The following is a 57,671-nucleotide window of genomic DNA, read 5'->3' on the forward strand; positions in this document are numbered from 1 at the left end:
ACAGGTCCAACGGGGGCAACCGGTGATACAGGCCCAACAGGAGCAACCGGCACAAGTATAACGGCAACATACGCATTTGCAAATAATACGTCGGGTACAGCAATATCGGTATTACTTGGTGGAACAAATGTCCCGCTTCCAAACAATCAGAATATCGGTCCAGGTATTACAGTGTCTGGGGGGAACACAGTATTTACGGCTGCAAATGCAGGGAATTATTATATTTCATATTCGATTAATATAACGGCTTCATTATTAGTCAGTTCGCGAATTACAATTAATGGGACACCGCTTGCTGGGACGATCAATTCCCCTGCAGTAGCAACCACATCGTTTAGTGCAACAATTATTACGACTCTTGCGGCGGGGAGTGCAATTAGTTTGCAATTATTTGGCTTGTTAGCTGTTGCGACGTTATCAACGACTACTCCAGGAGCGGTATTAACAATTATAAGACTAAGTTAAATAATAACTCTCTTACTCTTTTAAGAGTAAGAGAGTTTGTACATATAATAAGAAGTTAATGAGGTAAAGCATAGTTATATAAAAGTCAGAATATTATGATTGTAACGTTGTTATGACTATAATATAATGAAAACAACCATCATGAATGAACATTCATTTATTTTTTATGTATTTGAAGGGGGAATGAAGGTGGAAAAACCTTGGTTGAAAAGTTATCCAGAGGAAATTCCTAGTACTATTTCTTATGATATTCAGCCACTTCATGGATATTTAGAGAAAATAGCTTCTCGTTATCCAGAAAAGAAAGCGCTTCATTTTTTAGGTAAAGATGTTACATTTTCAGATTTCCATGAAAAGGTAAAGAAGTTTGCGAATTATCTGCAAAGGCTTGGTGTTGAAAAGGGAGATAGAGTTGCGATTATGTTGCCGAATTGTCCGCAATCTGTAATCGGTTATTATGGTACTTTGCTTGCGGGGGGGATTGTAGTACAAACGAATCCTCTTTATACAGAAAGAGAGCTTGAGTACCAACTTCATGACTCTGGGGCAAAAGTCATTCTTTGCCTTGATTTAGTGTTTCCGAGAGTTACTAATGTTCAAAATGCCACAAAGCTGGAGCACATTATCGTAACTCGTATTGCAGATTTCTTACCATTCCCTAAAAATTTACTTTATCCATTTGTACAAAAAAAGCAGGCGAATCTTGTTGTGAATGTGTCGGAAAGCGAAACGATTCATCTATGGAAATCAGTAGAAAGGGAAAGTACTGCTGATGTTGAGGTTCCCTGTGATCCTGAAAATGATCTAGCTCTTTTGCAGTATACGGGGGGAACGACAGGATTTCCAAAAGGGGTTATGCTGACGCATAAAAACCTCGTTTCGAACACTTTAATGGGAGCACATTGGTTATATAATTGTAAAGAGGGAGAAGAAGTGATCCTTGGTGTCCTTCCGTTTTTTCATGTATACGGAATGACAGCTGTAATGAATTTAAGTATTATGCAAGGGTATAAAATGGTGCTTATTCCGAAGTTTGATATGAAAATGGTTTTTGAAGCAATTAAAAAACATAAAGTTACACTATTTCCAGGAGCGCCGACCATTTATATTGCTCTATTAAATAGCCCTCTTTTAAAAGAATATGATATTTCTTCTATTCAGGCTTGTATTAGTGGCTCTGCACCGCTTCCTGTAGAAGTACAGGAGGAGTTTGAGAGCGTTACAGGTGGTAAACTGGTAGAAGGTTATGGATTAACGGAGTCATCACCCGTTACACATGGGAATTTCTTGTGGGAAAAACGTGTGCCAGGAAGTATTGGGGTACCGTGGCCAGATACGGAGTCAATCATCATGTCACTTGAAACAGGAGAGGCATTACCTCCAGGTGAAATCGGTGAAATAGTTGTTAAAGGCCCACAAATTATGAAAGGGTATTGGAATAAGCCAGAAGAAACGGCGGCTGTATTGCAAGATGGCTGGCTTCATACAGGTGATGTAGGATACATGGATGAGGATGGCTTTTTCTATGTGAAAGATCGTAAGAAAGATATGATTGTTGCTAGCGGTTTTAACGTATATCCTCGTGAAGTAGAAGAAGTGTTATATGAACACGAAAAGGTGCAAGAAGTAGTGACGATCGGTGTTCCTGATCCGTACAGAGGGGAAACTGTAAAAGCATTTGTTGTTTTGAAAGAAGGCGCTGAATGTTCTGAAGAGGAATTAGATCAGTTTGCACGTAAATATTTAGCGGCTTATAAAGTACCGAAAGTATACGAGTTTAGAGATGAATTGCCGAAAACGACAGTAGGGAAAATTTTGCGCCGCGTCCTAATAGATGAAGAGAAGAGAAAGAATGAGGATGAGCAAACGGGCTAAGGCCCTTTCTTTTTGAAAAAATAGGATTGACACTTTTCTAAATAGTCAGTATTATAAGAATATGAATGACTATTCATTCAGTCATCTTCTTGAAGGGGACAGTAAAGTGAAGAAAAATAGACCGAAATACAATCAAATTATTGATGCGGCAGTCATTGTGATTGCAGAGAATGGATACCATCAAGCGCAAGTTTCTAAAATTGCAAAGCAAGCTGGGGTAGCTGATGGTACGATTTATTTATATTTTAAAAATAAAGAAGATATATTAATATCCTTATTCCAAGAGAAGATGGGAGAATTTGTTGAAACAATTCGTCAAAAAACAGCAGGAATTGAAAGCGCTGTAGCGAAGTTATTCATGTTGGTAGAAACGCACTTCTTGCTGTTATCACAAAATGATCCTCTTGCTATCGTTACGCAATTAGAGCTAAGACAGTCCAATCAAGACTTGCGCCTTAAAATAAATGAAGTATTAAAAGGCTACTTACAAGTTATGGATGAAATTTTAGAGACAGGTATAAAGCAAGGTGAGTTTCAGGCGGACTTAAATGTTCGTGTGGCAAGACAAATGATCTTTGGAACAGTAGATGAAGTTGTGACCAATTGGGTAATGAGCGATCATAAGTATGATCTGGTCGCACTTTCAAAAACGGTACATGGGCTACTTATTGCGGCTTGTGGTTATCGTCAATAATGGGAGGGATCATGTTGAAATTCCTATCTGTAAGAGTTGAAGACCATATTGCGGTGGCGACGTTAAATCACGGGCCAGCGAATGCGATGTCTTCACAAGTTATGCATGACGTTACTGAGTTAATTGATCAAGTGGAGAAGGATGATAACATTCGTGTTGTTGTTATTCACGGTGAAGGGCGCTTCTTCTCAGCTGGAGCAGATATTAAAGAATTTACATCTGTTACTGAAGCGAAGCAAGCGACAGAATTAGCACAGCTTGGACAAGTTACATTTGAGCGTGTTGAAAAATGTTCAAAACCAGTTATCGCGGCAATTCATGGAGCGGCACTTGGCGGCGGCCTTGAGTTTGCTATGTCTTGCCACATGCGCTTTGTAACTGAAAGTGCAAAACTTGGTTTACCTGAATTAACACTTGGATTAATTCCTGGTTTTGCAGGTACACAGCGCTTACCACGTTATGTTGGGAAAGCGAAAGCTTGTGAAATGATGTTAACGAGTACACCAATTACTGGTGCAGAAGCATTAAAATGGGGACTTGTTAACGGAGTGTTTTCTGAAGAAACACTTTTAGACGATACACTTAAAGTTGCAAAACAAATTGCTGGAAAAAGTCTAGCAACAACTCGTGCTGTGTTAGAGTTATTGCAAACGACAAAATCGTCTCATTATTACGAAGGTGTACAGCGCGAAGCTCAAATCTTCGGTGAAGTATTTACGAGTGAAGATGGAAGAGAAGGTGTAGCAGCGTTTTTAGAAAAACGTAAGCCTTCGTTTAGTGGTAGGTAGTTCAATTATTTTTTTAATATAAATTAACAGAATTTTAAAATTGATAGAATCTTTCTGAAAAAATAAGGGGGTAAATGGAATGAACATCTACGTACTCATGAAACGAACATTTGATACAGAAGAAAAAATCGTAATTAAAAACGGTGCAATTTACGATGGCGAAGCGGAATTCATCATCAACCCTTACGATGAATATGCGATTGAAGAAGCAATTCAAGTAAGAGACGCACAAGGTGGAGAAGTTACTGTCGTAACAGTTGGTGGCGAAGATAGTGAGAAAGAACTTCGTACAGCATTAGCGATGGGCTGTGATAAAGCGGTATTAATTAATATTGAAGATGATGTTGAAAATGGCGATCAGTTTACAACAGCAAAAGTACTTGCTGAATATTTAAAAGATAAAGATGCAGATTTAATTTTAGGCGGAAACGTTGCGATTGACGGTGCATCTGGACAAGTTGGTCCACGCGTAGCTGAAGCGCTAAATATTCCGTACGTAACGACAATTACAAAACTTGAGATTGATGGTACAAACGTGAAGATTGAGCGTGACGTTGAAGGTGATACAGAAGTTATTGAAACGTCATTACCAGTTTTAGTAACAGCACAACAAGGTTTAAACGAACCGCGTTATCCATCGCTTCCAGGTATTATGAAAGCGAAGAAAAAGCCACTGGAAGAAGTAGAATTAGATGATTTAGATTTAGAAGAAGATGATGTGGAAGCAAAGACAAAAACAATTGAAATCTATTTGCCTCCTAAGAAAGATGCAGGAAAAGTGTTACAAGGCGAGCTGCAAGATCAAGTAAAAGAACTTGTATCGTTGCTCCATACAGAAGCGAAAGTAATCTAATAAAATACGAAATTATATATGCAGGAGGGAAAATCTATGGCTCGTAAAGTATTAGTAATGGGTGAAGTTCGTGACGGATCGCTACGTAACGTTTCGTTTGAAGCGGTAGCAGCAGCAAAAACAATTGCAGAAGGCGGTGAAGTGGTAGGTCTTCTAGTTGGAGACAGCGTTGCCTCTTTTGCAAATGAATTGATTCATTACGGTGCAGATCGCGTTGTGACAGTTGAAAATGATAAATTAAAATCATATACATCTGATGGTTACGCACAAGCGTTTTTAGCTGTATATGCTGAAGAAAAGCCAGAAGGTATCGTATTTGGACATACAGCACTTGGTAAAGATTTATCACCAAAATTAGCAGCGAAACTTGAAGCTGGTCTAATTTCTGATGTAACTGCTTTAGAAGTTGAAGGTGGAAATGTTATCTTCACTCGTCCGATTTACTCTGGTAAAGCGTTTGAGAAGAAGATTGTAACAGATGGTATCTTATTTGCGACAGTGCGTCCAAATAACATTGCAACTCTTGAAAAAGACGAGTCTCGCACAGGTGACGTGTCTTCTATTACAGTAGATGTGAAAGATTTACGTACAATTATTCAAGATGTTGTCCGTAAAACTGCAGAAGGCGTTGATCTTTCAGAAGCGAAAGTTATTATCGCTGGCGGACGTGGTGTGAAGAGTGAAGATGGATTTAAGCCATTAAAAGAGTTAGCTGATGTACTAGGCGGCGCTGTTGGAGCATCTCGTGGTGCTTGTGACGCTGAGTATTGCGATTACTCATTACAAATTGGTCAAACGGGTAAAGTCGTTACGCCAGATCTATACATTGCATGCGGTATTTCTGGTGCGATTCAGCATTTAGCTGGTATGTCTAACTCAAAAATAATCGTTGCAATTAATAAAGATCCAGAAGCAAGTATTTTCAAAGTAGCTGACTATGGTATTGTTGGTGACTTATTCGAAGTTTTACCTCTTTTAACAGAAGAGTTTAAAAAGTTAAAAGTACATTCATGATTTGAGTACCCTTGAGTTCCAAGTGAAGTACCCCTATATATAGAAAAAGGTGAGGGATCCCCTGTCCCTCACCTTTTTAGTATTTCATCCATATTTTTATATAGTATAAAGGAACATTTTTTTGTTACAATACATAACGATACATATTATTCGCCACGTATATAAGTTAATGATATACTCTTGGTAGAATATACTTGAAGGAGGAAATAAAATGGCAATTATAAACGCAAATGACCAAAGCTTCGCAGCTGAAACTAGCGAAGGTGTTGTATTATTAGATTTCTGGGCACCTTGGTGTGGACCTTGTAAAATGATCGCTCCTGTATTAGAGGAAATCGATTCAGAACTAGGTGAAAAAGTAAAAGTAGTAAAAGTAGACGTTGATGAAAACCAAGAAACCGCTCGTCAATTTGAAGTAATGAGCATTCCAGCTCTTTTCGTATTAAAAGACGGTAAAGTAGTTGATCAAGCGTTAGGTTACAAACCGAAAGAAGCGTTAGTAGAATTAGTTTCTAAACACTTCTAAAAGAAAGAAGCTACCATTTGGTAGCTTTTTTTATTTTCCTTTTTTAAACCTTTCCGTTACAATAAAAGAACGTATGTTGGGTGTTTTGTCATTGTATGTTTTTATTTTGAATTTGCAATGATAAGCATGTAGAAATGGAGGTAGGCGAGTGCACGAACATTTGAAAGAGAAATTGGCTATTTTACCAGATCAACCTGGTTGTTATTTAATGAAAGATAAGCAAGGAACGGTTATATATGTCGGGAAGGCAAAAGTGTTAAAAAATCGTGTGCGCTCGTACTTTACTGGTTCGCATGATGGGAAAACACTTCGGCTTGTAGGAGAAATTGTAGATTTTGAATATATCGTAACCTCTTCAAATTTGGAGGCTCTTATTTTAGAGTTAAATTTAATAAAAAAGTATGATCCAAAATATAATATTCAATTAAAAGATGATAAAACATATCCTTTTATTAAAATTACCGCTGAAAAACAGCCGCGCTTACTCATTACGCGTAACGTAAAAAAGGATAAAGGAAAGTATTTTGGCCCTTATCCGAATGCACAATCAGCTCATGAAACGAAAAAACTATTAGATCGCATGTATCCGCTTCGCAAATGCTCAAACATGCCCGATAAAGTGTGTTTATATTATCATATGGGCCAATGTTTAGCACCCTGTGTGAAAGAAGTGACGGAAGAACAAAATAAAGAAATTGTGGATGAAATTATTAAGTTTTTAAATGGTGGACATAAAGAAATTCGTTCAGAATTAGAAACAAAGATGTATGAGGCTTCAGAGAAACTAGAATTTGAACGTGCGAAAGAATTGCGAGATCAAATTGCTCATATAGATGCAATTATGGAAAAACAAAAGATGATTATGAGTGACTTAGTGGACCGTGATGTATTTGGATATGCAGTTGATAAAGGATGGATGTGCGTTCAAGTTTTCTTCGTTCGAAAAGGAAAGCTAATTGAACGTGATGTTTCTATGTTTCCAATCTATGATGAACCAGAAGAGGGATTTTTAACGTTTATCGGTCAATTTTATGAAAACAGCAGTCATTTTAAACCGAAAGAAATTGTTGTTCCAGGAAGTATAGACTCAGAATTAGTAGAGCGCTTTTTAGAAGTTGAAGCGACGCAGCCGAAACGTGGTAAGAAAAAAGATCTTGTAGAATTAGCAAATAAAAATGCGAAAATTGCACTTGAAGAGAAATTCTACTTAATTGAACGTGATGAAGAGCGAACGATTAAAGCTGTAGATCAGTTAGGAAAGCAGCTCGGGATTGAAACACCGTATCGTATTGAAGCGTTTGATAACTCAAATATTCAAGGAACAAATCCCGTTTCTGCAATGATTGCTTTTATCGATGGGAAACCAGCGAAGAAAGAGTACAGGAAATATAAAATTAAAACGGTTCAAGGACCAGATGATTATGAGTCTATGAGAGAAGTTGTGAGGCGCCGTTATACAAGGGCGCTTAAAGAGAATTTACCATTACCAGATTTAATCATTATTGACGGGGGAAAAGGTCATCTGGCAGCTGTAAGTGATGTTCTAGAAAATGAGCTTGGGTTATATATTCCGATGGCAGGCCTTGTAAAAGATGACAAACATAAAACATCCCATTTAATTATTGGGGATCCACCTGAACCGGTGATACTTGAGAGGAATAGCCAAGAATTTTATTTATTGCAGCGCATTCAAGATGAAGTGCATCGATTTGCGATTACATTCCATCGTCAATTACACGGGAAATCTGTCATTCAATCAGCACTGGACGATATTCCAGGAATCGGTGATAAACGGAAAAAGGTATTGTTAAAACATTTTGGTTCATTAAAGAAGATGAAAGAAGCTTCTGTAGCAGAATTTGTCGAAGCGGGTATGCCGAAAAATGTCGCAGAAACAATTTATACGTATTTAACAGATAAGAAGACGTTGTAGTTTACAACGTCTTCTGTTTTTTGGTATAATTTCTGAAGATTTAAAATAAACGCATCTGAATGAAAATACAAAAAAGTCAACTAAACTTATATGTCTAGTTGACTGTAGGTAAGGCTACACTTCAATGAGATCTTTTATATCCCATTTCACAAGAAATGTAATAGAGTCTGAACGTTTTTTCTTTTCTTTGTATGACTCTGCTACGACGTTTCGTTGCTTCTGAATTTGCTCAGCAATGAATCCAGCTTCTAATTGATAAGAAGAATGTCTGTTTTGTTTTTGACGTTCAGCAATGAGAGTGCCTTTAAGTTGGAACTGCATTTCACGACGTTTATGCTCAATAATACTTAAAGTGCCCCAACCAGCTTTTTCAAAGAACTGAATGACTTCTTCAATTGTTTCTAGCGGATATTTTCTTGCAAGGTTTCTACCGGACCAGTATAAAATACCATCTAAATCGTTACCAATTAAATCAGGTAGTAATTCTTCACGTAGCAATTCATAAGCGAAGGCGTTCAATGAAACATCTTCTAAAGATGTTATATCGATTGTATTTTTGCTCACAATATTCCCCTCTTTCTATAGGGCTTATTATATAACATTTCTCATTTATAAAAACAGATTTTTCTTTAGGAAAATCTGAATATATAAGAAGAAAAAAAGAATTGGCAAATTATATGCAAATTATGTATACGTTTTCTTGACGCTTCGACAAAAATAGGAGTAAAATGAACTTGGTATCAAATTATGCTGAAATATTTCGAATAATTTTTTCAGTTTTTCTTATGCCAATAGTGAAAAAACATTATTGTTGTAAATTAATCTGAAAACAGCAGTCAAACATTCAAGGGGGTAATGGGGACATGAAAGGCCGCGAGTATACGTTTCGTAAGTGGCACTCATTAATGGGGGTCATCCCGGTTGGTGTCTTTTTGACGCAACATCTAATTGTAAACAACTTTGCAACAAGAGGAGCAGAGGCTTTTAACAAAGCTGCAGGCTTTATGGAGCTCCTTCCATTCCGGTATGCGCTAGAAATTTTCATCATCTTTTTACCTATACTGTACCATGCTATATATGGCTTATATATTGCATTTACAGCTAAGAACAATGCGGTATCTTACGGTTATTTCCGTAACTGGATGTTCGTCTTCCAACGAATTTCAGGTATCGTTACGCTGATTTTCATTTCTTGGCATGTCTGGGAAACTCGTATTCAAGCAATGTTAGGTAAAGAGGTAAACTACGATATGATGGCAGATATTTTAAACAATCCAGCTATGTTTGCATTCTATTTAGTTGGTGTTGTTTCAACAATTTTCCACTTTGCAAATGGACTATGGACATTCTGCATTAGCTGGGGAATTACAGTGTCTCCACGTTCACAAAGAATCTCTACTTATGTAACATTAGCTATTTTCTTAGGTCTATCTTATGTAGGTGTGAGTGCATTATTAGCGTTCATCGATCCACAGCTAGCAAACCAGTAAGGAGTGGGAGAGCATGAAAGGGAAACTTATAGTAGTCGGCGGTGGCTTGGCTGGCTTAATGGCAACGATTAAAGCGGCAGAAGCAGGAGTAAATGTTGAACTGTTTTCATTAGTACCAGTAAAACGTTCACATTCTGTATGTGCTCAGGGCGGAATTAACGGTGCCGTAAATACGAAAGGTGAAGGGGATTCTCCATGGATCCACTTTGACGATACAATTTATGGTGGGGATTTCTTAGCGAACCAACCACCAGTTAAAGCAATGTGTGAAGCAGCACCTGGTATTATTCATTTAATGGACCGTATGGGTGTTATGTTCAACCGTACGGAAGAAGGACTTCTTGATTTCCGTCGTTTTGGTGGAACACAACATCACCGTACAGCATTTGCTGGTGCAACAACTGGACAGCAATTACTATACGCATTAGATGAGCAAGTACGTCGTCACGAAGTAGCAGGACTTGTAACGAAATATGAAGGTTGGGATTTCTTGCGAGCTGTTGTTGATGATGAAGGTGTGTGCCGAGGAATCGTTGCACAAGACTTACAAACTATGGAGATTAAAAGTTTCCAAGCTGATGCCGTGATTATGGCAACAGGGGGCCCTGGTATCATCTTTGGAAAATCAACTAACTCTATTATCAATACAGGTACAGCAGCGTCTGCTGTATATCAACAAGGTGCATATTATGCGAACGGTGAGTTTATTCAAATCCATCCAACGGCAATTCCTGGAGACGATAAGTTACGTCTTATGAGTGAATCTGCACGTGGTGAAGGTGGGCGTGTTTGGACATATAAAGATGGTAAGCCATGGTACTTCTTAGAAGAGAAATATCCTGCTTACGGAAACCTTGTACCTCGTGATATTGCAACGCGTGAAATCTTTGATGTTTGCGTAGAGCAAAAACTAGGTATTAACGGTGAAAACATGGTGTACCTAGATCTTTCTCATAAAGATCCGAAAGAACTAGATATTAAACTTGGTGGAATTATTGAAATCTATGAGAAGTTTACAGGAGATGATCCTCGTAAACTACCAATGAAAATCTTCCCAGCGGTTCACTATTCAATGGGCGGGCTATGGGTTGATTATAAGCAAATGACAAGCATTCCAGGTTTATTTGCAGCAGGTGAGTGCGATTATTCTATGCACGGTGGTAACCGCCTTGGTGCGAACTCACTATTATCAGCAATTTACGGTGGTATGGTAGCAGGACCGAACGCAATTGAGTATATGAAAGGTCTTTCTAAATCATCTGATGCTGTTTCATCTAGTGTATATGAGCAAAATGAATTAATCGAAACAGAGAAATTTAACAATATTTTAACGCTTGATGGTAACGAAAATGCATATGTTCTTCACAAAGAGCTGGGAGAATGGATGACAGATAACGTTACAGTAGTTCGTGAAAATAAAAAGTTATTAGAAACAGATGCAAAAATTGAAGAGTTAATGGCGCGTTACAAACGCATTAACATTAACGATACAGCAAGATGGAGTAACCAGGGTGCTTCATTTACACGTCAACTTGCAAATATGTTTGAGCTAGCTCGTGTTATTACAATTGGGGCATATAACCGTAATGAAAGCCGCGGAGCGCATTACAAACCGGAATTCCCAAATCGTGATGATGCAAACTTCTTAAAAACTACAATGGCAAAATTTGAGGGAGAAGGAAATGCACCAGCATTCCATTACGAAGAAGTGGATGTTTCATTAATTAAACCACGTAAACGTGACTATTCTTCAAAACATGATGTAGCTGCTAAGGGTGAAGAGAAGGGGGATAAGCAACATGTCTGAGAAAACAATCCGCCTCATCATTACGAGACAAGATGGACCAGATGCACAAGAGTTTGACCAAGAGTTTGAAATTCCATATCGTCCAAATATGAATATTATTTCGGCACTTATGGAAATTCGCCGTAATCCTGTTGATTCAAAAGGGAACCAAACAACTCCGATTGCATGGGATATGAACTGTTTAGAGGAAGTATGTGGCGCTTGCTCGATGGTTATTAACGGAAAACCACGTCAATCATGTACAGCGCTTATTGATCAATTAGAACAGCCAATTCGCTTAAAACCGATGAAGACATTCCCGGTTGTACGTGATTTACAAGTTGACCGTAGTCGTATGTTTAACGCATTAAAACGCGTTAAGGCTTGGATTCCAATCGATGGTACGTATGACCTAGGTCCAGGACCAAGAATGCCGGAGAAGAAACGTCAATGGGCTTATGAGCTTTCAAAATGTATGACATGTGGTGTTTGCTTAGAATCATGTCCAAACGTAAACAGTAAATCTGACTTTATTGGACCAGCACCGTTATCACAAGCTCGTTTATTCAACTCGCATCCAACAGGTGAAATGCACAAAGCAGATCGCTTACGTGCAATTATGGGAGATGGAGGGCTTGCAAACTGTGGTAACTCTCAAAACTGTGTGCAATCATGTCCGAAAGGTATTCCATTAACAACTTCAATCGCAGCATTAAACCGTGATACAACAATTCAATCGTTCAAAGATTTCTTTGGTAGCGATAATAACTATTAATAAATATGCCTCTTCATTTGAAGGGGCAATATTTATAAGGTTATTTTTCAGTTTATTCTGTATATTAGTAATTGAAAAGGAGAGAAAACGATGAAGAGAATTTCTTATATTGAAGACTTTAAGAAATGGGAAAGTGGTTTTTCGTTTTACAATCCTGTAAAAGTTCGTTTCGGTGAAGTAGATATGTTTGGACATGTAAATAATGTCATTGCTTTTACATATTTTGAAGAAGCACGTATCGCATTGTTTAAAGAACTTGGATTTATGCAAGAATGGACAAATGAATCATCAGAAACGATGATCGTTGTTGCAGATTTACAATGTAATTTCATCAAACAAATATATTTTGATGAGCAGTTGAAAGTATATGTAAAGGCAGAAACAGTTGGGAATTCTTCTTTAGATTTGCACTATATGGTCAAAAATGCAGAAGGGGAAGTTTGTTTAGTTGGACGCGGTATGATGGTACAAGCATCGAAAAAAACAGGAAGAGGCGAGCCATGGCCTGAAGAATGGAAGATGAAATTACTAAAATAATAGAAGAGAATACAAAAATAAGAGAGCGAATCGCTCTCTTATTTTTTATCCTTCATTGCCTCTTCTAATGTTAGATGGTGTTTATATATGTATGTGGCATATGGATTACCAACGTAGCGTAAGTGCCATGGTTCGTATGCGTACTCTGTTGTTTCTGTTTTATCTTCTAAATAACGAATGACAAATCCAAACTCATGGGCGTGTTTTGCAACCCATTTCCCTTCTGTTGTCTCGCCAAAGATTGGTTCTAATTGGAATTTAGCAGATTTTGAGCTAATATCCATTGCTAGACCAGTTTGATGCTCACTTGTTCCTGGAATTGCACTTACCGAATTAGCCTCAGTTTTTCCTTGACGCTTAATATAGGTATTATGTAATGACTGTTGACGTTTGTAAGAACGGTAACCTGAAACTGCTGTAAGTTCTATCCCCTCGTTTTTCGCTGCTTGGAACATTTTCTCAAGCGCATCTGCAGCATCTTTACGAAGTAATGTTTTCTCTTTATCTTTTGGACTAGTAAATGGTACGTTCGGTTTCTTTAAATCTTCTGGAATATACCCATCTGGTAATTTACGATGTTTATTGACTAATACAAGAGCAGAATCTGGATTTGTTACAACGGAAAAATTATCATCTAGTTTTTTTTCATTATGATCAGCTTTTGGAAAAGCAGGAATCTCTTCTTTTGGATGATTACTATGTTTTTGACTTTCGACAGCTTTCGCCCCATTTTGTAATGGTGATTCAGAACTGAAATAAGCGAAAGATGTGATACCGATTACAATAGTAGCGGCAGAAATAATTATTATTTTTTTCATGATGCCTTGTAATCACAGTCCTTTCTTAATAAAATATGTATTGTTTTTATTATAAGTTTAGTTTGTTGAAAAAGAAATATAAGAGCCGTAACGTAATGAAAATGCAAAGAAAATGTCAGAAAATGTGTGAAATTGTAGTATTTTTTCATATAATTCATTTCTTATCTTTCATGAATTGAATTTTTTATGTAATATATATACATAAGAAGATGTAGCGATTATCGAGAATAAAGAACTTCTTGTATAGACTAGGAGTGAATGGGAATGGATTTTGCAACAATTATTGGACTCATTTTAGGATTTGTAGCGGTAGTAGTAGGGATGGTCGTCAAGGGCGCTGACGTAACAGCCTTATTGAATCCTGCCGCAGCATTAATTATTTTCATCGGTACATTTGCCGCAGTTTGTATTGCATTTCCGATGAATCAACTAAAAAGGGTTCCAAAATTATTTAAAGTTCTTTTTGGTTCAAATAAAAAGGATTTAAGTTACGAACAGTTGCTAGAATTATTTGTTCATTGGACATCTGAAAGTAGAAAATACGGTATTTTGTCTTTAGAGCAACAATTAGACAAAATTCAAGATGAATTTCTTTTACGTGGTATGAAATTTGTGATTGATGGCGTATCCGCAGAAGATTTAGAGCAGATTTTAGAAGCTGAATTAGAAGCAATTGAAGAAAGGCATGCAAAAGGAGCGGCGATTTTTTCACAAGCTGGTACGTATGCACCGACATTAGGGGTTTTAGGTGCTGTTATTGGTCTTGTAGCTGCGCTTGGTAATTTAACTGATATTGACAAGTTAGGACATGCTATTTCAGGTGCGTTTATTGCAACGATTTTTGGTATTTTTTCAGGTTATGTACTATGGCATCCATTTGCAAATAAGTTAAAGCAAAAATCTGCAGCTGAAATCGAGAAAAAACGTTTAATTATTGATTGTTTATTAATGTTACAAGAAGGTACATATCCGTTTATTATGAAGAACCGTATTTTAGGTGCACTTTCTGCAACTGAGCGTAAAAAGCTAGAAATAGGAGCAGAAAAAAATGCGGAGTAAAAAAAATAGAAGAGGTAAAAAGAAAAAACATGATGAGCATATCGATGAAACGTGGTTAATTCCGTATTCTGATATGTTAACGTTGTTATTTGCATTATTCATCGTATTATTCGCAATGAGTAGTATAGATGCTGCGAAGTTTAAACAGATGGCAGTAGCTTTTCGGAGTGAACTAGCAGGCGGAACAGGAAATAAAGAGTTTTTAAGTGATCAGAAGCCGAATGAAGAGAAAGAGTTGTCAGCAAATAGTTTAGAATCTGAGCAGATTAAAAAGAATGCTGAGGCTGAAGTAAAGCAGCAAGAAATGAATGAATTAAAAGCGGTACAAAAAGGTATTGATAAATATATTGAGGAAAAGCAATTATCGTCTTCTTTTAAAACCGATTTAACTGAAAAAGGATTAATGGTAACAATATTAGAAAATGTACTATTCGACTCGGGAAAAGCAGATGTGAAATTAGAATCGTTAGGGATTGCAAAAGAGATGTCTAACCTGCTTGTTTCCGCATCACCTCGTGAGATTACAGTATCTGGTCATACAGATACTGTTCCTATCGCAAATGCTCAGTTTGCATCAAACTGGGAGTTAAGTACACAGCGTGCCGTTAATTTTATGCAGGTATTACTTCAAAATAAAGATTTGCAACCAGGAAAATTTAGTGCAATTGGTTACGGAGAATACCGTTCGATTGCACCAAATGATACACCGGAAGGAAAAGCAAAAAATAGACGTGTAGAAGTGTTTATTTTACCTTTAACGAGAAATATGCAATAAAGAAAGAGGATGGCAAATGCCATCCTCTTTTATTTTGCTTCAAATGATTTTAAGTTGTCACGACGGACTTTATCTTTTTCCGTATCTGATTTTTTGAAATCATAGTCATACAAAGCTCCTTCCCAATCGCCGTACATTGGATTAGGGAAAATGATGAATTTCTCACCAAATTGTGCTTTTGAATCTGCAACTGTTTGATTGCGATCTTTTACCGATTTGCCATCAAAACCAGTGAAATCAGATAAGTTATCACCGAAGAATAAGACAATATCATGTGTTTGAGAAACGAGTTCACGGCGTTTCTCTTTCCCTTTTTCTTTCGGATCTTGTAATAATATATGTTCTTTCGTTGCTTGAGGAGCACCTACGCGCTCAAGATTTTTAATAGTTGCATCTAGTTGGTTCGTTTTACGATTTGAGATGTAGTAAATATCTACACCTTTAGACTCTGTATATTTTAAGAAATCAATTGCGCCTGGAAGGGCTTCAGCTTCAGCCTTATTAATCCAATCATCCCATTTGTAAGGATAGCCTTTTCCTGTCTTTACACTCATTGCTTGATGAGGACTGTTGTCTAAAACAGTTTCATCTAAATCAAGTACGATAGCAGGTTTTTTTGCTGTCCCTTTTGCAAGAGCTGCATCCAGCTTCAATTGACCGATATTGTACCCTTGGTAGTAAAGTGCTTTCGTTTCACCAGCTGTTTGATACCATAAATCAGCCATTAATTGCTGTTCTGTTAATTTTACTTTTTCTTCTTTGGCCGCTGTTTTCTCTGTCGTTCCTGAACATGCTACAAGCGATGTAGATAGAACCGCTACAGATAATAAAGTGGTAATGCCCCTCTTCATCTTCATATGTATCCTCCTTGATGTTAGAAAATCATCTTATATTATATATTAAAATATAAAAATTTTTTATGAACATTTGCATATTGTCTTTTGTATATATAGTAGTGTGTCCTATATTAGAAAGATGAGCAAAATAATGATAGTCATTTTGACAGGTTTTATTGTCGTAATGACAATTATAATTGACAAATAAACCTTTGTTATTTACAATTTTAACTAAATAGAACAAATGATGGATTAAAGGTAATGTTATATATAAGAGGATGAAGCGTAGTGCTATATTTTATCCTAAATAAACATAATCTTTGAAAGAGAGTACGAATGATAATAAAGGGGAGGCTTTATACTTTGAGTTTACAAATTCAAAACTTAACGAAACTATTTGGGGAATCAAAAGCAGTTAACGGTTTGCAAATTTCGTTACCAAAAGGTGAAGTGCTAGGATTACTTGGACGAAATGGTGCAGGGAAAACAACTACAATCAAAATGCTTCTCGGATTATTAACGCCTAATGAAGGCTCTATTACATGGGATGGAAAATTATTTGGGACTAGTGGGGTAACGATTGGTTATTTACCAGAAGAAAGAGGTTTATATACAAAAAGTAGAGTAATAGACCAGCTGCGATATTTTGGTAGATTAGAAGGAATGACGAAAAAAGACGTAGATCTTGCCATTGACCACTGGTTAGAGCGATTAGCAATTCCAGAATACAAATTTAAAACGGCAGGAGAGCTTTCAAAAGGGAATCAGCAAAAAATTCAATTAATTGCTGCTCTTCTTCATAATCCTGAACTTCTCATCTTAGATGAACCGTTTAGCGGACTTGACCCAGTCAATGCTGGGATGTTAGCTAGCATTATTGAAGAACAAGTACAGAGCGGGAAGACAATTATTTTATCCAGTCATCGTATGGAACAAGTAGAAGCTTTTTGCCAACATGTATGTATTTTGAAAAAAGGCGAAGCAGTTGTCAAAGGACAGTTAAGTGATATTAAGAAAGAATATGGTTTCCGTAATTTAACGATTGAAGATACAGCAGAGAATGAAAAGGGATTAGAAGCTATACATGTTTCATATGAAAAACAACAAGGCCTTCTTTATATAAAAGTACAAGACGATGCAGAAGCTCTAAAGATTTTACAACAATTGCAAGAACAAGGTGTTACCTTGCGCCAATTTAAAATGTTAGAGCCGACGTTAAATGAAATCTTTGTAGAGAGGGCGAAATAACGATGCGTAAATTTTCTCATGTATTTTCATTTTATTTTAGAGAAGCGTTTTTATCTAAAAAATCATTAATTACGAGTGCGATATTATTTTTAGTTGTATTTGGGATTTTTGCATTTAATCATTTTACTTCAGGGAATGATAAAAGTAAGGATAAAGATAAAATTGCAGTTGTAACAGAAAGTTCCACATACAACGTACAAAAAGAAGAATTAACTAAGCTATTACCATCAGCAAAAATAACGGTTGGTTCAAAAGCAGATTTTGATAAACTGCATAAACAAGTAGAAGACGGTGAGCTGGATGGTTTGTTTCATGTAATAGAAAAGAATGGAGCTCCAGAGGTTACGTATATGTATAATGGATTTCCTAGCCAAGCAACTTCTGCAATCATGGCAAGTTATTTCAAACAACAATATACAATGGTGACAATTGCAAAGCATAATGTTTCACCAGAAATTGCACAGCAATTGCAAACTGAAATTTCAGTGAAACAAGAAGCAATAAAAGATCGCTCTTCTTCTTTCGGAATTTCCTATTTCTTTACATTTGCTTTATATATGTTTATTGTCGCGTTCGGAAATACAATTGCAATGAATATTGCATCAGAAAAGGCGTCACGTGTAATGGAAGTCATGCTGCCGAAAGTAAAACCGCTTACGATGATGTATGCGAAAATATTAGCAGTTGTTTCAACAGCTTTATTACAACTGGTCATATTAGCGTGCGGTTATCTTATTCCTTATTTGTTAGGGTGGGTCGATTTAGAAAACGCCTCATTATTTGGAATTCCAATTGACTTTACAAAATTAGATGCAAAAGTTATAAGTATGTTCCTTGTTTATTTCATTACGGGATATTTACTTTATGCGATGATGTACGCTGCAGCTGGCGCTGTTGTTTCTAAGACGGAGGATTTACAAGCTGTATCTTTCCCGATAATGATTTTAATTATGGCTGCATTCTTCATTAGTATTAAATCATTAAGTGATCCGAATAGTACTATCGTTGTTGTAAGTTCTTACGTTCCGTTCTTTACACCGATGGTTACCTTCTCACGTATTGTAGCCGGTGAAGCAGGCATGTTAGAAATTACGATAACATTAGTAGTCTTATTGGCGACGATTGGTATATTAAACGCTGTTACAAGTCGTATCTATGTAAATGGTGTAATGAATTACTCAGACAAAGTGAAATTTAAAGATTTAGCAAAATTTATTAAGCGTCAATAATGAGAGAAAAGCATGATTTTCTATTGAAATCATGCTTTTTCTTTATGTATAAATTAAAAATAGTATATAATAGTAAGAGTTGTCTTTTAATAGAATGAATACAAAGGAGGGTGTGCAGATGGGAATTAGTAGTCGTTTTACAGTAGGTGTTCATATGTTGACTTTACTTGCGATAGATCGAAACTCTCGCTGTACCTCTGAATGGATTGCTGGTAGTGTGAATACAAATCCAGTTGTGATTCGTCGCATTACAGGAATGTTGAAGAGAGCAGGACTTGTTGATGTACAAGCCGGTAAAGGTGGTACGACACTTGCTCGTGATTTAGAAGAAATTACATTACTTGATGTATATAAAGCAGTGGAAGTTGTAGAAGAAGGACATCTATTTTCCTTCCATGAAAATCCCAACATTGAATGTCCAGTAGGAGCTAATATTCAATCAGTATTAGAAATTATTTTAATGCAAGCGCAAGAAGCGATGGAAAACGTACTTGCAAATGTAACGGTAGAGCAATTAGTTACAAATTTAAAGTCTAAAATAAAAGAATAAAAAAGCGAGCTTCCTCATAATGAGGGCTCGCCTTTTTTTATTCAGAAATATTGAAAATTCTATTTTTCAGTATTTAAAATGAATTTACCTACGATAGCTGCTACGATACCACCAAGAATTGGTGCTACGATGAATACCCATAGTTGAGAAAGTGCTTCTCCACCAACAAATAAAGCTGGTGCGATACTACGAGCAGGGTTAACAGATGTTCCAGTTAAAGGAATTCCTAATAAGTGAATTAAAACTAATGTGAAACCAATTACTAGTCCCGCTAAAGAAGAACTTCCTTTTTTACCTGTTACAGCCATGATAACTAAAATAAATACGAAAGTTAAAACGAACTCAACTAAAAATGCTCCAGATAAACCAAGAGTTCCGAAACCATTTTGTCCTAAATTATCTAAAGGTGTTTTAGCAGAGCGTAAAATCGTTACTAACGTTGCAGTTCCTAATAAACCACCTAAAATTTGAGCTAATACATAATAACAAAGTTCCATAGCGTTCATTCTTTTGTTAATGAACATAGCTACCGATACTGCTGGGTTAATGTGACATCCAGAAATTGTTCCAATGCTATATGCCATAGCTACAATAGATAGACCGAAAGCCATAGCGATTCCTAATGTTCCAATTCCTTCAATTCCGCCGCCAGTGACAGCTACTCCAGTTCCGAATAATACAAGTACAAATGTACCAATAAATTCAGCGATTGCTTTTTTTAACATAATTTACCTCCTATTAATGCGCATGAAACGTATTATAACATAGGTTTTCGTATAAACAGCCAATGAAATACTATTCTGATAAGGCGAAATAGGGGGACAATAAAAAAGATATGGTTCTATGAAGAAGAACCATATCTTTTTTATGCTGACTTTTTCTGTTTAATGACTGGAACAGAACGGTTTAAAATACTATTTGCAACCATTCCTAACATAATAATAATCATTCCAAATAGGGAAAGGTCACCAGGGAATGAACCGTTCAAGAACACAATTTCACCAAGTACTGTAAAGACCATCGTTCCAGCTTGTGTTGCTTCAACGGCACCAAGTAAAGCGAGGTTGTCTTTTGCTAAGTCAGTGGCAAAGAAAAATGTCATCGTCGCAATGACGCCGGAACATAAAGCTAACAAAAATCCTTGCAGCATTTGGCTGGATGTTGGAATACCAGTAGTAGAAAATCCGTATATACCAAGTAAAATTGTAATAGGAAGACTGCCTATTGCCATTCCTAATACACGCTGGAATGTATCAAGACGTCCCCCCACAAGTTCCATCATTTTTCGGTTGCCGAACGGATATAAAAAAGCAGCTAATACGACAGGTAAAAACCCTGAAATGAACTGAGTTATTGTAATGTGTCCAGCTGCAGTTGTTTGCATACAAATTACACCTAGTAAAATAAATAATGCTACATATAAACTACGAAGCGGAATTTTTCCGCGTACAAGTTTTGTACCTGACTTCGTTTCTATTTTTACGAAAAATAGTGGTGATAAAAGTAAACCTGCTAATATCGTAACTTGCCAAGTTCCGGCAACGAGCCAAGCCGGAGAGAAGACAGCTGCGAAACTTAATAAAGAATAGAAACCAATCCCTGCAACGGAACCCCATCCGATCCATGCGAATGGATGTTTTTTTAACTCTGCCCATAACCCACCTAAGTTTTTGCGAAATAAAACGATAAGGAATAAAATAGGGAGAGCGAATAAAAAGCGGAAGGAAGCTGTCCAAGCCCAGCTCGTTCCAGATACATTCATTGCTCTATTAATAATAAAAGTTGCAGAAAAAAAGGCTGATGATAAGAGGCCTAATAATATTGCACGCATGAAATATAACACTCCTTTTGGAAATAAATAATTATGTATAGTATAATATACTTTAAGATAATAAAAGTAAACTATTTTATACTTTAAGGTGGTTTTATAGATGAAAGAACATGAAGATATGCAAACGAAAGAAGTCATTCAGCAAGTAGGTCAGCTATTAAGGCAAATTCGAAATGAACAAAAATTAAGTTTAGAAGAATTAGCCCAAAAAACAGGAGTTAGTAAATTAACATTAGGGAAAATTGAGAGAGGTGAAACGAATCCAACGTTAGCTGTCATTTGGAAAATAACGAAAGGGTTATCGATACCTTTATCGAGATTAATGGTTGTTGGAGAACCTGTAGCTGTTGCGCGCTGCGGAGAAGGATTTGCAGTAGATGTAGGACAAGCATGGTATTTAGAAACGATGTTCCGTTACACGAAAGAAACAGGGATGGAAATGCACCGTGCTTGTTTAAGAGCGAATAGTATATATGAACCGGAAGCTCATCATGAAGGTGCTATTGAGCTTGTAACGGTAATGAAAGGGAAAGTATCCATTCAAGTGGAGAATGATGTATACGAATTAAACGAGTTTGACTCCATTCAATTTGAAGCGAATAAGAAACATAGCTATAAAAATGAAGAAGATGAAGTGGCTGTATTACATTTAACGATGAAATACTCTTCATGAAAAAATCACCTATAGAATTCTATAGGTGATTTTTTATATGCTCTTCTTAAGTATAGGAAGTGATGCCATTAGTACGAACGTGGCATAAGTAATAAACAAATAAAGTAAACTAAAAATCCCGTTCCAAAACATAAAATAGCAATGACCCAAAGGATACGAATGAGAGTAGAACTAATATCAAAATATTCTCCTAAACCACCACATATACCAAATAGCATTTTATCAGTTTCGGATTTACATAATTTTTTTGACATATAACGATCAACTCCTTTTTTATATGAAGCTATATACTTCTATTCTATATGGAAATTTATGAGAAGACTATGAGGTTGTATTACATTTTTTTAGAGAAACGATCATATTAATTGTCTTAATTTTCAGCGGATATTAAACTTATAGTAAGAGGTATGAGGCGATTTTTAATAAAGGGTGGGGAAATAGAAATGACAGTATATTGGTTGACTAATGTAATGCTTGAATCAAGGTATACATATGAAGAAGGGGCAATTTCACGAACAGAAACAGAATTATGTAGTTTACTCATTGAAGATGGACGAATTAAAAAAATTATAGAAGGGATTGTTCAAGAGGAAGGGATAGTAACTCTTGATGCGAATCGCTTATTAATTTTGCCGTCTTTCGAAGAGATGCATATTCATATTGATAAAACATATTATAGTGGGCCTTGGAAAGCTTGTATGCCAGCAGACAGTATTTTTACACGTTTTAATGAGGAAGAGAAGATTTTGCCAAAGCAAGTAACAACTGCTCAAGACAGGGCGGAAAATATGCTAGAGTTACTACTTCGAAATGGTACAACGAATATTAGAACGCATTGTAATGTTGATCCAATTATTGGACTTCATAATTTGGAGGCGACGTTAGCTGCATTAGAAACATATAAAAATCGGATGTCTGGTAGAATCGTTGCTTTTCCGCAACATGGATTATTGCGCAGTAATTCTGTACAACTTGTGAAAGATGCGATGCGTATGGGTGCGAATCTAGTCGGTGGAGTGGATCCAGCTACAGTGGATAATGATATCGAAAAATCATTACATACGATTATGGATATCGCAGTAGAATTTAATGCAGATGTTGATATTCATTTGCATGATGCGAATAATCTAGGAACGTTTACGATGAAGAGGTTGGCAAGCTTAACAGAAGAAGCAGGGTGGCAAGGTCGTGTAACAATTAGTCATGCACTTGGACTTGGTGGTGTTACTGATAAAGAAGCTGAAGAAGTGGCAGAAAGATTAGCAGCATTAAGTATTGATATTACTTCAACGGTGCCAATTGGTAAACAAGTAATTCCAATTCCATTATTAGATAAAAAAGGTGTTAAAGTTTCATTAGGAAATGATAGTATTACAGATCATTGGTCGCCGTTTGGAACTGGCGATATGCTTCAAAAGGCAAATCGATTAGCAGAGCGTTTTGGGTGGAGTGACGAAAGGTCTTTAGGAAAAGCACTTCGCTTTATTACGGGAGGAAAAGAAACGTTAAACAAGGAAGGGAAACGAGCTTGGCCAAATGTAGGAGATGAAGCGAGCTTTGTTTTAACGAATGCAACATGTACTGCTGAAGCGGTAGCGCGTCAAACAGAAAAGCGTTTAGTCGTGTATAAAGGGGATATTGTTGTTGGAAGTTTAAATAAGGTGGAATTAAATAATCTTGTGTAGAAGAATCGTTTAAATAATTTGAGGAGGGTTCTAATTGAGAATATAGAACTCTTCTTTTTTATTCTTACAATATATTTCGTATAGGAAAGCTAGAAGGGATGAAAAATTTGGACAATCAACATAACCAAAATCATATTATGGGAACTTTGCAATGGTTTATATTTTTATTAGCGAATTCAATCGCACTACCAATTGTCGTTGGTGGGTTATTTCATCTTACGACGGAAGAAATATTTTATTTAATGCAGCGTACGTTTTTTGTAGTTGGTATATCTTCTTTTTTACAAGGATGGATTGGACATAGACTACCAATTGCGGATGGGCCAGCTGGATCTTGGGTTGGTGTATTTACCGTACTTGCTTATGCAACGGCCGGACAGGATCAATTACATAGTACACTGCAAATTTTGGAATTAGGAATGATCATTTCCGGTGTTATTTTAATAGGATTAGGAGTAACTGGTTTTATTGGACGTATTTTATTTTTATTTACGCCGGTTGTGACAGGGACGTTTTTACTTTTATTATGTTTACAATTAAGTGGTGTATTTTTAAAAGGAATGCTAGGAATTACAGCTACTATTTCTCAAATTGATGGATTTACAGCAATAATCGCGTTTAGTATATTTCTGTTCGTTATTATACTATCTAATTTTGGAAAAGGTTTCGTTAAAAGTTATGCCGTTTTAATAGGATTAATTAGTGGGTGGATTATTTTTCTCATTGCAGGGAAAGTGACAATCCCATCTCAAGTAACTCATTTTGTGCAACTTCCACAAATATTTGCTTGGGGTCTTCCAAAGTGGAATACAGGGATGGCTGTATCGAGTTTCGTTATGGTATGTATTTTAGTTTCAAATACAGTGGCAGCTATTATAGCGATTAATCAAGCTACGATTCATAAAGCGACTATTGAACAAAAACAGTTGAAGGATGGTACGTGGGTTGGAGGGATTTCACATATCATTTCTTCCGTATTTTCAACTGTAGGTGTCGTGCCGCTACCGGCGACAGCGGGATTTATACGTTTAACAAAACAAAAGTATATACGATCGTTCTTACTAGCATGTATATTACTAGTCGTAATGTCGCTGTTTCCGAGTATTATTCGTTACTTAGCATCGTTGCCATCCGCTGTCGCATCTGCAGTGTTAATGGCTTCGTTCGTACAGTTAATTGGAATTGGATTTAATAATATAAAACAAGTGCCGATGAGTGAAAGGAATATAACGATTTTAGGCGTTGCAGTATTATTTGGCAGCGGCGTTATGTTTTTACCGTCTGGAGCACTCCAATCATTGCCGTCTGTTATGCAATATATATTCGGGAATGGTTTATTTGTAGGTACAGTTGTAAGTATATTGCTAGAACAAATATGGCGTACTGGAAAGTAAGTGGATAAAAAGAGTGTCCGCACTGTATAAAAGTCTAAAATAACATAGGAAATAAAGCCCATTTTTATTCACCACCTGCACATTTCGTTCATACAATATCTTGACTAAATAAACACCCAACTTACACATACACAGCTCTGGCTTAAGCAAGGAGGGTTATACCAGTTGAAGGAAAAAGCGTATCAATCTAAACCTTTACTCACAAAGAGAGAGAGAGAAGTATTTGAATTACTGGTTCAAGATAAAACAACGAAAGAAATTGCAGGTGAACTTTTTATAAGTGAAAAGACAGTTCGCAACCACATCTCAAACGCAATGCAAAAGCTAGGGGTTAAAGGACGTTCACAAGCAGTTGTTGAGCTTCTTCGCATGGGAGAGCTCGAACTATAAGAAAGCAGCCGACTTTTATAAAAAGAGTCGGCTATTTTTCTGTTTGTTTCACGTGCTATATGAATGATAAAAACGTTTCATACATAAATAGGTAATAAGGAGGGGATATGTTGAAAAGGATACTGTTAGTTTCAACAAGTGCTCATGATATGAATGGACACCCGACTGGTTTGTGGCTGGAAGAGCTCGCAGCTCCTTATCTTTTATTTAAAAAAGCTAAGTTCGATGTTGATATTGTTTCTATAAAAGGCGGAAGAGTGCCGATTGATAGAGTATCTATTCCGAATGGCATACCTCGTGAATTTAAGCATGTCGCTTCTTTATTGCAAAATACGAGGGCGATTTCAACTGTCCATTCTTCAGAGTATGATGCGGTATTATTTGGTGGTGGACACGGGGCGATTGTAGATTTTCCAGGTAATCCATATGTAGCAAATTTAATTGAGAATATGTATAACAATAACCGGATTGTAGCGGCTGTTTGTCACGGGGTAAGTTCTTTAGTTGGTGTGAAAAATAAAGATGGTTCGTTTTTTGTTGCCGGTAAGCGTATAACAGGTTATACAAACGATGAAGAAAAAGCTGTACATTTAGAAAAGCGAGTTCCATTTTTGCTAGAAAGTAAATTGAAAGAAGAAGGGGCCTTGTTTTATGTAGCTCCTAATTTTACGCCACATGTTGTAGTGGATGGTCGTTTAATTACAGGGCAAAATCCGCAGTCTAGCGTGGGAATAGGTAAGGCTATAAAAAGGGCTGTAAATAAATTATCGTCCTTTTAATTTCTGCTCATTTCTTCTTATTAATAGGAATGTCTTCTTTCCAAAAAAAAGATGGAGCAATAAAGTGAAACTTTAATTAGCAGGGTCTTACTGCCCGGCAAATAGCGAGGTAAATATGCACTTTATATAGAAGAAACCGACTTTCGTATAGAAGGTCGGTTATTTTTCTGTCTTGCAAATTATGAAAAAAAGGAGCAAAATAAAAAAGGTCCTAGTCTATACAGGTACAAATGAAAATTTTCATACAGAAGCAGTTTAAGTGAGCGAACTTAAAGTGTGTAAAATATAATGATAAAATAAGATGATGAATGAGAAAACGGGTGATGAAGTTGAATAGAGCAATCGGTGTTATCGATTCAGGAGTTGGTGGTTTAACTGTAGCGAAGGAATTAATTCGTCAGTTGCCGAAAGAGCGTATTATATATTTAGGGGATACAGCGCGTTGCCCTTATGGTCCACGTTCTCGAGAAGAAGTGTGTCAATTTACGTGGGAAATGACGGAGCATTTACTAGATTTAAATATCAAGATGTTAGTTATTGCGTGTAATACAGCAACTGCGGTTGTATTAGAAGAAATGCAGAAACAATTACCAATTCCGGTAGTGGGAGTTATTCACCCAGGATCACGTACAGCTTTAAAAGTGACAAATACGTATCATGTTGGGATTATTGGTACGATTGGAACGGTGAAAAGTGGTGCATACGAAGAAGCGTTAAAGTCTATTAATAACCGTGTTATGGTAGAAAGTTTAGCATGTCCGCCTTTCGTCGAACTTGTAGAAAGTGGGAATTTCGAAAGTGAAATGGCGTATGAAGTTGTAAGAGAAACATTGCAACCGCTGAAAAATACCGATATTGATACACTTATTTTAGGTTGTACACATTATCCAATTTTAGGTCCTGTTATTAAAAAGGTAATGGGAGATAAAGTGCAACTAATTAGTTCTGGTGATGAAACAGCGCGTGAAGTAAGTACAATTTTATATCATAGTAAAATGTTGAATGAGGGAGAGGAACAAAGTGATCATCTCTTCTTAACAACAGGGAAAATAGGCCTATTTAAAGAAATTGCATCAAAATGGTTCGGTCAGCCGATTGAAAATGTGAAGCATATTCATTTAGAAGAATAATAATAGAATTCATATAAGTGAACCCCTGAGAAATCAGGGTTTTTTTGTTTATCCCGCTATTTGCCGGGCAGTAAGACCCTGCTGATTAAAGTTTCACTTTATAAGAAGCACAGCTTGTTCTAAAACGTGAAATAGCTCGTATACATAATAGTACAAACTTAGTTTTTAGGGGGGGAAAGGCATGCCTAAATCCACTTTTAAATGGGTTATTGGTGCTACGGTAAGTGCTGTTTTATTAACAGGGTGCGGCTTCATAAATCAGGAGAAAGCGACCGAACAAATTGATCCACCAAAAAAAGTTACGTATACAGATGGTGAAAAGAAAGGGACGGCTCAAAATAAACAAGGGCAAACGATAAATAGAGAAATATACTTAGTTGATAAAAATGGATATGTTGTACCGCAAACAATCGCAATGCCTACTCCGAAAGCGAATGAAGTAATACAGCAAACGCTAGAATACCTTGTGAAAGATGGGCCGGTAACTGATTTATTACCGAATGGGTTCCGTGCGGTTATTCCAGCAAATACATCGATGACTCTAGATTTGAAAAAAGATGGGACAGCAGTAATTGATTTCTCTAAAGAAATGAAAAACTATGCAAAAGAAGAAGAGCGTCAAATTGTTGAGTCAGTAGCGTGGACTTTGACTCAATTTAAAGAAATAAAACAAGTGCAGTTTCAGATAAATGGTGAAAAGTTAGCGAAGATGCCTGTCGCGGGTACACCGCTTGGAGAAGGGGTGAGTCGTGCGAATGGTATTAACTTTGATGATGAACAAGTAGCAGATGTAACAAATACAAAACCAGTTACGCTTTACTTTATGGCGCAAAATAATGATAAGCAGCACTATTATGTACCGGTAACACGCCGCGTTGTAGAGGGAAAAGAAAATGATTATGCAACCATTATAGATGAACTTGTAAAAGGACCGATTCATCAATCGCTCCTGAATGATTTTAACCCAGGAGTTAAGCTTATTACGAATCCAAAATTGCAAGACGGAAATCTTACATTAAACTTTAATGAAAATATATTTGTAAACCCAGATAAAAATATGGTTTCAAATTACGTATTGAAGTCGTTAGTTTTATCTTTAACAGAAAAGAAAGGCGTAAAAAGTGTTTCTATTGAGGTAAATGGTAAAGCAAATCTTATAGATGAAAAGGGCGGAAAGTTAATAAAACCTGTAGATCGTCCAGAAAACGTGAATACAGGTAGTTTTTAATCGTGGATAATTTGATATACTTAAGTAAGAAAGGGGAATTGCTTTTTGGGTTCCCCTTCTTTTATTGTATACATATCATACATTTAAATTTGGCTATACTAACAAGTAGTTATGAGGAGGTTATTTTTATGCGAGTAGATGGTAGAGAGAAAACAGAATTACGCCATATACATATTCATACGAATTATTTAAAACACCCAGAAGGATCAGTATTAATTGAAGTTGGGGATACAAAGGTAATTTGCTCAGCGACAATTGAAGAGCGTGTCCCACCGTTTATGCGCGGGGAAGGAAAGGGCTGGGTAACAGCTGAATACGCGATGATTCCGCGTGCAACAGAACAACGTACAATCAGGGAGTCAAGTAAAGGGAAAGTAACTGGACGTACAATGGAAATCCAGCGTTTAATTGGACGAGCATTACGTGCGGTAGTTGACTTAGAAGCACTTGGCGAGAGAACAGTTTGGATTGACTGTGATGTTATTCAAGCAGATGGTGGAACGAGAACAGCTTCTATTACAGGTGCATATGTAGCGATGGTATTAGCGTTTGAGAAGTTATTACAAGCAGAAAAAGTATCTAAAATTCCAGTAAAAGATTATTTAGCAGCAACGTCAGTAGGAATTGTGGAAGAGCAAGGTGTTGTTTTAGATTTAAACTATGCAGAAGATTCTAAAGCGGACGTTGATATGAACGTGATTATGACTGGAAAAGGTCAGTTTGTCGAAGTGCAAGGAACTGGAGAAGAAGCGACGTTTAGCAGAACACAGTTAAATGAACTACTTGATGCTGCGGAACAAGGCATTTTCCAACTAATTGACATGCAAAAAGAAGCGTTAGGTGACATCGTATCTCATATAGAGTAGAGGTGGAAAATATGAAACAAGTTGTTGTTGCGACAAAAAATATGGGGAAAGTGCGTGAGTTTGCTGAGTTATTTGAGCGCTTTGATTTAGAAGTGAAATCATTACACGATTTTCCTCATATTGAAGAAGTCGAAGAAACTGGTGAAACGTTTGAAGAAAATGCAATCTTAAAAGCAGATAGTTTGAGTAGACAGTTGGATTCTATCGTAATTGCGGATGATTCAGGTCTGATCGTAGATGCTCTAAACGGAAAACCAGGCGTGTATTCAGCCCGGTTTGCAGGAGAGCCGAAAGACGATCAAGCGAACATGGATAAAGTGTTACAAGAATTAAATGGAATTGACTTTGAAAAACGTAAAGCGCGTTTCTACTGTGCATTAGCAGTTGCATTCCCAGAAGCGGATAAAGAACCGGTCATTGTGAATGGAACGTGTGAAGGGTACATTTTAGAACAGCGCCGCGGGGAAAACGGCTTTGGATATGATCCAATCTTTTATGTAGAAGCATATAAAAAAGCGATGGCAGAACTAAGTTCAGATGAGAAAAATGCCATTAGTCACCGCGGACGTGCTCTTCGTAAGTTAGAAGAAAAAATTCCGGAATGGTTTTTAGGAGAATGAGGGAGAGAGATTGATGAAAGCTTTAATCGTAAGCGATAGTCATAGCTCTGTGAAGGAATTACAGCAGTTAAAAGAGAAATATGAAGGGAAAGTAGATGTCATGATCCATTGTGGTGATTCGGAGTTAACGCCTGCTCATGAAGAACTGCAAGGTTTCCATGTTGTAAAAGGAAATTGTGATTATGCTAACTTTCAAGATGAAATTGTAACTGACGTAGATGGCATTCGCTTCTTAGTTGTGCATGGACATCGTCATAACGTGAAAATGACTTTACAAACGTTAGCGTACTATGCAGAAGAAGTGGGGGCACAAGTTGCATGCTTCGGACATTCTCACGTATTAGGTGCGGAATTTATTGATGGAGTTTTATTTATCAATCCAGGAAGTATTTTATTACCACGTCAGCGTGTAGAAAAGACATTTGCCTTATTAGAAATGAATGAAAAACATATAGATGTTCGCTTTGAAACATTAGACGGACAACTAGTTGAACAAGCAGTTTTTAAAAGAGGATAAGAAAAATTATCCTCTTTTAAAAAAGGTGTTGACTTTATGTATGGATATACATATAATAAATATTGTCGATAGGGCAACAGCGCTAACGAAGAAAAATAAAATAACATATGCGGGTGTAGTTTAGTGGTAAAACAAGAGCCTTCCAAGCTCTGGTCGAGAGTTCGATTCTCTTCACCCGCTCCATGTCCCAGTAGCTCAGCCGGATAGAGCATACGCCTTCTAAGCGTACGGTCGGGAGTTCGAATCTCTCCTGGGACGCTAAGAAAACCTTGTTATCTTTTGATAACAAGGTTTTTTGTTTGTCTAAAAATTGATGTATGTGCAAGAGGTGTAAAAAATATAACGTAACATATAATAATTATTATATACAACAGATTAAAGTGCATTAAGAAAAGAGCGCCATTTATGCGCTCTATTTCTCTTGTTTAATTTAAAGAATCAATAGGCTTATGATGGAACTTAAATCCATATCTATATTATCCCAATTGTTCACTTAGAGTGTTATAAAACTTTTTATCATTCTAGTACGATTGAGCACCCGTTATCGAAACTTATCCCCGACAGTGTGTTACAATTAATAGAAGCGGAAAACGAGAATCTCCAATTGACTGGACGTGTGATTGGTTGGACAGTTTAAGAAGGTTGTATAAAAAAGGGAGATGGCGCAAAGATGGCGAGAGCAAAAGAGAATGATTTAACGGAGAAATTGGCAGAAGGTCAACGAAAATATGGTGACGGTAACTTTACAATACAGAACATCGGTGATGAAACTAACCCGAATTGGACTGTCGTAAAAAATGTGAGGAAGGGATCGGCAGGCATTCGCGAAGAGGAAGATATATTAAGACTGCGATCAAAATATATAAAATAGTATGGAAATGAGCGGGCCGAGAGTTCGAATCTCTCCTGGGGCGCTAAGAAAACCTTGTTATTTTTTGATAACAAGGTTTTTTGTTTAGTTATTAATAAACTTCTCAAAGACAAAACCATAATCTTTCACATTATATTGTTTCTTCGTATCAACGAGCCAGTTAAAGGCGATTTCATTTATCTCTTTAAATTGCTCTGCTAAATTTACTTGTGCATTTGAAATACGGCTAAAAGCGTTAGATGCCATATCTAGACTTTTATGTGCATACTGCAATGTAATATCGTTGTCGTATGAAATTTCTTCTATTTTAAGTAAAGCCTTATATAAATCTTTTAATTCTTCAATGTATTTTTTATGAACATCAATTGAATAATGCTCATCTCCCATTTGAAACTTAATTTCTACATCTAAATCAATCGTTCCGGCAGTTTCAAGTGCTACGTTTTTAATTTGATATTTACTATAGCTAAAGCGGCGTAGTGTACGTTTTTTACTTGTTGCGCTTGTGCCATCTAAGTGGATTAATCCTTTGTTTGTGAAACAATATTCATCTGATTTTGATTTAATTAGAAAATAAATTTTCTCTCCATCTTCATGCATCACGTAATCATCAGCATCAACCTTATCGTAATCTTTCGGTGTAATGACAGACCCTACATCGCTTAGTCCTAATACATCTGCAGCCATTTTTTTAAACATATATAATCCCCCTTTTAAATTCTTAATTATACAAAAATATATTAACATGATTTTAACAAAATGTTTTCTTGTAAGGCGAAAATATTTGAAGGTAAGTTAAGAAAAATAACGAATATTATTTCGATCCTAAATTATTTAATAAATCCATTAGTTTGAGAGTTGATTCTCCGAAAAATTATCAAGAGAAAAAGTTAATATTGCAAGTGATTATAGAGAAATTCCATGAAAGCACCTCAAGCGATAGGAGGTGTTTTTCTAACCCTTTTGAAATCTTACAATTCTGTAAGGTAACTGTAAGGTAGTTCGATGGTAAGAAATTGCTAATCTTTTATAATGAAGGTAACAACGATAAAACGAGGAGGAAGAAATGATGAAGGGATTAGTTGTAACAGGCTTAACAGTTGCTTTTGGATTTGTAGCGTATGAGAAATTAACGTATGTAGTTGATGTTGTAAAACATTTAATCGCTTAGTAAAAAAACTACCATGAGAGGGAAAGGGAATGAGTGAATGAATGGAATGGTTATTTGGAATTATAGGTACTTGTAGTGTAGTGTTATTGTTCTTTGTCCCGAGTGGTATACTTAGTTCGACCACGAGTTTGTTTTTCTTAAGTTTGTTTGCTTGCACGATGCTTATTATTATGTTTTTAATGAAGCGAAGTAAGCCAATCTTCTATTTTAGCATGATTGTTATGGCAATTATTGTTCTCCAAATTATTACCCTTGTAATATACCCCACAATTATAAAAGCTTTCCATTAATGATGAATCCTCTGCGTCTGTTGCTGAGGATTTTTATTTGTATAATTTTGATTTTTTAATAAAGATTTAGCTGTATTGAAATATAAAAATAGAATATTTTTATATTTCAAACAAAAGGTTTTAGATTGTTGTGTTCTTATTACGCATTTGATATATTTACTTTGAAGATCATTAAAATCTAGAAAAAGAGGCGGACGTATGGATAAAAAAGAAAATACGGTCGTATTGTTTCCGCAACTATCAGAACGCTATATTGATGAAGGTTTTTTAGCACTGAAAGAGCGGGAATTCGAAGATGCATTGCGCTGCTTTGAAATATTACGTCAGTATAATGCAGAAACGGAACAAACGGAATTAGCTTCCGTTATTTGTTTGCTGGAATTAAAACGTATGGAAGAAGCGAAAGACAAATGTGAACAGCTGCTTGAAACAGGAGCTGTCTTATTTGGTGATATTCTTGAAACGTATGTGACGATTTTAGTTCAAACAAATGATTATGAAGGCGTTATTGAAACTGTTGAAAAAGTTTTGCGAACGAAAGATATAATGCCTGAGCAAAAGGAAAAATTAGCGCAACTCGCTTTATTTGCAGAAGGTATGCTAAATGAAGAAGACACGTCGCTAATTGATTCAAATTTCGAATTGGATGAATTTACTAAGGAGATTTTTGGAGAAAACTTTGGGCAAAAGCTGAGAGCGATTCAACAGATTTCGTTAAAAGACTTGGATCTCGCATTACCTGTTTTAAAGAAATTTTTAATAGACGAAAAGCAACATCCTTATTTGAAAACTTCTATTTTGTATAAAATGATAGAAAATCAAGTAGAAGAAGAGATAGAAGTAGAAAAGTTTGGAAATAGGGTTAAAGTGATTCCAGCATTTACAGGTCATAATGAGGAGCAATCCGATAACATTATACATACATTATCAAGCCGATTGGAGCAAAATTATCCCGATATATTTAGTGCGATGGTTGCATATTGGAAAGAATTACAAATTAGCGTTTTCCCATTTGCACTATTAATGGATAAAGTAGAGATTTGGGCTGCTGTTTTAGAGAGAATTGGAAGAAAGCGTTTCGGATTGGCTATTGATGAAGAAGAACTTATGACAGCATATAATATTGAATTAGAAGAGTTTCATATTGCCTATCAATGGTTATTGCGTGTTGAAAGAGAAGGATATTTGCCCGTATAATTATGAAAAAGAATCGTTCAGTTCTTGAAACGAGCATATTCTATGTTATAATGTAAGGGTTGCAAAAGGCAGAAATCTGTCTGTTTGTAAGAGAAGAGAAGTGTAATTCTCTTACTTAATATGTTTCATATTAGTCTCGAACAAAATATACCGTAGTTGTCTTTTAGACAACTAGTAGATTGGAACATTATATCTGAAAGCATTTGCTAGAGGATTATTTGTACATTTATTATTTCGAAAGAGAGATAATGAATATTTTGATCTATAGAGGTATGTGCATACATTATTATAGTTGGAGGGAAAGAATAAATGGCTGCAAAATGGGAAAAATTAGAAGGTAACGTAGGCGTTTTAACAATTGAAGTTGATGCTAAAGAAGTAAACAACTCTATCGACGCTGCGTTCAAAAAAGTAGTAAAAACAATCAACGTACCAGGTTTCCGTAAAGGAAAAATGCCTCGTCCGTTATTCGAACAACGCTTTGGTATCGAATCTTTATACCAAGATGCTTTAGATATCATCTTACCAAAAGCATACGGTGAAGCAATCGATGAAGCTGGTATCTTCCCAGTTGCTCATCCTGAAATCGATATTGAGAAGTTCGAAAAAAATGCTAACCTTATCTTCACTGCAAAAGTTACAGTGAAACCTGAAGTTAAATTAGGTGAGTACAAAGGTTTAGCAGTAGAAAAAGTTGAAACAACTGTAACTGACGAAGATGTAGAGAATGAAGTAAAAGCTTTACAAGAGCGTCAAGCTGAACTAGTTGTTAAAGAAGAAGGAACTATTGAAAATGGTGATACAGCTGTAATCGACTTCGAAGGTTTCGTTGATGGCGAAGCATTTGAAGGCGGAAAAGGCGAAAACTATTCTCTTGCAATCGGTTCTGGTACTTTCATCCCAGGTTTCGAAGAGCAAGTAATTGGTCTTAAATCTGGTGAGTCTAAAGACGTTGAAGTATCATTCCCAGAAGAGTACCATGCTGCTGAATTAGCTGGCAAACCAGCAACATTCAAAGTAACAATTCACGAAATCAAAACAAAAGAACTTCCTGAGTTAAACGACGAGTTCGCTAAAGAGGCTGACGAAGAAGTTGCAACTCTTGATGAATTAAAAACAAAACTTCGTACAAACTTAGAAGAAGGCAAAAAGCACGAAGCTGAGCACAAAGTACGTGACGAAGTAGTAGAATTAGCTGCTGCTAACGCTGAAATCGATATTCCAGAAGCTATGATCGACACTGAGTTAGATCGTATGGTTCGTGAATTCGAGCAACGTTTAAGCCAACAAGGTATGAACCTTGAGCTTTACTACCAATTCACAGGTACTGATGCTGACAAATTAAAAGAGCAAATGAAAGAGGATGCACAAAAACGTGTAAGAATCAATCTTGTTCTTGAAGCTATCATTGAAGCTGAAAACATCGAAGTTACTGAAGAAGAAGTAACTGCAGAAGTTGAAAAAATGGCTGAAATGTACGGTATGCCAGTAGACGCTATCAAGCAAGCTCTTGGAAGCGCAGACGCTTTATCTGAAGATCTTAAAGTGCGTAAAGCTGTAGACTTCTTAGTAGAAAACGCTGCATAATAAAATAACAAGGCGCGATTTTAATCGTGCCTTGTTTTATAAATATAGAAATATATTTATAAAACTTTTCGATGAAGAAGGAAAAGTTCCTTTATAAGTCGAATATACATATTTCAAAAGTTTTAAAAACTTTTTATTTGTACATAACTAGTCATATTATTTGTATTTCTCGCTACGTAGTGACATAATATGTATTTACATACGATACATTTATCGTGTACATACGAAGGCAAGAGGTTAGCACTTTGTAAGGGGTGTGAAAATATGTTTAAATTTAATGATGAAAAAGGGCAATTAAAATGTTCTTTCTGTGGTAAAACACAAACGCAAGTTCGAAAGTTAGTTGCAGGTCCAGGTGTTTACATTTGTGACGAGTGTATCGAGCTTTGTACTGAAATTGTACAAGAGGAGCTTGCGAAGGACGAAGAAGTAGAATTCAAAGATGTACCGAAACCGGTAGAAATTCGTGAAATCTTAGATGAGTATGTCATCGGACAAGATAACGCGAAAAAAGCACTAGCGGTAGCGGTATATAACCATTACAAACGTATTAATTCTAACAGCAAAATTGATGATGTAGAATTAGCGAAGAGTAATATTTCACTTATTGGGCCAACAGGTAGTGGTAAAACATTATTGGCACAAACATTAGCGCGTATTTTAAATGTTCCATTTGCAATCGCGGACGCAACATCTTTAACAGAAGCTGGATACGTTGGGGAAGATGTAGAAAACATTTTACTAAAACTAATTCAAGCGGCTGATTATGATGTAGAAAAAGCGGAAAAAGGAATTATTTATATTGATGAGATTGATAAAGTGGCACGTAAGTCCGAAAATCCATCAATTACACGTGATGTATCTGGTGAAGGTGTACAGCAGGCACTTCTGAAAATTTTAGAAGGTACTGTAGCAAGCGTTCCACCTCAAGGTGGTCGTAAGCATCCGCATCAAGAATTCATTCAAATTGATACAACGAATATCCTATTCATTTGTGGTGGAGCGTTTGATGGCATTGAGCCAATTATTAAACGTCGCCTTGGTGAAAAAGTAATTGGATTTGGTTCAGAGAAGAAAAATGCTGATGTAAATGAAAAGCATGTTCTATCTCACGTATTACCAGAGGACCTTTTAAGATTTGGTTTAATTCCAGAGTTTATCGGTCGTCTTCCAGTTATTGCGAACCTAGAGCCACTTGATGAAGATGCTCTTGTTGATATTTTAACGAAACCGAAAAATGCACTTGTTAAGCAATTCCAAAAACTGTTGGAGCTTGACGATGTTGAGTTAGAGTTTGAAGAAGGCGCACTGATTGAGATTGCGAAAAAAGCAATTGAACGTAAAACAGGTGCTCGTGGACTTCGTTCTATTATTGAAGGCTTAATGCTTGATGTAATGTTTGAACTTCCATCTCGCAAAGATATCGAGAAGTGTATTCTTACGAAAGAAACAGTAGCTGATAATGAGCCACCGAAATTGGTGCTACAAGACGGTACTGTACTTGATACAAAAACATCTGCATAATGCGAAAGAGAAACAGCAATTTTTATAATTGCTGTTTTTCTTTATGTTTAGCTACGTTCTTCCGCGGAAATACTAAATGATAAAACATTGCGGGAGGAAATAAATGATGAGCTGGACAAATATATTTTTACTTGTTCAACTTGTTTTTGGTGTAATTGTCGGATTATATTTTTGGCACTTACTTCGAAATCAGCGAACACAAAAAGTTTCAATTGATCGAGAATCAAAAAAAGAATTAGAACAGCTTCGTAAAATGCGTGAGATTTCTCTAACAGAGCCGCTTGCGGAAAAGGTGCGCCCTACATCCTTTTTAGATATTGTAGGGCAAGAAGACGGGATTAAGTCGTTAAAAGCGGCTCTTTGTGGTCCGAATCCGCAACATGTAATCATATATGGCCCGCCGGGTGTCGGAAAGACAGCAGCAGCGCGTCTTGTATTAGAAGAGGCGAAACGAAATCCGAAATCTCCATTTCGTACGAATGCAACATTTATCGAACTTGATGCGACGACAGCTCGGTTTGATGAACGTGGTATTGCAGATCCTTTAATTGGCTCGGTTCATGATCCGATTTATCAAGGTGCTGGTGCGATGGGGCAAGCAGGTATTCCACAACCGAAAAAAGGCGCAGTAACAGATGCACATGGTGGTATTTTGTTTATTGATGAAATTGGTGAACTACATCCGATTCAAATGAACAAAATGTTAAAGGTGTTAGAAGATCGAAAAGTATTTTTAGAAAGTGCGTACTATAGTGAAGAGAATACGATGATTCCAACGTATATACATGATATTTTTCAAAAAGGTTTACCAGCAGATTTCCGCTTAGTTGGAGCGACAACACGTTCACCAGAGGAAATTCCACCTGCTATTCGGTCTCGTTGCTTAGAGGTATTTTTCCGTGAACTAGATACAGAAGAAATTCAAAAAGTAGCGAAGAATGCAGCCGACAAAGTGGAAATGCAAATCGGTGAGAACGGTATTGAAATGATTGGTATGTATGCAAGGAATGGACGAGAAGCAATCAATCTCGTGCAAATCTCTGCTGGTATGGCGATAAATGAAGAACGTTCTTTCATTAAAGATGAAGATATAGAGTGGGTTGTTCATTCTAGTCAGCTTGCACCGAAATATGAAAAACGTATTTACCCTATTCCGAGGATCGGTCTTGTAAACGGACTTGCTGTATACGGACCGAATACAGGAGCGTTATTAGAAATAGAAGTAACAGCAATCACGGCGAAAGATAAAGGGGCGGTAAATGTTACCGGTATTGTAGAAGAGGAAAGTATTGGTAGCCAAACGAAATCAATTCGTCGTAAAAGTATGGCGAAAGGTTCTGTAGATAATGTATTAACAGTACTTCGTTCTTTAGATGTGTTGCCAGAAGGGTACGATATACATATTAATTTTCCAGGTGGTATCCCGATCGATGGTCCTTCTGCAGGGATTGCTATGGCAACGGGTGTTTACTCAGCCGTGCATCGTACATATGTGAATAATGAAGTGGCGATGACAGGTGAAATAAGTATACATGGAGAAGTGAAGCCTATTGGTGGTGTGTACGCAAAAATAAAGGCTGCGAAAAAAGCAGGAGCTAAGAAAGTCATTATTCCTGCTGAAAACATGCAACCGTTTTTGTACACAATAAAGGGAATTGAAATCATTCCTGTGCGTAAGTTAAAAGAAGTATTTGAGCTAACATTTATGCAGGAAAATATGCATCGAGAGCTTGATGTACATACTACTGTAGACGAAACAGATGCACAATCCATGTGAGAATGAATGATAATAAAATTTGCCAGACTTCGTTTAAGTTTGTATGCTTAAGCGGAGTCTTTTTTTCTTTTCATAAGGGAGAAAAAACAAGGGATTTACAATTGCTCAGAATCTCTGCAATTGCATCTAGATGTATTGTAATATAAAATAGTTGAACAGGAGTTTAATTTATTATGGAGGTGCTATGTCTAGTATGAATACGAATGAAAGAATCGTACCCCTCCTACCATTAAGAGGCGTTCTCGTATATCCAACGATGGTTCTGCATCTTGATGTAGGACGTGATAAATCGATACAGGCACTAGAGCAGGCGGCAATGGATGAAAATATCATCTTTTTAGCGATGCAAAAAGAAATGAATATCGATGATCCGAAAGAAGATGACATATATAGTGTAGGTACAGTGGCGAAAGTGAAGCAAATGTTAAAATTGCCGAACGGTACGCTTCGTGTCCTTGTAGAAGGTTTACATAGAGCAGAAGTAGTAGAGTTTATCGAGGAAGAAAATGTAGTACAAGTTTCTATTAAAACGGTAACTGAAAAAGTGGAAGATGATTTAGAAGAGAAAGCTCTTATGCGTACGTTACTGGAGCATTTCGAACAATATATTAAAGTTTCGAAAAAAGTATCAAATGAAACATTTGCAACGGTAGCTGATGTAGAAGAACCAGGAAGACTAGCTGATTTAATTGCTTCTCACTTGCCAATTAAAACGAAACAGAAACAAGAAATTTTAGAGATTGTATCTGTGAAAGAACGATTACATACACTTATTTCAATTATTCAAGATGAACAAGAGTTACTTAGTTTAGAAAAGAAAATTGGACAAAAAGTGAAACGTTCAATGGAACGCACGCAAAAAGAATATTTCTTACGTGAGCAAATGAAGGCGATTCAAACTGAACTTGGCGATAAAGAAGGTAAGGGCGGGGAAGTTGAAGAACTTCGTGAGAAAATTGAACAGTCAGGAATGCCTGAAGAAACAACGAAGGCTGCACTGAAAGAATTAGATCGTTATGAAAAGCTACCAGCAAGTTCTGCGGAGAGCGGTGTTATTCGCAATTATATTGATTGGTTATTAGCACTTCCGTGGACAGAAGCGACAGAGGATATGATTGATCTTGTTCATTCTGAAGAGATTTTAAACAAAGATCATTACGGTCTTGAAAAAGTAAAAGAGCGAGTGCTTGAATATTTAGCTGTACAAAAATTGACGAACTCATTAAAAGGACCTATCCTTTGTTTAGTAGGCCCTCCAGGGGTCGGGAAAACTTCGTTAGCTCGTTCAATTGCGACATCATTAAATCGTAATTTTGTCCGTGTATCCCTTGGTGGTGTGCGTGATGAATCTGAAATTCGTGGTCACCGTCGTACATACGTTGGAGCAATGCCGGGACGCATTATTCAAGGTATGAAAAAGGCGAAAACAGTTAATCCAGTCTTCTTATTAGATGAGATTGATAAAATGTCTAACGATTTCCGTGGCGATCCATCAGCAGCATTACTTGAAGTGTTAGATCCAGAACAAAATCATAACTTCAGTGATCATTACATTGAAGAACCATATGATCTATCGAAAGTTATGTTTGTAGCAACCGCTAATACACTTTCAAGTATTCCGGGTCCATTACTTGACCGTATGGAAATTATTTCGATTGCTGGGTATACAGAACTGGAAAAGGTGCACATTGCTCGAGAGCATTTATTGCCGAAACAATTAAAAGAGCATGGCTTACGAAAAGGTAATTTACAAGTACGTGATGAAGCGCTTCTTGAAATTATTCGTTATTATACACGTGAGGCTGGTGTTCGTACGCTAGAGCGCCAAATTGCAAAAGTTTGTCGTAAAGCAGCGAAAATTATCGTTACAGCGGAACGTAAACGTATTGTTGTGACAGAGAAAAATATTGTAGATTTACTTGGTAAACACATATTCCGTTATGGGCAAGCAGAGAAAACAGACCAAGTCGGAATGGCAACCGGGTTAGCTTATACAGCAGCGGGCGGCGATACACTTGCAATTGAAGTGTCTGTAGCGCCAGGTAAAGGGAAATTAATTTTAACAGGGAAACTTGGGGATGTTATGAAAGAATCAGCACAAGCTGCGTTTAGCTATATTCGTTCTCGTGCCGAAGAGCTTCATATTGATCCAAATTTCCATGAGAAAAATGATATTCATATTCACGTTCCAGAAGGAGCAGTTCCAAAAGATGGACCGTCAGCAGGTATTACGATGGCAACGGCACTTATTTCTGCACTAACAGGTATTCCTGTAAGTAAAGAAGTTGGTATGACAGGTGAAATTACACTTCGTGGCCGTGTATTACCAATTGGTGGATTGAAAGAAAAAACATTAAGTGCTCATCGCGCAGGCTTAACAAAAATTATTTTGCCAGCAGAGAACGAGAAAGATTTAGATGATATTCCAGAAAGCGTAAAAGAAAATCTTACGTTTGTGCTTGCATCTCATTTAGACGAAGTATTGGAGCACGCATTAGTAGGAGTGAAACAATGAAAGTAACAAAAGCAGATATTGTAATTAGTGCTGTTAAACCAGAACAATATCCAGACAGTGATTTACCAGAAATTGCATTAGCAGGTCGTTCAAATGTCGGGAAGTCTTCCTTCATTAATAAAATTTTAAATCGTAAAAAGTTAGTACGTATTTCTTCTAAACCAGGAAAAACGCAAACGCTAAACTTTTTCTTAATCAATGAAATGATGCATTTTGTTGACGTTCCAGGTTATGGATATGCGAAAGTATCTAAAACGGAACGTGCAGCATGGGGCAAGATGATTGAAACGTACTTTACAACACGTGAGCAATTAGATGCAGCTGTATTAGTAGTAGATTTACGTCACCAACCAACAAACGATGATGTGATGATGTATGATTTCTTAAAGCATTATGAAATTCCAACAATTATTATTGCGACGAAAGCCGATAAAATTCCGAAAGGGAAATGGCAAAAGCATTTAAAAGTTGTAAAAGAAACGCTTGCTGTTGAAATTGGCGATGAAATCGTTCTATTCTCTTCTGAAACAGGACTTGGAAAAGAAGAAGCGTGGAAGGCAATTCATAAAATGACAAAAACAAAAAACGCGTGACGAATGTCGCGCGTTTTTTGTTTGTATAAATTTTTAGCGTACGTTTAATGTTACTTCAATATTCCCTCGTGTTGCTTTAGAGTACGGACATACACCGTGAGCGGCTTCTACAAGTTCTTGTGCTTCGGCATGAGAAACGCCAGCGACATGTACGTCAAGTACAGCAGATAGTCCGAAACCACCATCTGTATCTTTTCCGATAGAAACGTGAGCAGTTACTTCTGTACTTTCCACTTTCACTCGTTTTGTACGAATGACAAGTTGCAATGCACTATCAAAACAAGCGGCATAACCAGCGGCAAATAGTTGCTCAGGGTTTGTTGCTTCCCCGCCAGCACCACCTAATGCTTTCGGCATTTTTACATCAAGATTTAATATGCCATCATCTGAAACTACTTTCCCGTTTCTTCCACCTGTTGCTGTTACTGAAGCAGTATATAATTTATCCATGTTTATTCCCCTTTTCTATCATTTATTGTTTTCATTGTTTCAATTAGTTTATTTAATTGGGTTAATAAAGAACGATACTCTTGCTCTGTAATTCCTAAATTTGTAGCCATCGTTTTCGGTAATGAACAAGCCTTTTCTTTTAAATCTTTACCTTGTTCTGTTAATTCAATACAAACTTTTCGCTCATCTTCTTTTGAACGAACACGTTTTACAAGGTTTAATGATTCCATCCGTTTTAGCATAGGTGTTAACGTGCCGGAATCTAGAAATAGACGTTCTCCAATTTCTTTTACTGTTAGTCCGTCTTGTTCCCATAGTACAAGTAAAGTAATGTACTGAGGGTACGTAATACCCATTTCGTCTAAATACGGTCGATAAAAACGTGTAACCTCTCTAGAACAGGCGTAAATAGAAAAACAAAGTTGGTTATCTAGATGCAAAGAATCTTCTATCATGAATAACTCCTTTCTTTTTAAATTGTGAACAATTTAATTTTGTAAAACCAATATAACGAAAAATAAATACAATGTCAAATACATTGTATTGAGAAAGTGTGTGCTATATTTTGGAACAATCATACATATTTTCCTTCATGATGAAAGAAGATAGGAAAGATGATGTTATAATTTATATGGAATAGTTTCCATCACTTGATTATGAGGACTTTTTTTGGTAACGTACAAATAGAGTTATTAATTTATAATCATTATAAAGTAGGGAGCTTTTTATTAGTTTTACTGAATCTCCTTTATTACATACGGAGAATATATAAAAAATAATCGGTTGTTCACACGATTGTCAGATTCATAAGAGGAAAGTTGTATTATGATAGTAGATAAAGTGATAAAACGGGTGAAGGGGGACATGCTGCGTGCATATTCTTGTTGTTAGTGTAAATTATCGAACAGCCCCTGTAGAATTTCGTGAGAAACTCACATTTCAGGCAGCAGAGCTAGAACAAGCAATGACTACATTACAAAGTCAAAAGAGCGTGTTAGAAAATGTCATTGTATCAACTTGTAATCGCACTGAGATTTATGCTGTTGTCGATCAATTACACACGGGACGGTATTATATTAAGAAGTTTTTAGCTGATTGGTTTCAGCTTGAAATAGAAGAAGTCGCACCATATTTAACTATTTTTGAACAAGATGGTGCAATAGATCATTTATTCCGCGTAACGTGCGGTTTAGATTCTATGGTAGTTGGAGAAACGCAGATTTTAGGTCAAATAAAAGATAGCTTTTTAGAAGCGCAACAAGTAAAAGCGACAGGTACAATTTTTAATGAATTGTTTAAGCAAGTCATTACGTTAGCAAAACGTGCTCACTCAGAAACAACAATTGGTGAGAGTGCAATGTCTGTTAGTTATGCTGCTGTTGAACTTGGAAAGAAAATATTTGGTGAGTTAACAGATTGTCATGTACTTATTCTTGGTGCTGGTAAAATGGGAGAACTTGCATTACAAAATTTATACGGAAGCGGTGCTCGTAAAGTAACCGTTATGAATAGAACGCTTTCAAAAGCGGAAGTAATGGCTGAGAAATATATGGGACATGCAAAATCTTTAAGTGAATTACAATGTGCATTATTAGAAGCGGACATTTTAATTAGTTCCACTGGTGCATCAGAGTATGTCATTACGAAAGAGATGATGACAAAGGTAGAGAAAATGCGCTCTGGTCGTCCTTTATTTATGGTTGATATTGCAGTGCCACGTGATATTGATCCAGCAATTGATGAGTTAGAAGGTTCTTTCTTATATGACATTGATGATCTGCAAGGAGTAGTGGAAGCAAATCGTGCTGAGCGTTTGAAAGAAGCAGAGAAAATTCAATTTATGATTGAAGAGGAAATTGTTCTATTTAAAACGTGGTTAAGTACACTTGGTGTTGTTCCGTTAATAGCAGCTCTTCGTGATAAGGCACTTGTAATTCAAAGCGAAACGATGGAAAGTCTTGAACGAAAAATACCAAATCTTAGTGATCGTGAGAAAAAAGTAATTAGTAAGCATACGAAAAGTATTATTAACCAATTATTAAAAGACCCAATTTTAGTAGCAAAAGAAATAGCTGCTGAAGAGGGGGCGGGCGAAAAATTAGCGTTATTTGCAAAGATTTTTGATTTAGAAACGGAAGAAGTAGAGAGTCGTGCGGAAGAAGTAGAACATAAAAGAGTGTGGACACCATCCGTTCCATCTTTATAATTTGGAAGGATGATCGGATGAGTTTTTTAAATAACAGTATTATTTATCATATTGCAATTATTTTATATGCTTGTAGCATTAGTTTATATTTTATAGATTATTTCCAAAGTAACCGAAAGGCGAACCGATTTGCTTTTTGGTTACTTTCGATTGTATGGGTATTGCAGTCTATTTTTATGTTGCTTAGGGCGACAGATTCAGAAACGAATCCCATTTTAACTTTATTATCAGGGATTTATTTTTATGTTTGGTTATTGATTACGATGTCGTTAGTCATAAATCGATTTATGCGCGTTGACTTTTTAGTCTTCTTTACAAATGTTGTAGCATTTGGCGTAAGCGCCTTTTCTATTTTTACACCGCTCGGAAAGATGTCGCCAGTACTTGCAGAGCAATTAGTTTCAGAACTTGTATACGTGCATGTTGGAATGGCGATTATTTCTTATGCAACGTTTACGGTATCGTTTATTTTTTCTATTATGTATTTACTGCAATATCGCCTATTAAAAAAGAAAAAGTGGAATGCGAGATTAAGAAGGTTAGGGAATTTGCCGAAGCTTGAATCTACGTCTTACGGGTTAAATTTATTTTCTGTTCCATTTTTCTTACTAGCAATTTTATTAGGATGCATATGGGGATATACAAAATTGGACAATTTTCATTGGTATGATACGAAAGTAATCGGTTCGTTTGTCGTTCTATTTGTATATTGTACGGGCTTGTATTTACGAGCGGCAGATGTGTTGCAAGGGAAGAAAATTGTACTGTGGAATGTAGGGGCCTTTCTCGTAATGCTAGTTAACATTTTTCTATTAAGTAGTTTATCTAATTTCCACTTTTGGTATTTATAATGAGGAGAGAGAATTATGCGCAAAATTATTGTAGGTTCACGAAAGAGTAAGCTAGCATTGACGCAAACAAACTGGTTTATTGATCAGTTAAAAGCACTTGGTTTACCATATGAATTTGAAGTGAAAGAAATTGTCACTAAAGGTGATGTGATTTTAGATGTTACTCTTTCAAAAGTAGGCGGAAAAGGTTTGTTCGTTAAAGAAATTGAACATGCGTTACTTATGAAAGAAATCGATATGGCTGTACATAGTATGAAAGATATGCCAGCCGTACTTCCAGAAGGATTAATGATTGGCTGTACACCAAAGCGTGTTGACCCTCGTGATGCTTTTATTTCTAAAAGCGGAGAATCATTTAAAGATTTAGCAGAAGGTGCGATTTTAGGAACGAGTAGTTTAAGACGTAGTGCACAGTTATTAGCTGCGAGACCAGATTTACAAGTGAAATGGATTCGCGGAAATATCGATACACGTTTACGTAAATTAAAAGAAGAAGATTATGATGCAATTATTTTAGCGACAGCTGGATTACAAAGAATGGGCTGGGATGATGAAGTGATTACAGAACATTTAGATGAAACGTTATGTGTACCAGCTGTAGGACAAGGTGCATTAGCGATTGAATGTCGTGAGGACGATAACGATTTATTACAGTTGTTATCGCATATGAATGATGCTGTAACAGAGAGAACAGTGGCAGCGGAGCGAGTATTTCTTCATAAACTTGAAGGTGGATGTCAAGTTCCGATCGCTGGATATGCAACTCTTACAAAGGATGATGCAATCGAATTAACAGCTCTTGTCGGTTCTATGGACGGCTCTGTTTTATTAAAAGAGACAGTGGTAGGCGTTGAACCAAAGGAAGTAGGGCTAGAGGCTGCGGACCGTTTAATTAAACAAGGCGCAAAAGAACTCATTCTTGCTGCAAATAAGGGACAACAATAAATATGAATGCTCTTGCTGGCAAAACAGTATTGATTACACGTGCCCAGCATCAAGCGAAACAAATGAGTGTAGCAGTGAAAGAACGGAGCGGAATTCCATTGGAAATTCCGCTTTTGCGTATGGAAGGCACATCTCATAGGCGAATTCACCATACAGCAAGGCAGCTACATTCGTATGACTGGGTTATTTTTACGAGTAAAAATGGTGTAACTTTTTTTCTAGATGGTTTAGAAAAGAAACTACCATTAACTATTAAAATCGCTGCGGTAGGCGTGAAAACAAAATTAGAGTTAGAAAAAAGGGGCTATCAAGTTCATTTTGTTCCAACCTCATTTGTTGCAGAAGTGTTTGCCGAAGAGTTTCTAAAAGAATTAAGTGGAAACGAGCGTATTTTATTTCCGAAAGGGAATTTAGCGAGAGATGTAATTCCAGTTAAACTTCGGGGAATTGGTGTTTCTCTAGATGAGCTAATCGTATACGGTACGAAAGTAAATGTAGAGAAAAAACAAGAACTTATAACAGCATTGAAAGTAAGGAAAGTAAATGTTATTACATTTACGAGTCCTTCAACTGTTGATAGTTTTGTTCGTTTACTGGAGGGCACAAACTGGAGAGAATGGACAAAAAAATGTACAATTGCTTGTATAGGGCCTATTACGGAAAAAGAAGCGAACCTTTATTTTCCGCATGTTATTGTGCCGAAAGAGTACACTGTAGAAGCATTACTACAATGCATTTGTGAATCTATAAAGTGAAACTTTAATTAGTGGGAGGTTCATTCCACACTAATTATTAGCCCTCACCAATTGGGCGTTTATGGGCAGTTGATTTCCCATCTAACTTCTTTGCTCTAGCCGAATTTTGAGATGGGAGTCTTACTGCCCGTTAACGCGGGACAAAATAAAAGAATGGGGATAGAAATTTATGAACTCTTTACAATTTAATCGTCATCGTCGCTTAAGACAAAGCGGGGGCATGCGTGCGCTTGTGCGTGAAACGTTTTTACATACGGAAGATTTTATTTACCCTATTTTTGTATTAGAAGGAGAGAATGTTCGTAATGAAGTTCCTTCTATGCCGGGCGTATATCAAATCTCTTTAGATTTATTGCAAGCTGAAATGCAAGAGGTTGTTGATTTAGGTATTCGTTCTGTTATTGTATTTGGTTTACCTGCTGAAAAGGATGAAGTTGGATCATCAGCGTATTGTGATCATGGAATTGTACAGCGTGCCATTAAGCAAATTAAAGGTGAGTTCCCTGAGTTAGTAGTAGTTGCAGATACATGTTTATGTCAATTCACAAGCCATGGTCATTGCGGTGTAATTGAAGATGGTATTATTTTAAATGACGAGTCTCTTGCAGTACTTGCGAAAACAGCTGTAAGCCAAGCGAAAGCAGGAGCGGACATTATTGCGCCATCAAACATGATGGACGGATTCGTAACAGCAATTCGCCATGCGTTAGATGAGAATGGTTTTGGACACGTACCAGTTATGTCGTACGCTGTGAAATATTCATCAGCATTTTATGGACCGTTCCGTGATGCTGCACACGGCGCGCCGCAATTTGGTGACCGTAAAACATATCAAATGGACCCAGCGAACCGTATGGAGGCATTCCGTGAAGCAGAATCAGATGTAATGGAAGGTGCTGATTTCTTAATTGTAAAGCCAGCTCTTTCTTACTTAGATATCATTCGTGATGTGAAAAATAACTTTAATTTACCAATCGTTGCTTACAACGTAAGTGGTGAATATTCAATGATTAAAGCGGCAGCGCAAAATGGTTGGATTAATGAAAAAGAAGTTGTGCTTGAAAAATTAATTAGCATGAAACGTGCAGGAGCAGACTTAATTATTACGTATCATGCGAAAGATGCAGCAAAATGGTTACAAGAAGGAGGCGCTAAATAATGAAAAAGTTTGATAAATCGATTGCGGCGTTTGAAGAGGCACAAGACTTAATGCCTGGTGGCGTAAATAGCCCTGTTCGTGCCTTTAAATCTGTTGGTATGAATCCATTGTTTATGGAGCGTGGAAAAGGCTCTAAAGTATATGATATTGATGGAAATGAATACATCGATTACGTATTATCATGGGGTCCTTTAATTCATGGTCATGCAAATGATCGTGTTGTTGAAGCGTTAAAATCTGTTGCTGAAAGAGGTACAAGCTTCGGTGCGCCGACAGAAATCGAAAATAAATTAGCGAAACTTGTTATTGAGCGTGTACCATCGATTGAAATTGTCCGCATGGTTAACTCTGGAACAGAAGCGACAATGAGTGCACTACGTTTAGCTCGTGGTTATACAGGCCGTAACAAAATTTTAAAATTTATTGGTTGTTACCACGGTCATGGTGATTCGTTATTAATTAAAGCTGGTTCTGGTGTGGCGACTCTAGGTTTACCAGATAGCCCTGGCGTACCAGAAGGTGTAGCGAAAAATACGATTACAGTAGCTTATAATGATTTAGAAAGTGTGAAGTACGCTTTTGAACAATTCGGTGATGATATTGCTTGTGTAATTGTAGAACCAGTAGCAGGGAATATGGGGGTTGTTCCTCCGCAACCAGGATTTTTAGAAGGGCTTCGTGAAGTAACAGAACAAAACGGTGCACTGCTTATTTTTGATGAAGTAATGACAGGATTCCGTGTTGCTTATAACTGTGGACAAGGTTACTACGGTGTAACACCTGATTTAACTTGTTTAGGTAAAGTAATCGGTGGTGGCTTACCAGTAGGGGCGTACGGTGGTAAAGCAGAAATTATGCGTCAAGTTGCGCCGAGCGGACCGATTTATCAAGCTGGTACTTTATCAGGTAACCCACTTGCAATGGCAGCAGGTTATGAAACGTTAGTACAATTAACGCCAGAATCATATGTAGAGTTTGAGCGTAAAGCAGAAATGTTAGAAGCGGGACTACGTAAAGCGGCTGAAAAACATGGTATTCCTCATCATATTAACCGTGCAGGCTCTATGATTGGTATTTTCTTTACAGATGAGCCGGTTATTAATTACGATACAGCGAAATCTTCAAACTTAGAATTCTTCGCGGCTTACTATCGTGAAATGGTAGAACAAGGTGTATTCTTGCCACCATCTCAATTTGAAGGTTTGTTCTTATCGACAGCACATAGTGATGCAGATATTGAAGCGACGATTGCAGCGGCTGAAATTGCAATGTCAAAGTTACAAGCATAATATATTAGAGAAAATCGCTCTCCATAAGGGGAGCGATTTTTTTTATTCATAAAGTGGGCTTTACATACATAAATCTGTAATGACATATAGTTTGGGAGGGGGAAAAGAAGTGACAACAGATCATTCGTTACGATTTTCATTAAAAGAATCTGTTTGGTTCCAAAAAGGACAGGAAGTCGAAGAACTTTTGTCAATTTCGTTAGATCCAGACGTTGAGATAGAAGAGCTTGATCATGAAGTTATCGTGAGAGGGCAGTTAGATTTAACGGGGGAGTATGTTGCAAGGCAAGATGATTCGGCCTATTCATTAAGAGAACTATCGCCAGCAAAGTCAATTGATTATGTAGAAACAAGGGAAGATGGGGTGAATGAACTTGTTCATTCCTTTCCACTTGAAATATCAATTCCAAGAAATCGAGTGAAAGTAATTGAAGAATTATATGTATCAATTGAAGAATTTGATTATGAATTGAAGGAAAATGGTTGCTTACAATTATTAGCGGATATATCTATTACAGGTTTATGTGATGAGGAAAGAATCGAGGATGAAGAGGAAGAAACGGCGTATGCTGAGTTAGAAGATGATTCAGCTGAAGAGGATGAAAATAGACCCGCGCCGCATGTAGCGGAACCAACCTATAAAGAATCGGATGAATGGGAAGATTACGCATTTGAACCGTTCCAGCTAGAAGAAAGAAAAGAGCAAGAAGAAGCGGAAGAGGAATTGGCAGAACATGAATTTGCGGAGCGTGAAGAGGGGCAAGAAACGACGCTGCAATTTGAATTGTTTGGACGAAAAGATTATCAAAAAGAAAAGGCGAAAAAGCAGGAAGAGCAAGAAGAGGCATACTCACAGCGAGATGAAAATGCGCTTTATTTAACACAATTATTTACGAAAGAACCGGAAGAAGAATTTACGAAGTTAAGAATGTATTTCGTGCAAGAAGGGGATACAATCGAATCTGTTGCAGAACGTTATGACACGTCTGTACAAAATTTATACCGTGTTAATCAAACAGAAGATATATATTTAACTACGGGACAAATTATTTATATTCCCGTTTCAAAAGCAAAGGTGAAATAAGGGGGTGAGTGCTTTCACTCCCCTATTGTCCTAGAGGCTATGTTTTGAATAGAAAGGGTCATTCGTATGGATATTGAATTACGAAATCGCTATGAACCCATTGTAAGGCAATATAGATTGGATACGCAGCATATGGAAGAGCACGGAAGTGTAACGAAAATTTACACGAATCAAGGTCCATATGCGCTAAAGAAAATAGAAGATAGAAAGTTAGAGCGGAATAACTTTCTACATCATATTCAATATTTGAAGGAGAAAGGTTTTTCAAATTATGTACCTATATACCATGCGACGGATGGGAATTATATTTTAAGTGACGGGACTTATAATTATTATTTAATGCCTTGGTTAGAACGTGCGGAAGGAAACGGCGAGGATAATGATCAATACCATAAAATGTTTCAAACACTTGGAACGTTGCACCAAAAAACGGTGAAAGAAGAAACATATACAGAAGAAGATTTAGAAAAACATTACACAAGTATATCCGATCGTTGGGAAAATGATGGTGAGATGTTAGAAGAGTTTCTTGTAGAATCTGAAGCGAAGTGGTATATGTCTCCGTTTGAATTACAATATTGTACGTACTATCATCATGTAATGAGGGCGCGTGAATTTGCAACGAAGCAATTAAATGAGTGGAACGATGCGATGAAAGAAAAAGATAAAACACGCATTACTTTTGTGCATGGTAACGTGTCACTTAATCATTTTTTATTTGACTATGAACGGAATGGCTATTTTATTAGTTTAGAAAAATCGAAGTTTGCAACGCCTGTGCAAGATATTGTAGGGTTTTATTCGCGGTCTTTAAACACATATCCAATTGCGCGAAGTGATCGTTTTGAATGGTATCAAATGTACCAAAAAAACTTCCCGTTTACGAAAGAAGAGCAACTGCTTATGTATGCTTACATGACCTATCCATCGCAATTTATTCGGCAAATTGAGTCTTATAAAAAAAGAAGGCAGAGTCGCAATAAGGAAAATGAGATTCGCGGAGTAAAGAGCTTGCAACAATCACATTGGCTCGTTAGCAATGTAGAATATTTCCTGTCACAATTACAAGCTGCCCAGCAAGGGAACGGATAAAGTGAAACTTTAATCAGTGGCGGGGGTATTACCGCCCGTAAATAGAGGGGTAAAAAAGATAAGTGGAGGATGCTACTTATCTTTTTTATATTCGCCCGGAAAGTGATAGTCTTAAATTTATCTTGACGAATAAGGTTTCGTTTTTTACACTATTGTATATAATAATTAACAATCATATAAATGCCTTGAAGGGGAAGAGTATAACATGAAACGTCTTCAGAGAGGAGAATCATTAGCTGGGAGATTCTCTAGATAGTTATGTTAGAAGGTAGCCCTGGAGCATCTTTTCTGAACGGAATAGTTCTCATTAGGAAAAGACGGATTTGTCCGTTATCAAATTAAGAGTATAAGCAAATTCTGAATTTGTTTGTAAATAAAGGTGGTACCGCGATGTCCCTCGTCCTTTTTTGGATGAGGGGCATTTTTTATTTTAAGGAGGGAAAATAATGTCAAACACGGAAAAGAATTTACCAACTAAATATGATCATATGTCCGTTGAAGAAGGCCTTTATCAATGGTGGCTTGAAGGCAAATATTTCGAAGCAACAGGAGACGAGAAGAAACAACCGTATACAATTGTAATTCCACCTCCGAACGTAACTGGTAAGTTACACTTAGGTCATGCTTGGGATACAACTCTTCAAGATATTTTAACTCGTACGAAGCGTATGCAAGGATACGATGTATTATGGCTTCCAGGAATGGACCATGCGGGTATCGCAACACAAGCGAAAGTAGAAGGAAAACTTCGTGAAGAAGGTATTTCACGTTACGATCTTGGCCGTGAGAAATTCCTTGAAAAAGCTTGGGAGTGGAAAGAAGAGTACGCTTCTCACATTCGTCAACAATGGGGGAAAGTTGGTTTAGGACTAGACTATTCTCGTGAACGTTTCACATTAGACGAAGGTTTATCTGATGCAGTTAATAAAGTATTCGTTCAATTATACGAAAAAGGCTTAATTTACCGCGGTGAATATATTATCAACTGGGACCCAGCAACACGTACAGCTCTTTCTGATATCGAAGTAATTCATAAAGAGGTTCAAGGTGCATTCTACCATATGAACTATCCGTTAACAGATGGTTCTGGTCACATTCGTCTTGCAACCACTCGTCCAGAAACGATGCTTGGTGATACAGCTGTAGCAGTTCATCCAGAAGACGATCGTTACAAACATTTAATCGGAAAAACAGTTACCCTTCCAATCGTAGGCCGTGAGATTCCGATTATTGCCGATGAGTACGTAGAAAAAGACTTTGGAACAGGCGTTGTAAAAATTACACCAGCTCATGACCCGAATGACTTTGAAGTAGGTAACCGTCATGACTTACCACGCATCTTAGTAATGAACGAAGATGGAACGATGAACGAAAAAGCTGGTAAGTATAACGGTATGGACCGTTTCGAATGCCGTAAAGCGTTAGTGAAAGACTTACAAGAAGCGGACGTATTAGTAGAAATTGAGCCTCATATGCATTCAGTAGGTCATAGTGAGCGTAGCGGTGCAGTTGTTGAGCCTTATTTATCAACACAATGGTTCGTAAAAATGGCTCCACTTGCAGAAAAAGCAGTAGCACTTCAACAAAAAGAAGAAGAAAAAGTAACGTTCGTACCAGAGCGTTTTGAAAACACATACTTACGCTGGATGGAAAACATTCATGACTGGTGTATTTCTCGTCAATTATGGTGGGGACACCGCATTCCAGCTTGGTATCATAAAGAAACTGGTGAAGTATACGTAGGTACTGAAGCGCCAACGGATATTGAAAACTGGAATCAAGATAACGACGTACTTGATACATGGTTTAGCTCAGCGTTATGGCCGTTCTCAACACTTGGTTGGCCAAATGAAGAGGCAGTAGACTTTAAAAAGTTCTATTCAACAGATGCTTTAGTAACTGGTTATGACATCATCTTCTTCTGGGTATCTCGTATGATTTTCCAAGGTTTAGAGTTTACAGGAGAGCGTCCATTTAAAGATGTATTAATTCACGGTTTAGTTCGTGATGAACAGGGACGTAAAATGAGTAAATCTCTTGGTAACGGTATCGATCCGATGGATGTTATCGAGAAGTACGGTGCAGATGCAATGCGTTACTTCTTATCAACAGGAAGTGCACCAGGCCAAGATTTACGTTTCAGCATGGAAAAAGTAGAATCTACTTGGAACTTCATTAATAAAATTTGGAACGCATCACGTTTCGTATTAATGAACATGGATGATATGAAGTATGAAGAAATCGATTTAACTGGTGAAAAATCAGTTGCAGATAAGTGGATTTTAACTCGCTTAAACGAAACGATTGAAAGTGTAACACGTAACATGGATAAATATGAGTTCGGTGAAGCTGGTCGTTCATTATACAACTTCATTTGGGATGATTTCTGTGACTGGTACATTGAGATGGCGAAACTTCCACTATACGGTGAAGATGAAGTAGCTAAGAAAACAACTCGTTCTATTTTAGCTTACGTATTAGACCAAACGATGCGTCTATTACACCCATTCATGCCGTTCGTAACAGAGAAGATTTGGCAACATTTACCGCATGAAGGCGAGTCTATTACAGTAGCGGCTTGGCCAACAGTTCGCGAAGATTTACAAGATAAAGAAGCGGCAGCAGAAATGCACCTTCTAGTTGATATCATTCGCTCTGTTCGTAACATCCGTGCAGAAGTAAATACGCCAATGAGCAAAAAAGTTCAAATGCAAATTAAAGCAAAAGATGAGGCTATCCTTGCTCAACTTACGAAAAACAGCTCTTACATTGAGCGTTTCTGTAACCCAAGTGAATTAACAATTCAAACGAATTTACAAGCGCCAGAAAAAGCGATGACTGCAATCGTATCAGGTGCAGAGTTATTCTTACCGTTAGCTGATCTTATCAACCTTGACGAAGAGAGAGCACGTCTTGAAAAAGAACTTGAGAAGTTCGATAAAGAGGTAGAACGTGTACAGAAGAAACTTTCAAACCAAGGCTTCGTAGCGAAAGCTCCTGCGGCAGTTATTGACGGAGAGCGTGCGAAAGAGCAAGATTACCTAGAAAAACGCGAAGCAGTTCGCCAACGTCTAGCAGATCTTGAGAAATAAAGTGTATTTTAGAGACTCACTATATTGGTGAGTCTCTTTTCTTTGCGTATAATAGAATGATGAAGGTTGTCTTTTGAAAGGGGAAAACATACGTGATACATACATACGAAGAAGCGATAGGGTGGATTCATAGTCGATTGAAGTTTGGTATTAAACCAGGATTAGAAAGAATGAGCTGGATGCTAGAAGAACTCGGAAATCCAGAGCGTCATATAAAATGTGTTCATCTTGCTGGTACAAATGGAAAAGGTTCAACTTTAACGTATATGCGCTACATGCTAGAAGGCGCAAAATATAAGGTTGGAACATTTACCTCTCCTTACATTGAAACATTTAATGAGCGTATTAGTGTGAACGGAACACCAATTGCAGATGAAGAGATTGCGGAACTTGTAAACATGGTAAAGCCAGTCGTTGAAAAACTAGACGAGACGGATTTAGGGGAAGCGACTGAGTTTGAGATTATTACTGTTATGGCAATTTGTTATTTCGGTAAAATCAATTTCTGTGATGTTGTTTTATTTGAAACAGGGCTTGGAGGGCGCTTTGACTCTACGAATGTTATTCATCCTATTCTCACAATTATTACAAATATCGGCCACGATCATATGCATATTTTAGGGGATACACTAGGAGAAATTGCGTATGAGAAGGCAGGAATTATTAAGTCGGGTGTTCCGGTTATTACAGGCGTGCAAGATGATGAAGCATTGCAGGTCATTCAAAAGGTTGCAAAGGAAAATCATGCAAACTTATATGAACTGGGCAAACATTTTACAGCGTTACATAAACAGTCTAACGAAGATGGGGAACGTTTTGATTTTGCTTGTCCTTTCGCATCTTTTGAAGATGTTCGAATGTCAATGAAAGGTGTTCACCAAGTAGGAAATGCCTCACTAGCACTTATGGCAATTATGTATTTAAAAACATATGTATCATTTTTAATTGAGGAAGAGGAAATAAGAGCTGGATTACATGAAGCGTATTGGATTGGCCGATTTGAAAAGCTGAAAAGTAATCCTGATATTATAATAGATGGTGCTCATAATCCAGAAGGTATTGAGAGTCTTGTGAAAACAGTAGAGGCACATTATAAAGATAAAAATATAATAGTTTTATTTACTGCGCTTGGTGATAAACAGTTGCATAACATGGTAGGTCAATTAGAAACAATTGCCGATGAAATTATTTTTACAACATTCGCCTTTGATCGTGCCATTTCCGCTGACAAACTTGCAGCGCATTCGCAAAAAAAATCAAAAATAGTCTTTGAAGATTGGAAAGAGGCAATTGATACAAAGGTTGAAATGATAGGGGGAAATGATGTCTTTATCATAACGGGTTCTCTATATTTCATTTCTGAAGTTAGAAAATATATTCGCGAGAAAAACTAGATAGCCTTTGCTATCTAGTTTTTTTGTTCTACAAATGAAGTCAAATGCATACATATAAGATAATTATATAGGGTTATTTGGCGAATTCCTCTGACAAATATCTCGTTTTTTTGTGAAATGAATATGATATGATGCGGACAACGACAAGAGGTGAGGTGTGAGTGTATGGACAAGCAATCACGAACGATCTCAGTGAAAGTAAATGGAACAGAAGCGAAGTATGAAGAGAAGAAGAAAGATGAGTTTGAATGGATGGTAGTGGAAAGTGAAAGACCGAAAAACGTTGTTCCGTTTCAAAAAAAGAAATCAGCGCCCATGGAAAAATACAGAAAGAAGTGGAGTAATACATTAATTGTAATTGTTGCAACTGCAATTATAATTGGTACGGCGTTTGGAATGGGAATGCTGCAGTTACTTACAGGACAAGGGACAACAGGGGAAAGTACGGTAACGGCTTCGAAGCAGACTGGAAATGAAGAATCAAAGGTGGATGGAACGGCAGAACAAACACCAGTATCAAAAGAGGAAAAACAAAAAAAACAGACAGGAATGTCATTAGAGCCAATGAAATTATTTTTTGTTCAAGGTGGGCTTTATTCTTCCAAAGAAACGGGACAGGCCGCTCTTGAAGAATGGAAAGGTAACGGAGGGGTTGCTGCTTTGAAACCGAGCGGTGATAAGTATGCACTAATTGTTGGTATTGCTAGCGATGAACAGGCTATAAATCAATTAATGACGCAGTATAAAAATGATGGTGTCTCCGTTTTAAAAAAGAACTGGGATATTACGGATAAAGCGTTGCTTAAAGATGATAAAGAAATAGGAGCGTTCTTAACAAAAGTACAGCCATTATATACTCATTTAGCAAAATATGCTTCTAGCGTACAAGCTGGTGGGAAAAGTAATGCAAAAGATATAGAAGTAATTGAGAAAGAATGGAAATCAATTGAAAAAGTAGGGAAAAGTATGAAGCAGGAGGAGGTAAAAAAGCTGTATATGTATACGTCAATAGCTGTGCAAACAGTGAAGGACGGAAAGAGCGATAAAGAATCTTTGGCGAAATTAAATCAAGTTGTTATTGATGGTATACTTTCGTATGAAAAAATTGTTTCACAAAAAGTGAAATGATAAGATAATGAAATGATGAAGAAAGAAGTGTCTATACTTCTTTCTTTTCTTTTAAATTTAGAGCAAAGTGCTTTCTCTATGGCTGGAATATAATCGTATGCAGTAAAGAAATATTATTTTGTTTAGAGAAAATAATATTTCTTTCATTTGTGGATAAACTATTCTTTTGATACGATTGATGTAAATTGTTCTGCTTCATGTGAGAAAGGAAGGAGAAAATATGAGAAAAATTATTTTAGCTTCAGGATCACCTCGGAGGAAGGAATTGCTGGAGTTAGCTAGCGTACCATTTGAAATCGTTGTAAGTGAAGTAGAAGAAACGATTGGTGCGTATTCA

56 protein-coding genes, 2 tRNA genes, 1 pseudogene and 1 other annotated feature (1 of these 60 running past the window's edge) are annotated in these 57,671 nt (G+C 36.9%); of the genes and pseudogenes, 50 read left to right on the top strand and 9 right to left on the bottom strand.

Annotated elements, in window-relative coordinates; genetic code table 11:
- The 8 genes from JDS98_RS24375 to uvrC form a co-directional block, all read left to right on the top strand.
- Positions 1–465 (top strand): BclA C-terminal domain-containing protein (locus tag JDS98_RS24375; protein ID WP_472926320.1); only part of this gene is annotated, 465 nt, incomplete at its 5' end.
- Positions 466–654: 189 nt separating this feature from the next.
- Positions 655–2,340 carry a long-chain-fatty-acid--CoA ligase gene (locus JDS98_RS24380; RefSeq protein WP_199634442.1) on the top strand — a complete coding sequence of 562 codons (1,686 nt, stop codon included), beginning with the start codon at positions 655–657 and terminating at the stop codon, positions 2,338–2,340.
- Between the two features lie 106 nt (positions 2,341–2,446).
- Positions 2,447–3,034, top strand: a complete 588-nt coding sequence (locus tag JDS98_RS24385) for a TetR/AcrR family transcriptional regulator (protein WP_000742218.1) — start codon at positions 2,447–2,449, stop codon at positions 3,032–3,034.
- Between the two features lie 11 nt (positions 3,035–3,045).
- Positions 3,046–3,822: an enoyl-CoA hydratase gene (locus tag JDS98_RS24390; RefSeq protein WP_000911298.1), complete on the top strand. Its 777-nt coding sequence runs from the start codon at positions 3,046–3,048 to the stop codon at positions 3,820–3,822.
- A 79-nt stretch (positions 3,823–3,901) separates the two neighbouring features.
- Entirely contained in the window at positions 3,902–4,675 is a 774-nt protein-coding gene (gene etfB, locus JDS98_RS24395) for an electron transfer flavoprotein subunit beta (protein ID WP_001029031.1), read from the top strand.
- A 36-nt stretch (positions 4,676–4,711) separates the two neighbouring features.
- Positions 4,712–5,689, top strand: a complete 978-nt coding sequence (gene etfA, locus JDS98_RS24400) for an electron transfer flavoprotein subunit alpha (protein WP_000101960.1) — start codon at positions 4,712–4,714, stop codon at positions 5,687–5,689.
- 211 nt (positions 5,690–5,900) lie between these two features.
- Positions 5,901–6,215 carry a thioredoxin gene (gene trxA / locus JDS98_RS24405; protein WP_000974757.1) on the top strand — a complete coding sequence of 105 codons (315 nt, stop codon included), beginning with the start codon at positions 5,901–5,903 and terminating at the stop codon, positions 6,213–6,215.
- A gap of 148 nt (positions 6,216–6,363) precedes the next feature.
- A complete protein-coding gene (gene uvrC / locus JDS98_RS24410) occupies positions 6,364–8,148 on the top strand; it encodes an excinuclease ABC subunit C (protein ID WP_000544286.1) in 1,785 nt (594 codons plus the stop codon).
- A 114-nt stretch (positions 8,149–8,262) separates the two neighbouring features.
- On the opposite strand, the gene JDS98_RS24415 is transcribed toward uvrC, so the two are convergent.
- Positions 8,263–8,712, bottom strand: coding sequence for a YslB family protein (locus JDS98_RS24415; protein WP_199634443.1), 450 nt, complete (start codon positions 8,710–8,712; stop codon positions 8,263–8,265).
- Between the two features lie 299 nt (positions 8,713–9,011).
- On the opposite strand from JDS98_RS24415, the gene sdhC reads away from it, so the two are divergent.
- From sdhC to JDS98_RS24435, 4 genes are all read left to right on the top strand, one after another.
- Entirely contained in the window at positions 9,012–9,638 is a 627-nt protein-coding gene (gene sdhC, locus JDS98_RS24420) for a succinate dehydrogenase cytochrome B558 (RefSeq protein ID WP_000678354.1), read from the top strand.
- 13 nt (positions 9,639–9,651) lie between these two features.
- Positions 9,652–11,445, top strand: a complete 1,794-nt coding sequence (sdhA, locus tag JDS98_RS24425; protein ID WP_000676745.1) for a succinate dehydrogenase flavoprotein subunit — start codon at positions 9,652–9,654, stop codon at positions 11,443–11,445.
- Positions 11,438–12,199, top strand: a complete 762-nt coding sequence (gene sdhB / locus JDS98_RS24430; protein WP_001291830.1) for a succinate dehydrogenase iron-sulfur subunit — start codon at positions 11,438–11,440, stop codon at positions 12,197–12,199. Before sdhA ends, sdhB begins: the two co-directional genes overlap by 8 nt.
- Positions 12,200–12,289: 90 nt before the next feature.
- The gene (locus tag JDS98_RS24435; RefSeq protein WP_000822752.1) at positions 12,290–12,736 is read left to right on the top strand and encodes an acyl-CoA thioesterase; all 447 of its coding nucleotides are present in this window, start codon (positions 12,290–12,292) and stop codon (positions 12,734–12,736) included.
- A gap of 38 nt (positions 12,737–12,774) precedes the next feature.
- Here the strand turns inward: JDS98_RS24435 and JDS98_RS24440 are convergent, their stop codons facing one another.
- Entirely contained in the window at positions 12,775–13,554 is a 780-nt protein-coding gene (locus tag JDS98_RS24440; RefSeq protein WP_000720189.1) for a M15 family metallopeptidase, read from the bottom strand.
- 264 nt (positions 13,555–13,818) lie between these two features.
- On the opposite strand from JDS98_RS24440, the gene motA reads away from it, so the two are divergent.
- Positions 13,819–14,613 carry a flagellar motor stator protein MotA gene (gene motA, locus JDS98_RS24445; protein WP_000344856.1) on the top strand — a complete coding sequence of 265 codons (795 nt, stop codon included), beginning with the start codon at positions 13,819–13,821 and terminating at the stop codon, positions 14,611–14,613.
- Positions 14,603–15,388, top strand: a complete 786-nt coding sequence (gene motB, locus JDS98_RS24450; RefSeq protein WP_001256738.1) for a flagellar motor protein MotB — start codon at positions 14,603–14,605, stop codon at positions 15,386–15,388. The genes motA and motB overlap by 11 nt, the downstream gene beginning before the upstream one ends.
- A 29-nt stretch (positions 15,389–15,417) precedes the next feature.
- On the opposite strand, the gene JDS98_RS24455 is transcribed toward motB, so the two are convergent.
- Positions 15,418–16,245, bottom strand: a complete 828-nt coding sequence (locus JDS98_RS24455; protein WP_000782780.1) for a 5'-nucleotidase, lipoprotein e(P4) family — start codon at positions 16,243–16,245, stop codon at positions 15,418–15,420.
- A gap of 342 nt (positions 16,246–16,587) precedes the next feature.
- Here JDS98_RS24455 and JDS98_RS24460 point away from each other — a divergent pair, with 342 nt between their 5' ends.
- The 3 genes from JDS98_RS24460 (at position 16,588) to JDS98_RS24470 (ending at position 19,251) form a co-directional block, all read left to right on the top strand.
- Positions 16,588–17,472 (top strand): ABC transporter ATP-binding protein, encoded by an 885-nt coding sequence (locus tag JDS98_RS24460; protein WP_199634444.1) that lies wholly within the window; start codon positions 16,588–16,590, stop codon positions 17,470–17,472.
- A gap of 2 nt (positions 17,473–17,474) precedes the next feature.
- The gene (locus JDS98_RS24465; protein WP_098711446.1) at positions 17,475–18,701 is read left to right on the top strand and encodes an ABC transporter permease; all 1,227 of its coding nucleotides are present in this window, start codon (positions 17,475–17,477) and stop codon (positions 18,699–18,701) included.
- A 118-nt stretch (positions 18,702–18,819) separates the two neighbouring features.
- Positions 18,820–19,251: an Rrf2 family transcriptional regulator gene (locus tag JDS98_RS24470; protein WP_000512996.1), complete on the top strand. Its 432-nt coding sequence runs from the start codon at positions 18,820–18,822 to the stop codon at positions 19,249–19,251.
- A 59-nt stretch (positions 19,252–19,310) separates the two neighbouring features.
- Here the strand turns inward: JDS98_RS24470 and JDS98_RS24475 are convergent, their stop codons facing one another.
- Both JDS98_RS24475 and JDS98_RS24480 read right to left on the bottom strand, forming a co-directional pair.
- Positions 19,311–19,976, bottom strand: a complete 666-nt coding sequence (locus tag JDS98_RS24475; RefSeq protein ID WP_000913214.1) for an aquaporin — start codon at positions 19,974–19,976, stop codon at positions 19,311–19,313.
- A 140-nt stretch (positions 19,977–20,116) separates the two neighbouring features.
- The gene (locus JDS98_RS24480; protein ID WP_098711447.1) at positions 20,117–21,082 is read right to left on the bottom strand and encodes a DMT family transporter; all 966 of its coding nucleotides are present in this window, start codon (positions 21,080–21,082) and stop codon (positions 20,117–20,119) included.
- 100 nt (positions 21,083–21,182) lie between these two features.
- Here JDS98_RS24480 and JDS98_RS24485 point away from each other — a divergent pair, with 100 nt between their 5' ends.
- On the top strand, positions 21,183–21,755 hold the full coding sequence (locus JDS98_RS24485) for a helix-turn-helix domain-containing protein (protein ID WP_098711448.1): 573 nt from the start codon (positions 21,183–21,185) through the stop codon (positions 21,753–21,755).
- A gap of 68 nt (positions 21,756–21,823) precedes the next feature.
- Here the strand turns inward: JDS98_RS24485 and JDS98_RS24490 are convergent, their stop codons facing one another.
- Positions 21,824–22,009 carry a PspC domain-containing protein gene (locus JDS98_RS24490; protein WP_000038412.1) on the bottom strand — a complete coding sequence of 62 codons (186 nt, stop codon included), beginning with the start codon at positions 22,007–22,009 and terminating at the stop codon, positions 21,824–21,826.
- Between the two features lie 189 nt (positions 22,010–22,198).
- On the opposite strand from JDS98_RS24490, the gene JDS98_RS24495 reads away from it, so the two are divergent.
- The 12 genes from JDS98_RS24495 (at position 22,199) to JDS98_RS24550 (ending at position 31,235) form a co-directional block, all read left to right on the top strand.
- Complete coding sequence (locus tag JDS98_RS24495; RefSeq protein ID WP_098711449.1) at positions 22,199–23,440, top strand: amidohydrolase family protein; 1,242 nt, start codon at positions 22,199–22,201, stop codon at positions 23,438–23,440.
- 98 nt (positions 23,441–23,538) lie between these two features.
- Positions 23,539–24,834: a purine/pyrimidine permease gene (locus JDS98_RS24500; protein ID WP_000792689.1), complete on the top strand. Its 1,296-nt coding sequence runs from the start codon at positions 23,539–23,541 to the stop codon at positions 24,832–24,834.
- A gap of 165 nt (positions 24,835–24,999) precedes the next feature.
- Positions 25,000–25,224, top strand: coding sequence for a spore germination transcription factor GerE (gene gerE, locus JDS98_RS24505; RefSeq protein ID WP_000659484.1), 225 nt, complete (start codon positions 25,000–25,002; stop codon positions 25,222–25,224).
- Positions 25,225–25,331: 107 nt separating this feature from the next.
- Complete coding sequence (locus tag JDS98_RS24510) at positions 25,332–26,003, top strand: type 1 glutamine amidotransferase domain-containing protein (RefSeq protein ID WP_098711450.1); 672 nt, start codon at positions 25,332–25,334, stop codon at positions 26,001–26,003.
- 323 nt (positions 26,004–26,326) lie between these two features.
- Positions 26,327–27,133 (top strand): glutamate racemase, encoded by an 807-nt coding sequence (racE, locus tag JDS98_RS24515; protein ID WP_098711451.1) that lies wholly within the window; start codon positions 26,327–26,329, stop codon positions 27,131–27,133.
- A 181-nt stretch (positions 27,134–27,314) separates the two neighbouring features.
- The gene (locus JDS98_RS24520) at positions 27,315–28,361 is read left to right on the top strand and encodes a GerMN domain-containing protein (RefSeq protein ID WP_098711452.1); all 1,047 of its coding nucleotides are present in this window, start codon (positions 27,315–27,317) and stop codon (positions 28,359–28,361) included.
- Between the two features lie 128 nt (positions 28,362–28,489).
- Complete coding sequence (gene rph / locus JDS98_RS24525) at positions 28,490–29,227, top strand: ribonuclease PH (protein WP_001261767.1); 738 nt, start codon at positions 28,490–28,492, stop codon at positions 29,225–29,227.
- Positions 29,228–29,238: 11 nt separating this feature from the next.
- Positions 29,239–29,847, top strand: a complete 609-nt coding sequence (locus JDS98_RS24530) for an XTP/dITP diphosphatase (protein WP_141555939.1) — start codon at positions 29,239–29,241, stop codon at positions 29,845–29,847.
- Positions 29,848–29,860: 13 nt separating this feature from the next.
- Positions 29,861–30,364, top strand: coding sequence for a metallophosphoesterase (locus tag JDS98_RS24535; protein WP_000645514.1), 504 nt, complete (start codon positions 29,861–29,863; stop codon positions 30,362–30,364).
- A 109-nt stretch (positions 30,365–30,473) separates the two neighbouring features.
- Positions 30,474–30,547, top strand: a tRNA-Gly gene (locus tag JDS98_RS24540).
- Between the two features lies 1 nt (position 30,548).
- Positions 30,549–30,622, top strand: a tRNA-Arg gene (locus tag JDS98_RS24545).
- Positions 30,623–31,034: 412 nt separating this feature from the next.
- A complete protein-coding gene (locus JDS98_RS24550) occupies positions 31,035–31,235 on the top strand; it encodes a hypothetical protein (RefSeq protein WP_000090056.1) in 201 nt (66 codons plus the stop codon).
- 84 nt (positions 31,236–31,319) lie between these two features.
- Here JDS98_RS24550 and JDS98_RS24555 read toward each other — a convergent pair whose 3' ends face one another.
- Positions 31,320–31,934, bottom strand: a complete 615-nt coding sequence (locus tag JDS98_RS24555; protein WP_098137373.1) for a PH domain-containing protein — start codon at positions 31,932–31,934, stop codon at positions 31,320–31,322.
- A gap of 113 nt (positions 31,935–32,047) precedes the next feature.
- On the opposite strand from JDS98_RS24555, the pseudogene JDS98_RS30895 reads away from it, so the two are divergent.
- The 8 genes and pseudogenes from JDS98_RS30895 to ysxC form a co-directional block, all read left to right on the top strand.
- Positions 32,048–32,160 (top strand): annotated as a pseudogene (locus tag JDS98_RS30895) (group I intron-associated PD-(D/E)XK endonuclease); the annotation flags it as partial.
- A gap of 287 nt (positions 32,161–32,447) precedes the next feature.
- Entirely contained in the window at positions 32,448–32,696 is a 249-nt protein-coding gene (locus tag JDS98_RS24560) for a hypothetical protein (RefSeq protein WP_001983650.1), read from the top strand.
- Positions 32,697–32,894: 198 nt separating this feature from the next.
- Positions 32,895–33,893, top strand: coding sequence for a hypothetical protein (locus tag JDS98_RS24565; protein ID WP_000358250.1), 999 nt, complete (start codon positions 32,895–32,897; stop codon positions 33,891–33,893).
- Positions 33,894–34,202: 309 nt separating this feature from the next.
- A complete protein-coding gene (tig, locus tag JDS98_RS24570) occupies positions 34,203–35,480 on the top strand; it encodes a trigger factor (protein WP_000729257.1) in 1,278 nt (425 codons plus the stop codon).
- Positions 35,481–35,744: 264 nt separating this feature from the next.
- Positions 35,745–37,004 carry an ATP-dependent protease ATP-binding subunit ClpX gene (clpX, locus tag JDS98_RS24575; RefSeq protein ID WP_000472286.1) on the top strand — a complete coding sequence of 420 codons (1,260 nt, stop codon included), beginning with the start codon at positions 35,745–35,747 and terminating at the stop codon, positions 37,002–37,004.
- A gap of 106 nt (positions 37,005–37,110) precedes the next feature.
- Complete coding sequence (gene lonB, locus JDS98_RS24580) at positions 37,111–38,781, top strand: ATP-dependent protease LonB (RefSeq protein WP_033663342.1); 1,671 nt, start codon at positions 37,111–37,113, stop codon at positions 38,779–38,781.
- A gap of 184 nt (positions 38,782–38,965) precedes the next feature.
- Positions 38,966–41,296, top strand: a complete 2,331-nt coding sequence (gene lon, locus JDS98_RS24585; RefSeq protein ID WP_097957287.1) for an endopeptidase La — start codon at positions 38,966–38,968, stop codon at positions 41,294–41,296.
- Positions 41,293–41,889 (top strand): ribosome biogenesis GTP-binding protein YsxC, encoded by a 597-nt coding sequence (gene ysxC, locus JDS98_RS24590; protein WP_000869123.1) that lies wholly within the window; start codon positions 41,293–41,295, stop codon positions 41,887–41,889. Before lon ends, ysxC begins: the two co-directional genes overlap by 4 nt.
- A gap of 33 nt (positions 41,890–41,922) precedes the next feature.
- Here the strand turns inward: ysxC and JDS98_RS24595 are convergent, their stop codons facing one another.
- Positions 41,923–42,339 (bottom strand): organic hydroperoxide resistance protein, encoded by a 417-nt coding sequence (locus tag JDS98_RS24595; protein WP_000359777.1) that lies wholly within the window; start codon positions 42,337–42,339, stop codon positions 41,923–41,925.
- 2 nt (positions 42,340–42,341) lie between these two features.
- Positions 42,342–42,794, bottom strand: a complete 453-nt coding sequence (locus tag JDS98_RS24600; RefSeq protein ID WP_000568750.1) for a MarR family winged helix-turn-helix transcriptional regulator — start codon at positions 42,792–42,794, stop codon at positions 42,342–42,344.
- Positions 42,795–43,210: 416 nt separating this feature from the next.
- On the opposite strand from JDS98_RS24600, the gene hemA reads away from it, so the two are divergent.
- The 12 genes from hemA to JDS98_RS24660 form a co-directional block, all read left to right on the top strand.
- Entirely contained in the window at positions 43,211–44,545 is a 1,335-nt protein-coding gene (hemA, locus tag JDS98_RS24605) for a glutamyl-tRNA reductase (RefSeq protein WP_000547854.1), read from the top strand.
- A gap of 17 nt (positions 44,546–44,562) precedes the next feature.
- Positions 44,563–45,396: a cytochrome c biogenesis protein gene (locus JDS98_RS24610; RefSeq protein WP_000009003.1), complete on the top strand. Its 834-nt coding sequence runs from the start codon at positions 44,563–44,565 to the stop codon at positions 45,394–45,396.
- Positions 45,397–45,411: 15 nt separating this feature from the next.
- The gene (hemC, locus tag JDS98_RS24615; protein WP_001226391.1) at positions 45,412–46,341 is read left to right on the top strand and encodes a hydroxymethylbilane synthase; all 930 of its coding nucleotides are present in this window, start codon (positions 45,412–45,414) and stop codon (positions 46,339–46,341) included.
- Between the two features lie 2 nt (positions 46,342–46,343).
- On the top strand, positions 46,344–47,096 hold the full coding sequence (gene hemD / locus JDS98_RS24620; RefSeq protein WP_000992364.1) for a uroporphyrinogen-III synthase: 753 nt from the start codon (positions 46,344–46,346) through the stop codon (positions 47,094–47,096).
- A gap of 169 nt (positions 47,097–47,265) precedes the next feature.
- On the top strand, positions 47,266–48,255 hold the full coding sequence (gene hemB / locus JDS98_RS24625) for a porphobilinogen synthase (protein ID WP_001087055.1): 990 nt from the start codon (positions 47,266–47,268) through the stop codon (positions 48,253–48,255).
- Positions 48,255–49,544, top strand: coding sequence for a glutamate-1-semialdehyde 2,1-aminomutase (gene hemL, locus JDS98_RS24630; protein WP_000712944.1), 1,290 nt, complete (start codon positions 48,255–48,257; stop codon positions 49,542–49,544). Before hemB ends, hemL begins: the two co-directional genes overlap by 1 nt.
- 79 nt (positions 49,545–49,623) lie before the next feature.
- Complete coding sequence (gene spoVID, locus JDS98_RS24635; RefSeq protein ID WP_106080608.1) at positions 49,624–50,628, top strand: stage VI sporulation protein D; 1,005 nt, start codon at positions 49,624–49,626, stop codon at positions 50,626–50,628.
- A 66-nt stretch (positions 50,629–50,694) separates the two neighbouring features.
- Positions 50,695–51,720 carry a spore coat protein YsxE gene (gene ysxE / locus JDS98_RS24640; RefSeq protein WP_000350668.1) on the top strand — a complete coding sequence of 342 codons (1,026 nt, stop codon included), beginning with the start codon at positions 50,695–50,697 and terminating at the stop codon, positions 51,718–51,720.
- Positions 51,721–51,896: 176 nt separating this feature from the next.
- Positions 51,897–52,128: a binding site (T-box leader), on the top strand.
- Positions 52,129–52,166: 38 nt separating this feature from the next.
- Positions 52,167–54,812, top strand: coding sequence for a valine--tRNA ligase (locus JDS98_RS24645; protein ID WP_098911467.1), 2,646 nt, complete (start codon positions 52,167–52,169; stop codon positions 54,810–54,812).
- Between the two features lie 92 nt (positions 54,813–54,904).
- On the top strand, positions 54,905–56,206 hold the full coding sequence (locus JDS98_RS24650) for a bifunctional folylpolyglutamate synthase/dihydrofolate synthase (protein ID WP_000582087.1): 1,302 nt from the start codon (positions 54,905–54,907) through the stop codon (positions 56,204–56,206).
- A 165-nt stretch (positions 56,207–56,371) separates the two neighbouring features.
- Positions 56,372–57,334, top strand: coding sequence for a stage II sporulation protein B (locus JDS98_RS24655; RefSeq protein WP_098911468.1), 963 nt, complete (start codon positions 56,372–56,374; stop codon positions 57,332–57,334).
- A 220-nt stretch (positions 57,335–57,554) separates the two neighbouring features.
- Positions 57,555–57,671 carry the 5' portion of a Maf family protein gene (locus JDS98_RS24660; RefSeq protein ID WP_097952344.1) on the top strand. 459 nt of this gene lie beyond the right edge of the window, so 117 of the gene's 576 nt are visible here — the first part of the coding sequence; its start codon is at positions 57,555–57,557; the stop codon falls past the right edge of the window.

The organism is Bacillus cereus group sp. N11 (genome assembly GCF_016483605.1).
Lineage (GTDB): Bacteria > Bacillota > Bacilli > Bacillales > Bacillaceae_G > Bacillus_A > Bacillus_A toyonensis.

Coding starts and splice junctions, on each gene's coding strand:
- JDS98_RS24510 (WP_098711450.1), top strand. CDS start 25,332: ATGTTGAAAAGGATACTGTTAGTTTCAACAAGTGCTCATGATATGAAT.
- spoVID (WP_106080608.1), top strand. CDS start 49,624: ATGACATATAGTTTGGGAGGGGGAAAAGAAGTGACAACAGATCATTCG.
- JDS98_RS24600 (WP_000568750.1), bottom strand. CDS start 42,794: ATGATAGAAGATTCTTTGCATCTAGATAACCAACTTTGTTTTTCTATT.
- etfB (WP_001029031.1), top strand. CDS start 3,902: ATGAACATCTACGTACTCATGAAACGAACATTTGATACAGAAGAAAAA.
- JDS98_RS24390 (WP_000911298.1), top strand. CDS start 3,046: ATGTTGAAATTCCTATCTGTAAGAGTTGAAGACCATATTGCGGTGGCG.
- JDS98_RS24595 (WP_000359777.1), bottom strand. CDS start 42,339: ATGGATAAATTATATACTGCTTCAGTAACAGCAACAGGTGGAAGAAAC.
- JDS98_RS24475 (WP_000913214.1), bottom strand. CDS start 19,976: ATGTTAAAAAAAGCAATCGCTGAATTTATTGGTACATTTGTACTTGTA.
- JDS98_RS24550 (WP_000090056.1), top strand. CDS start 31,035: ATGGCGAGAGCAAAAGAGAATGATTTAACGGAGAAATTGGCAGAAGGT.
- JDS98_RS24520 (WP_098711452.1), top strand. CDS start 27,315: ATGCCTAAATCCACTTTTAAATGGGTTATTGGTGCTACGGTAAGTGCT.
- JDS98_RS24490 (WP_000038412.1), bottom strand. CDS start 22,009: ATGTCAAAAAAATTATGTAAATCCGAAACTGATAAAATGCTATTTGGT.
- JDS98_RS24530 (WP_141555939.1), top strand. CDS start 29,239: ATGAAACAAGTTGTTGTTGCGACAAAAAATATGGGGAAAGTGCGTGAG.
- motA (WP_000344856.1), top strand. CDS start 13,819: ATGGATTTTGCAACAATTATTGGACTCATTTTAGGATTTGTAGCGGTA.
- lon (WP_097957287.1), top strand. CDS start 38,966: ATGTCTAGTATGAATACGAATGAAAGAATCGTACCCCTCCTACCATTA.
- JDS98_RS24470 (WP_000512996.1), top strand. CDS start 18,820: ATGGGAATTAGTAGTCGTTTTACAGTAGGTGTTCATATGTTGACTTTA.
- racE (WP_098711451.1), top strand. CDS start 26,327: ATGAAGTTGAATAGAGCAATCGGTGTTATCGATTCAGGAGTTGGTGGT.
- JDS98_RS24645 (WP_098911467.1), top strand. CDS start 52,167: ATGTCAAACACGGAAAAGAATTTACCAACTAAATATGATCATATGTCC.
- lonB (WP_033663342.1), top strand. CDS start 37,111: ATGAGCTGGACAAATATATTTTTACTTGTTCAACTTGTTTTTGGTGTA.
- JDS98_RS24560 (WP_001983650.1), top strand. CDS start 32,448: ATGGAATGGTTATTTGGAATTATAGGTACTTGTAGTGTAGTGTTATTG.
- hemD (WP_000992364.1), top strand. CDS start 46,344: ATGAATGCTCTTGCTGGCAAAACAGTATTGATTACACGTGCCCAGCAT.
- tig (WP_000729257.1), top strand. CDS start 34,203: ATGGCTGCAAAATGGGAAAAATTAGAAGGTAACGTAGGCGTTTTAACA.
- JDS98_RS24480 (WP_098711447.1), bottom strand. CDS start 21,082: ATGCGTGCAATATTATTAGGCCTCTTATCATCAGCCTTTTTTTCTGCA.
- JDS98_RS24440 (WP_000720189.1), bottom strand. CDS start 13,554: ATGAAAAAAATAATAATTATTTCTGCCGCTACTATTGTAATCGGTATC.
- trxA (WP_000974757.1), top strand. CDS start 5,901: ATGGCAATTATAAACGCAAATGACCAAAGCTTCGCAGCTGAAACTAGC.
- clpX (WP_000472286.1), top strand. CDS start 35,745: ATGTTTAAATTTAATGATGAAAAAGGGCAATTAAAATGTTCTTTCTGT.
- JDS98_RS24610 (WP_000009003.1), top strand. CDS start 44,563: ATGAGTTTTTTAAATAACAGTATTATTTATCATATTGCAATTATTTTA.
- ysxE (WP_000350668.1), top strand. CDS start 50,695: ATGGATATTGAATTACGAAATCGCTATGAACCCATTGTAAGGCAATAT.
- JDS98_RS24495 (WP_098711449.1), top strand. CDS start 22,199: ATGACAGTATATTGGTTGACTAATGTAATGCTTGAATCAAGGTATACA.
- JDS98_RS24555 (WP_098137373.1), bottom strand. CDS start 31,934: ATGTTTAAAAAAATGGCTGCAGATGTATTAGGACTAAGCGATGTAGGG.
- motB (WP_001256738.1), top strand. CDS start 14,603: ATGCGGAGTAAAAAAAATAGAAGAGGTAAAAAGAAAAAACATGATGAG.
- ysxC (WP_000869123.1), top strand. CDS start 41,293: ATGAAAGTAACAAAAGCAGATATTGTAATTAGTGCTGTTAAACCAGAA.
- JDS98_RS24500 (WP_000792689.1), top strand. CDS start 23,539: ATGAAAAATTTGGACAATCAACATAACCAAAATCATATTATGGGAACT.
- JDS98_RS24465 (WP_098711446.1), top strand. CDS start 17,475: ATGCGTAAATTTTCTCATGTATTTTCATTTTATTTTAGAGAAGCGTTT.
- etfA (WP_000101960.1), top strand. CDS start 4,712: ATGGCTCGTAAAGTATTAGTAATGGGTGAAGTTCGTGACGGATCGCTA.
- JDS98_RS24655 (WP_098911468.1), top strand. CDS start 56,372: ATGGACAAGCAATCACGAACGATCTCAGTGAAAGTAAATGGAACAGAA.
- JDS98_RS24455 (WP_000782780.1), bottom strand. CDS start 16,245: ATGAAGATGAAGAGGGGCATTACCACTTTATTATCTGTAGCGGTTCTA.
- JDS98_RS24485 (WP_098711448.1), top strand. CDS start 21,183: ATGAAAGAACATGAAGATATGCAAACGAAAGAAGTCATTCAGCAAGTA.
- hemC (WP_001226391.1), top strand. CDS start 45,412: ATGCGCAAAATTATTGTAGGTTCACGAAAGAGTAAGCTAGCATTGACG.
- JDS98_RS24435 (WP_000822752.1), top strand. CDS start 12,290: ATGAAGAGAATTTCTTATATTGAAGACTTTAAGAAATGGGAAAGTGGT.
- sdhA (WP_000676745.1), top strand. CDS start 9,652: ATGAAAGGGAAACTTATAGTAGTCGGCGGTGGCTTGGCTGGCTTAATG.
- hemL (WP_000712944.1), top strand. CDS start 48,255: ATGAAAAAGTTTGATAAATCGATTGCGGCGTTTGAAGAGGCACAAGAC.
- JDS98_RS24565 (WP_000358250.1), top strand. CDS start 32,895: ATGGATAAAAAAGAAAATACGGTCGTATTGTTTCCGCAACTATCAGAA.
- JDS98_RS24535 (WP_000645514.1), top strand. CDS start 29,861: ATGAAAGCTTTAATCGTAAGCGATAGTCATAGCTCTGTGAAGGAATTA.
- rph (WP_001261767.1), top strand. CDS start 28,490: ATGCGAGTAGATGGTAGAGAGAAAACAGAATTACGCCATATACATATT.
- sdhC (WP_000678354.1), top strand. CDS start 9,012: ATGAAAGGCCGCGAGTATACGTTTCGTAAGTGGCACTCATTAATGGGG.
- sdhB (WP_001291830.1), top strand. CDS start 11,438: ATGTCTGAGAAAACAATCCGCCTCATCATTACGAGACAAGATGGACCA.
- hemB (WP_001087055.1), top strand. CDS start 47,266: ATGAACTCTTTACAATTTAATCGTCATCGTCGCTTAAGACAAAGCGGG.